Raw genomic sequence first — 55,606 nt, forward strand, 5'->3', positions numbered from 1 at the left:
TCACCTTTTATGAGCCATACCTGATAGACTTCATTCCCTTTTACGTTTTTCAAGTTATTCGCTTGAATGACCACATTTAAATTTCCACCTTTTTTCGTCAGAGATGCTGTTGCTTCACCAGAAACATTCGGCTCTGCCTGCAGCTTCATCGTTTTCTCAGATGCAAGAGGTTCATTTTGAGGAGCAACCGAAACATTTGGTTCTTGTTTGCCTTTGTCTCCATCTTTCAACAGAAAGTAGCTGTTTCCTACAAGGGATAAAATAAGTGCCGCAGCTAATCCAATAATGACGGATTTTTTATTTGATTTCTTAGACGCAGCATATTGTTTTTCATTTTTTAAAGCTATTGATTCTCTCTTTGTCTCACCTTGATCTTCTTCGAATACATTTGCAAGTATTCGCTGTTTCATTTCTGGAGGAGGAGATTGCTCTGGTGTCAAATACGTTAGATCTCCAAGAACTTCCTCCAGTTCTTTTAGTTCATCTTGACAGCTTTGACAGTTTTTTAAGTGCATTTCAAACTCTTTTTTCTCATGGGAAGTCAACTGATCATTATAGTAATCAATTAGTTTATTGCACATACTCATGAATCAGCTCTCCCTTCTGCATCGGTACCTAAATATGTTTTTAATTTCCGCAACGCTAATCGCACCCTACCCTTTACTGTTCCTAATGGGATTTGCTGCTCTTCTGCTACTTTTTGCTGCGTTAATCCCTTAAAATAAACGGATTGAATAATCTTTTTTTGGTCTTCAGACAATTTTGATACAGCGTGCCGTACTCTCTGCTGTTCATCTTTCCACTGAAGCTGCTCGTCAATCTGAGGATGATCATCTTCAATAAAATCAAAAATTTCTTCTGAGAAAATAGGATCGTTTTTTCTTTTTCTCACCATATCAATCGCGGTGTTTCTTGTAATCGTAAACAGCCATGATGAAAACTTCCCTTTTTCATCGCTGTAAACTCCCTTTCCTCTCCACAGCTTAATAAATACTTCTTGAACAGCTTCTTCAGCAATATCAGAGCTATTTGTTAACCGGTATACAAACGAATAAAGAATTCGCTCGTACTTGTCATACAGCAGTTCAAGGGCTTTTTTGTCTCGTTCTTTTATTCTATTGTATAAGACAACGTCGTTTTGCTCTTTCATACCCTTCTCCTTTAACTCTTATGAGTCCTTATTATATAATCGAATTACCTTTGTATTTGGATCACTTTCACATCTTTTAAACGTACCTTTATTTTTCAAAAATGACAAGTAATTATACTTTTTTTATGGAATAGGAGCGAAATTGTCCAATGAAACATTTGATTCTTTTTGATGGCATATGTAATTTATGTAATAGCAGTGTTCAATTTATTATTAAACGTGATGAACAAGCTTTGTTTTCTTTCGCTTCTCTTCAATCAGATTTCGGAAAGCAGCAGCTAGCCTCTCACGGCTTACTTCCTGAGCAATTAGACAGCATTGTATATATTCATGGAAAACAAAGATATATAAAATCAACGGCTGCTTTAAAAATCGCCAAGCGCTTAGATGGACCCGTTAAATTTTTATATGCACTTATTATCGTCCCTGCGCCTATTCGAGATATCGTATACAATTGGATCGCTCGCAATCGATATAAGTGGTTTGGCAAACAGCAGCACTGCATGCTCCCAACTTCTGATACGAAAAAGCGATTTGTCGATGACTAAAACAGCTCGGCACATAGAGAAAAAAACAACTCTAAAGAGGCATATTTTTATATTAAGAAAGTCTATTTATAAAAAAATCCGAACTGATTCAGCATTCTGATGAAAGAATGCTGAACTATAGTTCGGATTGTTTAGCTAACATATGGTTGTACGAGCTTTTTTAGCTTCCACCCATTGCTTTTTTATTCGTTGCTTCAATTGCCTGCTTCATTATTAAGGAAAAGTCTTGTTCTTTCATCACTTTTAACCCTTCGGCAGTAGCGCCGCCTGGAGTTGTTACTTGCTCTCTTAAAGACGCAGGGTCTTTGGTTTCATGCAGCATTTGTACAGAGCCATACATCATTTGAATAACTAAATCTTTGGCGGTTTTTTCGTCCACACCGTAAGCAGTAGTTGCATCAATTAACGATTCTGCAAAATAATATAAAAACGCCGGTGCACTGCCAGTTACAGCCGTTAGCTCATGTACTTCTTTCTCTGAACACTCATGCGCTTCACCAATTCCTTTTAAAATCATTTGAAGCACTTCTTTATGCTCTTTTGTGGCAGAAGTTCCAAGTGTATACAGAGACATCGATTGTCCAATCATAGCAGCTGTATTTGGCATAATCCAAGCGACGGGCGTATCCTGCGGAAGATGATTTTCTAAGTAACTCGGACCAATTCCTGCAGCTAACGTTACAACAAATTGTTGATTTAAATGAGTCGAAAGTTCCTTGAGCACGGAAGGATGGGCCTCAGGAGGCATCGCTAAAATAATAACATCCGAATTGTCAACTTCTTGGCACCAATTTTGCGTCGTTTGTACGCCGTACGTTTTTTCAATACGCTGTAACCGCTCAATATTTCCGTTGTTTGACATCACCACTGCCTCAATACTGTCAGCGCTGCTCGTAACCAAACCAGCCGCTACAGCTTCAGCCATTCGTCCTGCTCCAATAAATAAAATTCGCTGTTTTTTCATCTGTTACTCCCAGTTATATGTCCAGAATTCTTCTCTTGTTAATAAACGTTCCATTTGCGGATAGTCAGATAAGCGATCGAAGTCAATTGCGTTCATCATTCCTTCTGTTTGAGAACGATGCGCTTTTAACGCTTCAATTTTTTTATCTTTCATCGCTGTTACATCAAAAATAACATCTGGTTCTCCAATATGTTCAATGCGATCTTTTGAAAACGCATGACACCAAACAACCGGACGCTTTTCTTTTGGCATACGTTTTACCGCTTGAATCGTAGCTGCACCCGTAGCATTGTGATCAGGATGTACCGCAAAGCCAGGATAATGCGTTAAAATGTGAGTTGGCTTGACATCGTTAATGATTTCTTCAATTTTATCTGCAAAAACATCAATATCAAGAAATTCCAGCGTTTTATCACGAAGCCCTAGCATACGCAAGTCTTGAATATCTAAAACGTTCGCTAAATCTAAAAGTTCTTTTTTTCGGATTTGAGGTAAAGTTTCACGGTTAGCAAACAGCGGTCTACCCATATTTCGTCCCATTTCACCTAGCGTAACACAGGCATATGTAACCGGCGTTCCTTTTTGTCTAGCTTGCGTGATCATACCTGCTGCTCCATATGCTTCATCGTCAGGATGTGGAAATACAATTAATAATCTTTCTTCCATGTTCTATTCTCCTCTCTTTTCTGTTATGAAAACGGATGTTCACTTAGTTGAAGGGCAACTGCTAAACGACCTTCAAAGTCGTGCCCAGCTAGAAGAAGTCGGCCTTCTTCATCGATTTCCCAATCTGTTAAGCCCTCTGCATAAATCCATCCTAAATCAATTTGAAGACCTACACGATAAGGACCTTCTCCCGTTATCTTTCCGTTTGAAATAGTGACTTTACCATTGCGAATAAAAGCCCCGACTGTCATTACTTTTTCATTTACGTGTGAAGCATATGCACCGTTTGTTGTTTCCAGGTGTACATATACGTCTTTATTTAAAAATGTTTGTATTTTTTTTTGGACTGTTTCTTTATGAATTGGTTGCACGCTTGTTACTCCTTTCTCATGTTCATAAATTGTATTGTACTAAAAATCATGAGCGAATCCTAATGTTTAGTTCTAGACTTTGAATTTCTTTATTCCATCGTTCATAATCATACATAAATGTTAATTCTTCCCAACTTAACATACTGATTTCTTGAATGTCTATAATAATCTCAGCAAGTTCACGACTAAGCATACCTAGTTCTTTTCCTTCGGCCAGCTTTTTTTTGTAACGATTAAAAGCTGGATCTAATTGTTCAATTTGTGCATAAATTTCATGGATAGAGCCATATTGTTGAATAAGAGGCAGTGCGGCTTTTTCTCCTACACCAGGAACGCCCGGAATATTGTCAGATTTATCACCAAGCAATGCTTTTACGTCCACCCATTGACGAGGGTGAATATTGTATTCTTCTTGAAAGTGCTTAAAGCCATATACAAGATCACCAACCTGCTTTTTGGCAATAATTTGCGAAATATGTTGATCTAGGAGCTGAAGCAAGTCTCGGTCGTTGCTATAGATGTACCCTGGACTTTGCTTTTCTTTACTCCACTTGCTTGCAAGTGCTCCAATTAAATCGTCTGCCTCATAAGAAGACAATGACATTTGATAAATGCCTACTGTGTCAAAAAATTGCTTTAACGTTTCGTACTGCTGAATCAGCGGCTCAGGCAGCTCTGCTCTTGTTTGCTTATATAATGCGTATGTATCTTTACGTTTTGTATCCTCACGCTTAACATCCCAAGCGACGAAAATATGGCTTGGCTCATATTGGTGAATCAATGCATGCATTTTTTGAATCGTTACTCTCAGGGCATTCGTAAATTGGCCCTTACTGTTTCTTGTCAACGCTGCTTCATCTCTTCCATAAGAAGTAGCAAAATAACAGCGGCTTAATAAATTAAATCCATCAATTACTAATAGTGTTTCGTTCACATAGTCACGTCCTTTGAAAACTTTGCTCCTTTAGCTTTTAGAGCAAACATACTATAGCACTTGTTCTTTGCACGCGTCAATGAAGTGCACAAAGCTCAAAACCCGCCCATTTTTTTCTCTCAATGTAAATGTAGTATAAAGATGTTAAATTGTTGTTATGATTTATTCGTTTGACTTTTAGAACTTTTGACTATCCTATAAAATGAGGATGAAAGATCAATCCTACAAATGAAGGTGAAAAAAGTGAATAAAAACACGATGATTAAAACATTAAAAGTTATATCTGTTGTGTCGCTTCTCGCTTTGTTATTTATCATTGCTTATGATCGTTCCATGTCTACATCCATGATTATTTTGTTCAGTTCGCTCATTTTCTTTGTATTTGTACTTAGCGACTTTTTTTTCGATCGCAAGCCGTGGGGATTAAAAGGCCTTCAATTATATATATCACTGATGTTATTCATCATTGCCATTTTTGAAATGCATCAAGTTGTCAGTTCACTTTGCGTTATTTCCATTATGGCTCTACCAAAAGTTATTGACGAATTAGCTTAAATGTGAATGATAAATGATAAAATCCATGATCACAATGATCATGGATTTTATTACGTTTTGAGTAATTTTTCAGAGATGCGAAGAGCTTCTTCTATGCCAAATTTACGCACTAAACTGATGGCTTCCTTTATTTCTCTCTTTTTCAAATCATGAGTCGGATTTAAATTTAACAACACTTGAATAACAACTAAATCCCGCATCGTAAACATCATATTCTTTTTCATATCTCGCTGAAATGTATACTGCTCTTTTAAGAGCCGGTCACTTATTGCTAACACTTTCGACTCCGGAAGATGCAGCTGCGCTCCTGCTTCTTGACAAGACCACAATTTTTTCACTCGATCTTCAGCATTCATATTTGCGACTCGTGCATATGTAATATCGCTGTTTTCTTGGCGAATCTCTATCTCTTTTAACGTTGGCTTTAGCACCGTTTTTCGCTTGGAGACTTTTTTCTTATCAACTTCTGTATCCCTGAGGACTCTGCCGTGAACGGTGTAAATGTCGTATTCATTTTTTCTTTTTACATCTTGTTTATTGTATTTTGGAAAATAACCATTTACAAGCATCGTTCTCAACATATCTAATTCTTTTTTTAATCCATGAACTTCAATATATCCAACAGCATAAATTTCTTTATGAAATTTTTTTGTGTTGCTAACACCTTTTCCTGCAACGTGAGCTCTTACTCTTTCTGATAGAGAGCCCGTCGTGGTTCCGATATACAAAAGTCTGCCGGGTTTATCAAAGAAAAAATAAATGCCAGGAGCGGAAGGCAATTGTCCCATTTCTGCTGTACTTAGCAGCTTTTGCAGTACCTGCATGACTGCTAAATCAATTTTTGCTGTCATTATTTTTTATAACCTTTTAACATTTCTTCATATACTTTTAGATGCGTATGTACAGTTTGAAGAAGCGGTACGTGTATAGACGATTTTTCAGCTAACTTCAGCAAATATCCTTGAAGGTGGTCTCCTTCAATTTGAGAGCTTTTTTCCATGTCACGCTGCATCGATGACTTCATGTCATACGTCATTTTGTCCATCGTATTCATATGCTGTTCAATAATTCCTTCAGCTAATGGTGCATCGTAGGCCATCATAATATTTTCCACTTCTTTAAAAAGTTCTTGCACAAATTGACGCCCGCCTTTTGCTGCTAAAACTGGGCCAACAGGGGCACGCATAAGAGTAGTCATGCCTGACATAACCGTAATAAACAAATACTTATGCCACATATCCTGTTCAATATATGAACTTTTCACAAACGAAGCCTTTGTACCACTGAACGCTTGCTCAATCAGTTGTAATCGTTCTGTGTCCTTCTGCTTAAATTCACCAAATACAAGTCTGTGAGCAGGACTCGTCTGGACGACATCTCCATCTTGGTTTAAAGTAGTTTCAATAAAGCACAGCCCTCCAATGACTTTCTCTTCCCCAAAAGCTTCCTGCAATGGAGCGACGTGAGCCATACCGTTTAACAAAGGTATTACAACGGTCTGATTCCCTACAAAAGGACGAACATCTTCAATTGCTTGTGTAAGATGATAAGCCTTCGTTGTGAACAAAATAACATCATAAGGTCCTTTCACCTCAGATTTTGTAATAGCTTGTACAGGTGAAGTGAAGTCACCGTGTGCACTTTTAATCACAAGTCCGTTTTGTTCCAGCTCTTTTTTTCTGCGCTCTCTGACAAGGAAAGTAACATCTTCCCCTTTTTCCACAAGCCTGCCTCCAAAATAACCGCCAACGCCGCCTGCGCCTAAAACTAATATTCGCATAACTTTTGCTCCCCTTTTCTTTTTCTTTTATTGTAGCACAGCTAGTTTGAAATTTTATAATATTCTTATTTCATTGTATTTTGAGTTTTCTACAAAAGATAGCCATAGCGCTTTTAAAGTTGTTATAATGAATACAAAAAAGCATAAAAATTTACGTTTAGACATTTATACCCTCTTGGATATACTATTTACCAACCCGCAATCGGAAAAATTCCGATTTAAACAATGTTATTTACATAGGAGAGACTGAAATGAAAACAGAAATCTACATTTTATCTGGATTTTTAGGCAGCGGAAAAACAACGTTGCTTAAACAGCTGCTTCAGCAAGAAAAAGATCGTAATCGCAATATTGCTGTTGTGATGAATGAGCTTGGCCAAGTTTCGATTGACTCAAATGAAGTAGAAGAAGACACGCCGTTAAAAGAATTGCTAAACGGCTGCGTATGCTGTACGATTCAAGGTCAATTTGAAACGCAGCTTCATTCACTTTTACAGGAGAACACATTGGATGCTATCTATATAGAAACAACGGGAGTTGCCCATCCGATTGAAGTATTAGATGCTTGTATGTCTCCTCTTTTTGCGCATCAAGTTACGATTAAAAGTATTATCACCACACTGGACGCAACAAGATGGAAAGAACGTGGTTCCTTAAGCATTCAACTTCAAAAACTTCTTCAAGAACAAGTAAAACATGGGGATGTAATTTTATTAAATAAAACGGACATGCTGTCTGAGTCAGAAAAGTCTTCCCTGCTTTTTGAGATTCAATCCATTAACGCTAGTGCCAGGACATTATTAACGACATTTTCCCGCGTGAAGCTTGATGTAATTCAAAAAGCTCAGCTGTCTCAAAAACAGCCGCACCATAAGGCTCATGTTGAAGATCATCTTCATTTGAAAACATTTGTATATGAGTTTACAAAAAAAGTGGATCTTGAATTATTTGAAAATTGGCTGCGCCAAATGCCAGATACCATTTATCGCATTAAAGGTTATATGCGCTTTACTCATTCGAACGATACGTATTCGTTTCAATATTCATACGGCATGCCTCTATATATGAAAGAAATGATGAAGCTGCCCACCACTCTTGTCTTTATAGGGGAAAACCTCGATCACGCTAAGATGAAACAAGAATTATTTAATCTTGAACAGCAATCTCATTAAAAATCCCGCTCTAGGCGGGATTTTTTTTATTACTCATAAACAGGCATTTTGTACTCTGCGCAAAATTTCATATGCACGATTCCCGGCTAACTCTGTCAATTCTTCAAATTTTTCATCTCTTTTCAAATCGAGTTCAATAATTTCTTTTGCCAGCTCAATAATCTCTTCTTTTTTCAATTGTTGCACCGCCATGTAAAACGCCCTTCCCTTTTAGAATTTATGTATATTCTCACATTTATTTTCTATTCATCATTTTGAAAGCAAGTGATTAACCACAAGGCTTTATCCTGTATGGTTAACCACTTGGGATCGAGTTAATCATTAGTTTATAGGACTCTTTTCCCTATTTCATTATTTATGTCACTTTTTCTCACATAGTAATTCAAAAATATAACATATATATGTTAGAATGTATTACATGTTATAAATTTTTGTATTTTTTTCCTTTATAATAATAACATACTACTACGTACTCAGGGGTGAGGGAGATTGTCTACGAATGAAGCGTCATATCGAGATAAAAAAGTCATGTCTATTGGGATTGTAAAAGAATTAACCGGTTTATCAGAAAGGCAAATTCGCTACTATGAGAAAAGAAGCCTGCTCTTTCCGGACCGAACCAATACGGGTATCCGAAAATATTCATTTTCAGACGTCGAACGATTAATGGATATTGCCGATCGTATAGAAGAAGGAGTTCAAACGAGTGAAATACGCACAGAACTGGCTAAAAAAGATGAAGCGAGAAAAATGAAAGAAGTAAAAAACCAAATGCTTCAAGGTCAGTTGAACGCTCATTTCAAGCGGAAGCTATAAAGTATACATACGGTGACTTTTCCGTCTCCGTTTTTATTTCTTTACAGCAGACAAAAAAGCGCATATCTAAAGATATCCGCTTTTTTGTCCGTTAAGCTGAACGCCCTTTAAAGAATTTCGGCTGATGAGAGCTCATGAACTTAGTTTTAGATAAAATGAACATCACCGATCCGCCCCAAATGAACAAAAAGGCAATCATCTCCACGCTAGAAAACGGTTCGTGATACACGAATACCCCTAATAAAAGCGTCATGGTAGGAGCAATGTACTGTAAAAAACCGACCATCGATAGCGGAATAAGTGGGGCCCCTTTAGCGAAATACAATAGTGGCATAGCTGTAGCAATACCGCCTCCAATTAAAAGAGAACTCACATCAAGCGACTGAAGGGAAAAACTTGAAGATCCTTTCACTAAAAGAAAAATAAAATAAATAACTGCAATAGGTGCAACCATCATCGTTTCAATCGTTAATCCTACTTTTGCTTCTAATTGAATAGTCTTTTTTACAAGACCGTACAAACCAAAGCTAAACGCTAAGCTTAATGATACCCATGGGATATGTCCGTATGTAACTGTCATAACGATAACACCTATAGCAGCCAATCCAACAGAAGCACCCTGCCAAAAATTAAGCTTCTCTTTTAAAACGACTATACCAAGCAAAATACTAACGAGCGGATTGATGTAGTAACCTAAACTTGTTTCAATAATATGATTATGGTTAACCGCCCAAATGTAAACGAACCAGTTGATGCTGATCAGCACTGATGCCACAAATAAAATGACCGCTTGTTTCGTATTACGAAATAATAAACCAAGCGTCTTCTTTAAAGAACTCATTTGCTTTGTCACAAGCAAAAGTAAAAGCATAAAAACAAATGACCATATAACGCGGTGAGCGAGTATTTCATTCGCATTCACCTCGCCAAGAAGCTTCCAGTAAAGCGGAAAAAGCCCCCACATAACGTAAGCGCTGGCTGTATAAACAATACCTGCTCGTTTAGAATCTTGATTCATTTCTCAACCTCTTTTCTTTATCTCTCTGTCTCTTATCATTATAGATGCATTTACCTCTTTTTTATAGCTTTATTTTGCCTATCGAAATAGCTCATAAAAAAAAACGATCGCTTTTAGCTCGACCGTTTTTTATACGTTATTTTTTAGGTTGTTTAAATACTTTGGCACTGCGAATATACTCTACGTCTTGTACATTTTCTCGCGCGTTAGCAATTCGAGCCGCAGCAAAGAAATAATCGGATAAACGATTTAAATACTGAAGCACCGCCACATTAATTTTATGCTCACGCTGCACGCCAACAACAAGCCGTTCTGCACGGCGTGTAATCGTCCGGCAAATATGAAGCGTTGTCGCTGCAGGCGTGCCTCCAGGTAAAATAAAACGCTCAATGGCCGGGGCTTCTGACATATAGACATCAATGCGCTTTTCAAGTACTGATATCATGTCATTTGTTACTTTGTACGGATGATCATCTTTTGCAAATGCTAAATCACTTCCGCAGTCAAAAAGCTCATGTTGAATCGTAACTAGCTCTTCTTTTACATCTTTTAGTGTGGTGTCATCCAGCTGATAAATCGCTTGACCTACAAAGCCATTTAGCTCATCAATCGTACCGTATGCTTCCACTCTAATATCATCTTTATTTACTCTTCCTCCAATTAAGCTTGTTTGCCCTTTATCCCCTGTTTTTGTGTAAATGTTCATTGTACTTCCTCCTTCAATCGATTAGCAATTCCGTACCAAATGTGATCTACTTTCTTGGCATGTGCCGCTAAATGCTGATACGCATACCCGCATTCATCTCTCCACTGCCGCTCTGTTGGATCTAAAGGAACAATCCCTTTGCCGACTTCAGTTCCAATCACTATTAACTGTTCCCATACACCGCTGTCTCTCCACTTCTGTATTAACTTTTTAACAACAAGGTGCGGAGACTCCAGCTCGCTATGTACTAATTCCTTAACATAGTGCTCAAATCCTTCTAGCACGATGTAACTTTCTTCGAACTCAAACGCTGGCAAAACAGCGTCTTCATACAAACAATGCCATTTTATCGACTCACTGGCATAATGCTGCTTCACCCATTTTCTTTTGCCGGTAAATGCACCGCCGAATACGAAATGCATGCTCTTCTCTCCTTTGCCTGTTTGTATGTACACGTTACTGAAAAACCTTCTCCGTAAGAAAAAGAAACATCCCAAAGTGACGCTGTCTGTTTAAAATGGGATGCAAGTAAACGCAGTGGTCCGCCGTGTGAAACAATAGCAATGTGATGCAATTGCTGACTGGCCGCCAAATCGATTGCTTCTTCCCAAGCTTCCCAAATTCGGTTTGAAAAGCATGAGAAGCTTTCACCATTCGGAGGCGTATGTTCTGTCCAGTGGTCAATCCAATTTCTATATGCCCGTATGTTTTTTAAATCTTCATACGTCTTCTCTTCCCAATCTCCAAAATGCAGCTCACGCCAATTTTTACTTTTAACCACCTGAGATTTAGGAAAAACAACTGAACTTGTTTCTAGCGCTCTTTTTAAGTCACTGGAAATCACGAGCTGAGGCTCTAGAAAAAGCTCTTTTAATTCATTTTTCCCTTCTATACTTAAAGGCGGATCACTCCACCCTATATATTTTTTCTGTTGATTTTCAAGCGTCATGCCGTGACGAATACATGTGATAACCAAAGAATTATCCATAAAAACGTTTCTCCTCCTTCAATGGTTGCCCCTATAACATCTCCTGTTACGCCACCAAACTGCGAACGATAAAACCGTATCCACAGCCACAAAAAACCGGCAAAGAAAAGAATAATGAATTTATTGTCCATAAAAACAGCGAAAATAGCAACTAAGAATAGGCTCATGACGATAAATGCATAAATAGACCGTTTGGTGACTCCTTTTTGAAAATAAGCAGCAAGCCCCGTATCTTTAGCGGGCTTATCTCTCATCACTAAGAAAGCGGCTCCGATTCTTGGAAGTGTAAAGACGGTTATACATGCCCAAACCGATAAAGAAGACAGAGACGTTAATTCATAGATTGCACTAAAGCGCAGCAGAAGCAGAACAATAAGAGAAAGAATAGCAAAAGACCCAACGTGCGGATCGCTTAAAATCTGCAGTTTCTTTTCCTTTGACTGATGGGAAAAATACGCATCACTTACATCCATCCACCCGTCTACATGAAGACCACCCGTTAAGACAAGCGGCAAAAGCAAAACTAAAATACTGCTAACAATAGCAGTGATAGGTGAATAGTGAAGCAGCTGTAAAAAGCTATAAAACATTAAACCTAGTAATATGCCAATCCAAGGCAGCACAAAAAGTGAGCGTGCTGTCCTTTTTTCAGTCCATTGAACGGTTTTAGCCAGTGGTAAGATCGTAAAAAACTGAAGAGAGATTCGTAGTATGGCTATCCATTCTTTCATTTGCTTACACATTCCTTTCCTTTTTTAAAACGGGAAAGTCCCGCTTCTACACAAATAGCCACATCTGCTTTTTCTACAATATACTGATGTAATTTCCCCAACATATGCATATAGCTATATGTTGGCTCCTCTAACACACCCGCTTCAAACAGTTCATTAGATACTAGCACGACCGTCTGAGACTGCGCAAACAGCTTATCGAGCGCTTTTATCATATGATGAAAAACCTCTTGTTTGCCTTCTTTTGTTTGCCACCTTTTTTCTGTTAAAAAAAGCTCATTGGCAAGCCAGTTCGTGACACAATCCAAAAGTACAGCATCATCACTTTGAAGATTTGGAAGAATTTGTTGTAAATCTACAGACTGTTCGATCGTTACCCAAGACGTATTCGCTGCCTGGCGTTCTTTTTGGTGAAGCTGAATGCGTTTTTTCATTTCATTATCTGTTTGCCGGCTTGTGGCAATATAAACAGCGCGCTTTGTACAAAAAGTTTGAACCATATTCTCCGCTGCACGTGATTTTCCGCTTCGAACGCCTCCGCTAATAAAGATGATCATATTTCATCGAGTCCTTGTTTGATTACTTTAAGTAAATAGTCATTTTCTTCTTTCGTTTTCACAGCCAAACGGATATAGCGTCCATTTAAAAATGGGAAGTTTTCAGTATGTCGGGCTACCACACCGTGGCTTGCTAAATAGCCAAGCCATTCACGCGTTTTAATAGGAGACGGAACGCTGCAAAGATAATAGTTTGTTTGAGAAGGAGAAACCAAAAGCCCCCATTCCTTGAGTTGACTCAAGATCCGTTTTCGTTCTTGTTTAATATAATGTACGGTGTTTTTCACAAAGTCTTTTTCATCTACACATATCATCCCTACTTGCTGCGACAATCCATTTACACTCCAAGGAGGCTGCTTTTTAGACATCTCGCTGATGACTTTTTCATTTGCCAAGATATAGCCAAGCCGAAGCCCGGCAATATTAAACATCTTTGTCATCGAACGCACAATAATGATATGTTCATAATCCAGAATAAGAGAATCAAATGAAGGCTGATGTTCGACAAAATCAATAAATGCCTCATCAATCATTAAGTATGTACCATGATGAGCAGCAGCTTTTACTACTTTCATCCACTCCTCATGATTATACATAACGCCCGTTGGATTATTCGGGTGACAAATCCACAGTACTTTTATGTCCGGTAGAATACTCATAACCAATTCTATATCCCAGCTCCAGCCACTTTCTTCAACCAAAGGAACGTACGTCACTTCACATCCATAAGCTTTACTTGCCTGTTCGTATTCAACGAAAGTCGGCTGTACAATCCCTGCTTTCTCTTCTGAAAATAAAGAAGCAATAAGGAAAAACGCTTCAGCAGCGCCATTTGTAGGCAGCACTTGAGCAGCTGAAACACAATGGTGAGCTGCAAGTTTATTTTTTAGCTCTATTACTTGAGGATCAGGATAACTAAACGCTGCATCCTTGAATTCGTTCCACTTTTCGTGAAGCACAAGGGGAGCCCCTAAAGGATTTGTGTTCACGCTAAAGTCTTTTAGATGCGACAAATTCTCTGCCCCTATTGCTTTTAAAAAGACATGAGGATTAGCTCCATGTGTAGGTAATAGCACTAATAATTCCTCCTAACAAAAGATATAATAACCACGTAGCATAGACCGTCCTTTTCATAATGAAAACAGCTTGTTCAATATGACCGGCTTGCAGGGGAATGAGTGGTTCACCCATTTTTGCACGATTAGATTCTATGCCTTTATATGTATTAAGCCCGCCGAGTTGAATACCTAAAAGAGCAGCCACTGCGCTTTCCCCGTATCCGCTATTTGGACTTGGATGCTTTTTAGCATCGCGCTTAATCAAACTCGTTACATGCCAAAGAGAATATTGGCTTTTTGCTACATTGACAGCGGTCATCACCACTGCAGTTAACCGACTCGGAATATAGTTTAATACGTCATCAGTTTTTGCACTAAAATAGCCGAACAGAAAGTAGCGGTCATTTTTGTACCCAACCATCGAATCACATGTGTTAATAGCTCGGTAAAAAAAGGCTAGGGCTCCTCCTCCTATAAATGCATAAAAAAGCGGAGCTGTAATACCATCACTTGTATTTTCAGCCACGGTCTCTACCGTCGCTCTGGCAATTTCTCCTTCTGACAAACGATCTGTATCTCGTCCCACAATCATGCTTACTTCATATCTAGCTTTCTCCATATCTCCTAGCTGAAGCGGCTTTTGCACCTTATAAGCAGCTTCGCTTAAGGAACGAGTGGATATGGTAGTTGCAATTATTACGCCCTCTACTAAAACACCTAGTATAAAATGAACTCCGTACAAAGCATGGAGAAATAAGAAAGGAACAACTCCTGCGAGCACCACCATACTTATCACAAGAAGCAATCCTTTGAATCGTTTTCTTGCACCTTTATTTAATCTGGAATCCATCCAATAAATCCACTTGCCAAACCAGCGAACGGGATGCGGCCAATTTTCTGGGTCGCCTATGATTCGGTCAATGAGTAAAGCAATCGTCATGGCCGTCAGGTGTGCAATTATCGCTTGCGTAATACTCATTTCTTCACCTCTTTCCCTTAAGTGCCTGCTCTAAGCTTATTTTTACCAGCTTGGCTACCGCTTGACCTAAAGCGGTCATAGAGCCTGCATATTCATATAATGGTCCTTGCTGAGACGCTGCAACTGAGATGCTGTCTGTAGATGTTCCCGTAGCAATCGTCTTTGTAGCTGGATCTATGACACCCAGCTGTGACAGCGTTTTTGTTTTGGCTTCTGTAGCCGCAATAAAAAGCTGTAAAAACGCAGCATCCGTAAGCGTGCCTTCCACGAAAAAAAACATATTAATTGTACCGGGAGAGGAATAGAACGGGACAGCTTCGTCAGCTGTAATATCCACTGCGTTTCCTACGCCAGCCGTTATCACGGAAGCTACTCTTACTCCGTAGCCTTCATAACAGTAAATTGCTCTTTCTTTTAACCAAACGGCTGTCATCAACCCTACGATTTGCTCATGGCGAACATTTTCTTTCATCAAATATTGCTCATACTCTAAAGAAGGAGTATCTGAATAATAGTCTTTATGAACAAATCGATTGTAAAAGGTGTCCGTTTCCGTGATGCCTGTTCCTAAAACGCCTGAGCTGTATGTTTTATAAGACGTCTCGGTTTTCATGATTAAAAGCTCAGGCCGTTCTTCAATTTTAAGATGTGAAAAGGGACCAATCCCCTTTTCAATTCGAACTGGAATATGGTCCCTCTTTTTATTTATTGTACACCTCAGGGTATACTGCTTTTGCTAAGTCCTCTAAGCCATCTACAATACGAGGTCCTAAGCGGTTGATTTTGTTTTGATCAACCTTCTCGATGTTACCCTCTTTTACAGCAGTCATGCTGCTCCAAGCGGGACGCTTCATAATCTCATTTTTGTCTGCATCATACGTTGCGATAATAACGTCAGGGTTTAGCTTAACAACTTGCTCTTCAGAAAACTTAACCCAACCCTTTTCACTAGCAGCTACGTTATCAGCACCGATCATAGTAAGCATTTCGTTCATGAACGTACCTTTTCCTGTTGTATAAACCTCAGGAGCTCCTGATACCTCTATCCATACTTTTTTACGATCTTCTTTTGAAATCGTTTTTGCTTTTTTCTCAATTGAAACTACTTTTTCTTTCATGTCTTTAATTGTTTGATTAGCTTCTTTTGTTTTACCCGTTAATTTACCGATTTGCGTAATAGAATCATAAACCGTATCAAACGTTGTTGAATCTTTTACAACAAATACCGGAATACCCGCACTTTCAATTTGTTTAAATACTTCATCCGAAACGCCCATACTTGAAGCGTGTGCCAGGACTAAATCAGGATTTAAAGCGATAACTTTTTCTGCATTAACGTTCATATCTCCCACCTGCGCTTTTTTCTTTACGCTTTTAGGATAATCATCGTTGCTTGTGACACCGACTAATTCTTTTTCAAGGCCAAGGGCATATACAATCTCCGTATTACTTGGCATTAATGAAACAATTTTCTTAGGCTGTTTTTTCAACGTAATTTCTTTATCACGTGCGTCTTTTACCTTTACTGGAAACGCAGCTTGTGACGTTTGTGCTGTATCTTGCTTCGTTTTTTTATCACTGTTGCTTTGGCTGCCTGCACCGCATGCAGCAAGTACGATGACTAACAGTGCAATAATGGAATACGAAAGCCATTTTTTCATTTAAATACTCCCCCTATATATTGTTCATTGTGAATACGAAACCTCCACGTTAAAGAAAAAGCAAATGATCATGCAAAAAGCAGCGCTATCCCGTTTTTCCGCTTTGACTATGTATACTGCTCGCCGGCAGCTTCAAAATAAAAAAGCTTTACTTTCAATTGAAAGCAAAGCAGGTAACGTCAAGATAAGCAGGAAAAGAATCCGTTCACTATACTTGATATGTATGTTCATTACCCTGCTTCACCCTTCCTCGAAGGTTTCACAGCTAACAATAAGGCAGGTCTCCTGACTTACGCACAAAGCGCTTACAGTGGCGGGACCGCGCTGGTTTTTCACCAGACTTCCCTTTTCACTCAATCTTTAAATTGAGACCTTATTGCTTTACGATTATTCACTTGTCCTAGTATACCCCACTCATCGAAAAATGGAAATAGCCATTCTCATAAAAAAAGCTGCGAGAATGCTCTCGCAGCTTAGGGAATTAAAGAGTTGCTAAAAATTCACGGACCGCTTCAGGCGTTTTAGCATTTGCACTGTGCAGGTGCGCAATTTTTTCACCGTTTTTATATACAAGAAGAGACGGAATACCCATTACATTGTTTTCAGCAGAAAGTTCTTCAAACTCATCCTTGTCAATTTTAAACCATGCTTTATCTGTATTTTCGTCAACGATTTCATCAATGAACATATCCAAACGTTTGCAATCAGGACACCACGTTGTCGTAAAAATCCCAACGCTTAGTGTTTCGTTCTTAATTTGTTCGCGAAATTGTTTTTCTTCCGTAAATTGTTTCATTGTGTTACCTCCGGCATCTATTCGTTCCTTCTCACTATTCTATGGTAAGAAGTCTGACTTCATTATAAACGATTTTTTTATCGTTGTGCTAATGTTTCAGCTTATTTAGACCATAACGGTTTTAGACGTAAAAAAATGCTAGCTTAAAAAAGCTAACATTTCGAAATCGTAGAATGTTGTGTCTATTATCAGCTAAACCATTTAGGCGGCATGTTTCGGTTCCAATAAATTTTCCCTAAATCATAATGCTTTTGAAAATTATCTGCAGCTGCATGATAGTGAAAATTAAACCAGTATCCATCTTTTGGAGGATTTTCGCGCCGTACATGAAATCGTATTAAGTCCTGACCGGTTTCCCGGTCATATACATGGAAAATCTTTTCACCGTAGCCAGCAGCAGGGTGCTCGCTTATCTCGAGATTCTGAATTGACTGTTCACGTTCAGTGCCAATGTCGGTCAGCACTTCTTCAATTTTAGGTAACACTGCTTGACGAAATTCATCTTCAATGACAGGCCCAATTTTTGTTCCGAATTTTTCCACTGACTGTTTTTCAGCTGATTCCATTGCATACGTAACAAATGATGAAACGTCTTCATATTTTGGTTCTTCATATGGCAAATGAATATCTTCTATAACAGCTGTGACAGGAGTTGTTTCTCTTACATACCCTGCTTTATGTTGCTTGTCCGCTTTTGCATCATCAACGTATAAATATTCTGGTGGAGTGACAAGCCCAAATGTAAATACTGTAATAAATACAACTAGCATTCTTTTTATCCATCTAGGCATTCGTATCTTTCCTTTCTCATCTTTTCCCATATGGTCTTTTCATATCGTAAAATTCATTATCATAACTCACTAGGTATTGTAACATACTTATTAATTTTTTACCTATATTTGCTTATTCATTTATGCTGTCTACGGGCATTCGAAGACTTTTTAGTTAGCACCTTCCTTCTTCTGTTTGAGGTTGTCACACCGAGCGGAAACCTATACAAGATATTCCTTTTTTGCTGGATGCTTAAACACAAAAGTATTTTTATGTTCAAAAATATATCATACTTTTATGAACTTTAGATGAAATTCATAAAAAAAACTTCCAAAACTTTTTAATTCCTAAAAGGTTTTGGAAGTCTTTTCAATGAACGTTATCCATTTTACTTTTTTGTTTATTTTTGTATATCAATTGTCCCGTAATGAAATTTTGATGTTTTTCGTTTTTGCACGGTAAATCCGTGTTCTTCAAAACGACTGCTTTTCCAATGATCTTTGAGCACGACCTTTTGTTTGGCTACTCTTTTTGCTTCTTGTATAGCCATTGGTGTCAGCGCGGTATACAGTGCTATTGCTTTAATACCGTTAATTCCATTCGATCCATCAATTTGCTCTTGAAACATAGGGTCAAAGTAGACAACATCAAAAGAATTATCTTCACAACACGCCAAAAACGATTCAAAATTTTGATGAACCACGTTTATACGCTTCATTGCATCATTCAACTCTTGTACGTCACTTTCCCAATTTAAAAGTCCTTGTTTGACTAAATAAGCTACATAGCGGTTGCCTTCTAGTCCGACAACTTTTCCACTTTTCCCTACCGCTGCGCTCGCCATCATACTATCCGACGCAAGACCAAGTGTACAGTCAAGCACGCTCATTCCGTTTTCCAAACTAGCAGCTTCAATAAACGGATCACGTTCTCCGCGCAGCCATCTCTTCACTCTAAACATAGCGGAATTTGGATGAAAAAAAATAGGTTCTTCTTCATTTTGGACGTGCAATTCTACTCTATTTTTACCGACAACCAGCACGTCTGCAGCTTCAAGATTTTGAAGATCTGCGACAGATTTCTTCTCTCTTGTTACAAAAGGTATACTTAAATCAGCGGCTACCTGCTTGGCTTTTACAATCATCTGTTCATTTGTTCGACCAGCAGTCGTAACAATCACTTTCATAACTCCCCCCTACACTGTTTGGCTATTTACATAAAGAAAAAGGATGCCCATAGACATCCTTTTTCTTATAAAGTATATGCGATTTTTCTTTAAAAATCTATATACTAGATGTGACAAAAGCAGGACATTTTATGAACAGTGCTGCTTAAAGCCATTTAAAATGTTTTCAAAAATAACTTCTAACGGCTGACCTTCAATTTCGTGTCGAGGAATAAAATGAACGACTTCTTTTCCTTTTAAAAGCGCCATAGACGGTGATGAAGGCTCAATGTCTCCGAAATATTCACGCATTTTAGCTGTTGCTTCCTTATCTTGACCGGCAAAAACTGTTACCACTTGATTTGGTTTTTGCTCAGACTGTAAATACGCTTGCGTTGCTGCAGGACGTGCTAAACCAGCAGCACACCCACAAACTGAATTAACGACAACAAAAGTTGTTCCTTCAACATTTTCCATAAAATCAACTACGGCTTCTTCTGTTGTTAATTCTTCATAACCAGCTTGAGTTAATTCTTGACGCATTGGTTTAACTAACTGACGCATATATTCTTCATATGCCATTGACATATTAACATTCCTCCTAACAATCATTCACGCTAAAAGCATACTATAAAACCCAGGAAAAATCTAGCTACTCACCTTTCAAATCCTCATCGTTGTCCCATTCCCCTTTTCCATTTGACAAAAAAAGATTAAAACCGGGTCATATCATCTAATTTTTTTCCATAAAAATGTCGATTTTTACTATTAATATTCCATTTTTTGTACTATAGTAGTAAATAGTAGTTTAGTAGAAAGGATTTTCAAATTGAACCAACGATTTAAACCGAACCAACGATTTAAGCCAAACAAACGATTTTATGCATTCTTGTCTCTAGTGTTAGTGATCGTCGCTTCTTTGTTTTTTATTACAGAAGCCAAAGGAAGTGAATCCGCTGCATCTCAGCAAATCTTAGCATCTACTGCGTTGCCGCTGAAAGAAGCTGCATCTTCAGCACAACCTGAGAAGCTGCTTAATACACTTCACCATAATATGTATGTAGCAAATACGGTGAACGATCAAAATCAAGCTCTTACAAAGCCTGTTTACCTTACGTTTGACGATGGTCCAACGCCCGATACTCTTCATATTTTAGATGCTTTGCGACAATATAACGTAAAAGCAACTTTCTTTATGTTAAAGTATCAAATTGACGCTCACCCTGAAATTGCTAAAAAAGTAGCACAAGAAGGACATGCCATCGGCTGTCACGGCGTCTCTCATGATATTCATGTCATGTATAGTGAAGACGGCGCTGCATTAAAAGAAATGCAGGAGTGTCAAGCGACAGTTAAGAAAGTAACCGGTGTTGACAGTAAGTTAATCCGCGTTCCTTACGGCAGCGTTCCTTATTTAAAAGAGCCGCACCGTACAGAGTTGCTAAGCCACTTTAAATTATGGGACTGGAATGTAGACAGTGAAGACTGGGCACTTCGTTCTGCACCTAGAATTATTCAGGGCCTTGAACCTCATATTCAAGGGGTTAACTCCAATGGAAGAACACCCGTCATTTTATTTCATGACAAATCCTTTACGGCACAGTCTCTGCCGACTATTTTGACTTACTTAAAACAGTCCGGTTATCAGCCTATTAAAATTGATAACACGATGCAGCCTATGCAGTTTCCAACTCCCGCTGCAAAACAGTCATAAAAAAAGATCATTCAAGTGAATGATCTTTTTTTATGCTTTTCTGCTTTCCGTCATTTGTTTCCAAACGGAACCTTTTGCTTCTTCTCCGCCTTCGATACGTTCAATTGCTAGCTTGATTTGTAAATCTACCTCAAATTCTTTATCATTCTCTGCTGCTTTTAATGCAGGAAGAGCCGTCTCGTCCCCTACCTCGTATAAATACATAGCTGCACGCCAGCGCACAAGCTTGTTTTTATCACCAAGAGCTTCACACATTGCCGGAATACCTTCTTCAAAACCTAAATCCGACATGCAGTCTCCAGCAGTACGGCGCACAGTGACTGATTTATCTTTTAATGCTTTGTATAAATAAGGCAGTACCGCTTTTGATTCAATCATTCCTAAGTAGACCGTAGCTAAGCGGCGAATAGATGCTTTTTCATCATCAAGCGCTTTATTTAAAACGTCTAAATCAGCTTCTGTTGGATCCATTTGTTCTAAATGGGCATAGCGCACTGACCAATCTTTGTCTTCTAGCATCTCTTCTGTAACTTTATAGGTTTTACGCGGCTGTACCGTTTTTCCGCCTTCTTTTTCTTCTTGTGCATTAGATACAAGGCGAGTTAATCTTTCTTGCGGATATGCCGCTGCTAATTCTTCCACTACTTCGTCTCCGATAGCCGCTAACTCTCCGTAACGAACGCCTTGTTCCTTCCATTTCCGTTCTAATACTACGTTATCTGAAAAGCTTTGAAGCTCTGCTACCGCTTTGGCGAATCGTTCGGGCAGACCAAAGCGCTTTTCTTCATTTCCGTCCGTTAGCTTAACTTGCATTGGTACGTTTTTGAACATTTGAACGGACACATTGACTTCACCAAAATGCTCATTCATTTTGTGCTGTTCACTGTCACTTTGCAAATCTTCACCAAACGCTGCACGAACTTGCGGCAAAATTTGCTTCCAATCATATTTAGCATTTCGCTCTACTGCTAAGAAGTCCGCTACATGGTAGACTCCTTTTACCCCTTCTACTTTTAAAATATCTTGAACAACTTCCGGGGCCGCTTCAGCATTCTTTTCCGTATAGTTATTGCTTTTTCCGCCTGATAATACTTCGTCTAAATTAATTTTCATTGTATTCGGACTTGGCGTTGGCTCAATTGATTTAATGTTCATGTCGTATCGTACTCCTCTCATTAAAATTGTAGCATGTGGCTTATACTCAGTCTAACGACTTGTTTACGCATTTTCAATTTCTTCAATCAGCTCTGAAAGCTCTGCCCAGCGATCAAGCAGTGCACTTAATTCTTCATTTGCTTTTTCTTGTTCTAACGATAGGTTATGCGCTTTTGTATAATCGCTGCCCACCTGTTCAATTTCACTTGTTAAGCGTTCAATTTCTTCTTCTTTTGCTGCAATATTATCTTCGATTTCTTCCCATTCTTTTTGTTCTTTATAAGTCAAGCGACGCTTTTTGGTTTTCTCCGGCTGTTTTGGCTTTTCTTCTTTCACTTTAGCCTGCTGAGCTATTGCCTGCTTCTTTTTCACCGCTTCTTCTAATTGATCTGTATAAGCGCCAAAATAAGTCGAAATGTTTCCTTCTCCTTCAAAGACAAGTAAGTAATCTGCTACTTTATCTAAGAAATAACGATCATGTGATACGGTGATAACGACACCTGGAAATTCTTCAAGGTAGTCTTCAAGCACCGTTAGCGTTTGAGTATCCAAATCATTAGTCGGCTCATCTAGCAGCAAAACATTTGGCGATGTCATCAACAATTTCAATAAATATAAACGACGGCGCTCTCCTCCGGACAACTTTTGAATCGGTGTTCCATGTGTATGTGAAGGAAATAGAAATCTCTCAAGCATTTGCGATGCAGAGATCATTTTTCCATCCGTCGTATGCACAACTTCTGCGGATTCTTTAATATAATCAAGCATGCGTTGATTCAAGTCCATATCGTCGCTTTCTTGAGTATAGTAAGCAACTTTAACCGTTTGTCCTCTGTCAATTTCACCGCTATCCGGCTCGATTCTCCCTGCAATCATATTCAACAGGGTAGACTTTCCGCTTCCATTTTTTCCGACAATCCCAATTCGATCTTGTTTTTTAACGATGTGGGTAAAGTCTGAAAGAATGATTTTATTTTCATACGTCTTAGACACATCTTTTAATTCAAACACTTTTTTCCCAAGGCGGCTGCCTGCTAAACTTAAATCTAGTGATTCTTTTTCAGAAGAATCGAGTTTTCCTTCTAATTCATCAAATCGCTGAATACGCGCTTTTTGTTTAGTCGTACGCGCTTTTGCTCCTCGGCGAATCCAAGCCAATTCATTGCGATATAAGTTACTTAATTTTGCTTGAGTTGCTTTTTCCTGCTCTTCTCGAATCGCTTTTCCTTCTAGAAAAGCAGCATAGTTTCCTTTATAGCTATATAAATTTCCACCGTCTAACTCAAAAATTCGGTTTGTAACAGCATCCAAGAAATAGCGATCATGAGTAACAAGCAATACGGCTCCTTGATATTTGGATAAATATTCTTCGAGCCATTTAACGGTCTCATAGTCCAAGTGGTTAGTCGGCTCATCTAAAATCAATAAATCAGGTGTTTGAATCAGACTTTGGGCAATGGATACCCGCTTTTTCTGTCCACCTGAAAGCTCACCAATTTTTGCACTCATATTTGAAATTCCAAGCTTCGTTAAGATCGACTGTGCGTTAGAATTGGCTTCCCACGCGTTCATCGCATCCATTTTCTGCTGTAAATCATACAGTGTTTGCTGGTTTTTTTCGTTTGCAGAATCTTGCTCTAACGCATACAGAGCCAGCTCATAGTTTTTTAGTAAGTTAAGAAGAGGAGTATCTCCGCTGAAAACTTGCTCTAAAACCGTTAAGCCTTCATCAAAATCCGGATGCTGCGGTAAATATGTCACGCTGTAGTCTTTAGCATGAACAATATCCCCTTCATCTCCAAGCTCTAGACCTGCGATAATTTTAAGAAGCGTCGATTTCCCTGTTCCATTTACACCAATTAAGCCGATTCGCTCGTTTTCTGTAATGGTAAACGTTAGCTGATGAAACAGCTCTTTTTCTCCGTATGTTTTTGTTAAGTTTTCAACAGTCAGCATTTTCATAATGATAATTCCACTCTTTCTTAAATTGAACTAAAAATTCTTTCATATATGTATGTCGCTCTTGCGCTAGAGACCGTGCTGTTTGAGTATTCATTAACGCAGTGAGCTTTAATAACTTTTCATAAAAATGTGCAATAGCCGTTGATTTCCCGTGTCTGTATTCTTCTTCCGTCATCTCACTTCGTACAGCAATGTTTTCATCATACAGGGCCGTGCCTTTAGCACCTGCATACATAAACGTACGTGCGATACCAATTGCACCGATCGCATCTAAACGATCTGCATCTTGAACAATTTGACCTTCAAGCGTAGCCATAGCCGGACGATTTCCGCCTTTAAATGACATCGTTTGTAAAATGTGAACGATATGCTTGCAGTTCTCTTCTTCTACGTGCTGACTCTTCAGCCACTCCCGCACTTCTTCGTACGCCTTTTCAACATCTTCCACTAGCTTATCATCTACAACGTCGTGTAAAAGCGCGGCTAGTTCAATCACTTCCCGATTGCCGCCTTCTTTTTTATATAAAAGCACTGCATTTCGACGCACACGATCGATATGCTGCCAGTCATGTCCCGTCGTGTCATGTGCAAGCTTTGCTTGAACCCACTTTTCCGTCTTTTCTCTTTTGTTCATTTGCTCACCTCAATTATATCCACCATTATTTTAGCACAAAGTAAGGCGCTCGTCTCACTGACAGCTGAGCACCCTTTGAAAACCCTGGCTGAAAAACAAAAAACAGATGGAGATCCACCTGCTTTTACAGCAATTCTTTTATATCTTTTTGAATATCTTTTGGTGCAGTTTGAGGTGCGTATCGCTTCACGACTTCACCTTGACGATTCACTAAAAACTTTGTGAAATTCCACTTTATCGCTTTAGAACCTAGTAGACCCGGTGCTTGTTCCGTTAAGTATGTAAATAACGGATGTGCATGCTCACCTTTTACATCTACTTTTGCAAACATTGGAAACGAAACGCCGTAGTTTAACTCGCAAAATTGTTCAATATCATTTGAACTTCCTGGCTCTTGACCACCGAACTGATTGCAAGGAAAACCTAGAACCGTTAGACCGTTTTCTTTTTCTTCTTCATACAGCGCCTGTAAATCTTTATATTGAGGGGTGAAGCCGCATTTGCTAGCTGTATTCACAATCAACAGTACGTCACCTTGATAGTTAGATAGTGATACGTCTTCGTCTTTAATTGTTTTTGCAGAGTATTCATACACGCTCATTAAAACGCCTCCTTTTCTCTATTGTAATTCACTTTATTTCTAGAGTACAACTGAAACGCTCTTATGATTTGTCGTAAAGAACCTTTAGCTGGTCAGTCGTTTGCAGCATATAATCAATCATTTCGATTAAATCTCCCACTTGATCTTCGTAAATAAATCGGTTAAAGGTCACCTCAATATTGTTTTCATATTCGTTTGCTCCGACTTCATGAGTAACACGCTGCTTAACAACTCTTGTTGTTCCCCAAATCCGCTCACACATCTCCTGGATGTTTTGAAACTCCGCTTCCTCAAACGGTTTTTGTTTTTTCAGCTGAAAATGAATATAAACTGTACAACCTGGTTTTTCTACACGGGAAGGCGTTAATTCCGCATGAATATTATCTAAGTCGGTTGATAAAGTTAGCGACGCGGTACAGCAAAAATGCTGTTGAAAAGAAATGCGGTACGTTCGAGTAAACTGAGCTAAGTCTACAAAATCTTCGCGATTCGTAACAGATACTTGCCCAGATAAGTCAAGATCATAGATCTCTCCTTCTACAACTACTTTTAAATTATCAAATACAATTGGATCAAACATTTCAACTACTTCCTTTTTTATAAAATACGAACAGTCAACTCTTCTTCTTTCTTACCAAATTAATTCATAACATACCTGTTATTTTGTTTTGTATCATAAGAAAAGCGATGCCAAGGCATCGCTTTTCTCTTAAAAAATACCTAGTGCATGTCCATTCTCGTCAATATCCATATTTAGCGCAGCAGGTTTTTTTGGAAGTCCAGGCATTGTCATAATTGAACCTGTTAGCGCCACGAGAAAACCAGCACCGAGCGAAGGACGGAATTCCCTCACTGTAATCTTAAAATCAGTTGGTCGCCCCAGCTTCGTCTGATCATCACTTAACGAATACTGCGTTTTGGCCATACAGATCGGCAGGTGATCCCATCCGTTTGCTTCAAATTGCTGTATTTGCTTTAACGCTTTTGGAGCAAAATCTACGCCTTGTGCTCCGTATACGGTTTTAGCAATAGCTTCTACTTTTTCTGGAATCGAAGCTGACACATCGTAAAGAGGAGAAAACTGACTTTCCGTCTCGTTCATGACTTCAAGAATTTTTTCAGCAAGCATGACGCCGCCTTCTCCACCTTTTTCCCATACTTCTGTTAAAGCAACTGGAACATTCTTTGAAGCACACCAATTCATAAGCGCTTCTACTTCACCTTTTGAATCTGTTACAAAACGGTTCACGGCTACAACATAAGGAACACCGAATGCCTGAATCGTTTCAATATGTTTTTCAAGATTTTCAATTCCTGCTTCTAAAGCCTCAATGTTTTCTTCATTTAAACGCTCTTTAGGAACACCTCCATGCATTTTCAGAGCGCGAATTGTCGCAACGATTACCACCGTTTCTGGTTTAATATCTGCCATACGAGCTTTAATATTTAGGAATTTTTCTGCACCTAAATCTGCCCCGAATCCCGCTTCTGTTACTACGTAGTCGCCTAGTTTTGCAGCCATTTTTGTTGCAATGACGCTATTGCAACCGTGGGCAATATTAGCAAAAGGACCTCCGTGAATGAGGGCTGGAGTATGTTCCAATGTCTGTACAAGGTTGGGCTTAATCGCGTCTTTTAAAAGAAGAGTAAGCGCTCCTTGTGCACCTAAGTCCGCAACCGTTACAGGCTCATTATCCATGTTGTAAGCTACAACAATAGACGCTAAGCGACGCTTTAAGTCTTGTAAATCTGACGCTAAGCAGAAAATAGCCATAATTTCTGACGCAACCGTAATATCAAAACCATCTTCTCGAGGAACACCTTGCATAGGGCCACCTAATCCAATGACAACCTGACGCAACGCGCGGTCGTTTAAATCAACCACTCGTTTCCACGTAATTTTACGTGTATCAATGCGCAGTTCATTGCCTTGATGTATATGGTTATCCAAAATAGCGGCCAGCGCGTTGTTAGCTGTTGTAATGGCATGCAGGTCTCCAGTAAAGTGCAAGTTAATATCCTCCATTGGAAGCACTTGAGCATAACCGCCTCCAGCGGCACCTCCTTTAATTCCCATTACCGGACCAAGAGATGGTTCACGCATGGCTACAATTGCTTTTTTACCTAATCTATGTAATGCCTGAGCTAAGCCAACCGTCACTGTCGACTTACCTTCTCCTGCTGGAGTTGGATTAATAGCTGTAACTAAAATCACTTTTCCATCTTGTTTTGTGTGTAAACGTTCCATAACGGATAAAGAAAGCTTGGCTTTATAATGTCCATACGGCTCTAACTCGGCCTCTAAAATATCTAGCTGCTCGGCAATCTCTTTAATCGGTTTAATCGTTGCCTCTTGTGCAATTTGCAAATCACTTTTTATTTGCTTCTTAGTTGTCATATAAAAACCCCTTTTCTGCTGAGAATTCTTTTTAAACACTTCATCAAAAAAGGATAAAATCCATTTTCTGGGGGAGATATGAAGTTTAATAAATACAGGAACGACTGTGCTATAAATTTTACTGAGTTTCAGTCAAGCTAAAAAAGCATAGCAACGCTCCAGTTTAACCTTATTGTACCATTTCATTTTAGCCATTACGCATATTAATGCTCTTTTTTTAAAAAATTCAATTGCTTAATATTCTGTATATTCCTATAATAGTATATTGTACATAAATGTTGAACCTCATCTTCACGTGAGAAAGAACATTTATACGTGTCATTACTTCGAAATCGAATAGGAGGAATTTTATTGCCTATTAATATTCCACGTGATCTTCCGGCAAAAGAAATTTTAGAAAAAGAGAGAATTTTCATCATGGACGACGTGCGCGCGGTTAACCAAGAAATTCGCCCGCTTAATATTGTTATCCTAAACTTAATGCCGGAAAAAGAAAAAGCTGAAACGCAATTATTACGTTTACTCGGGAATTCACCGCTGCAAGTGCATATTACACTTCTTTACACGGCAAGCCATAAAGCAAAAACAACGAGTAAAAATCACCTAGATCAGTTTTATAAAACGTTTGAACAAATTAAAGAACGAAAATATGACGGAATGATTATTACAGGAGCACCTGTAGAACATATACCATTTGAAGAAGTAAACTACTGGAAAGAACTTCAAGAAATTATGGATTGGTGTAAAACAAATGTGACTTCTACCCTTCATATCTGTTGGGGAGCTCAAGCCGGACTTTATCATCACTTTGGCATTGACAAGCGACCTCTTTCTGATAAATGCACGGGTGTATTTACACATGTTGTATCGAGTGAAGAACCCATTAAGCTGCTGCGAGGATTTGATGATGTCTTTTATTCTCCTCATTCGCGTCACACTGACGTCGACATGAATGAAGTACAAAATCATCCTGACCTTGAGCTTCTTTCCTACTCTGAAGAAGCTGGTGTTTATATGGCTATGTCTAAAGACGAAAAGTTTGTTTTCGTTACAGGTCACCCAGAGTACGACGTTCAAACACTGCAAGAAGAATTTCTTCGAGATACAGAAAAAGGGCTAGAACCAAAGCTTCCGGAACACTATTTCCCAAACAATGATCCTGACAAAAACCCTTTAAAAACATGGCGTTCTCATGCCAACCTGCTGTTTATGAATTGGTTAAACTATTATGTTTACCAAGAGACTCCATATCTGTGGGAATGAAAGAACCGCTCTATCCCAGTCCTTAATTAAATAACGCTTGCTCTTTTTCATATTGAAACTGCAGCGAACAAGAAACAAACTAAAAAACCTGCTACTCCAAACAAGTAGCAGGTTTTTTATTACTAATCCTTCTTTATTCCGTAATTAAAGCTTTCTTTCAGAAATTTCGCATCAACAACACTGACCTTAGAACCCAAAGGTTTTGCTCTCCTATTCACTCTCCCTTTTCATCTCCATTTAGGTTGGTACCCATCTCCTTCTTTTGTTCTTCTATCATTGTGTCCAGCCATTCAGGCGGCTTTTCACCTTGGTTTTCATTGTATACTTCTGAAGCATCTTTTTCCTCTAAAGAGGATAAGATGTCATGTATATCATTTTGATTGCCCAAAATATTGCCAAATCCCTGACTCACTTTTTTATGACTTCTAAAATTTGTCGGAAAGTTATTGCCAAAGTTTACAGCTGAAGCATCTTCGATTGTGCCAATATGAATGTCACCTATGCTAAAGGTTGATTCTAGAGCCTGATTAGACTCCCTCATTTCTTCTGTATGGATTAGTTTATAAGGGACACTTCTTTCATTAATTTTAACTGATATTTCAGAAGGACCCTTTTCTTTATTTTTTGCTTTATTATTCTGACTACCCGATTTCCGTTTGACATCAGAGTCATTTTTTGTTTTTTCACCTTTCTTTCTCGGCGCTTGATATTGATTCGTTTGCGCAGGAAAAGTATTACCAATATTCAACGTTCCACTAAGTTCCTTTACATCAATATGTTCTAAATAATAAGACAGTTCGTCCAAGTTCAGTGTTTCAACGTTCTTTATATCTAAATGAAAAGAGTGGACCTTTTCATTTGAAAGTTCATGCAGGTTTTTTTCTAAACTTGTGAGCCTTTTTTCAATGTTTTGGAGTATATTCAGCACCTTTTCATCCATAGAGTTTGACCCCTTATTTGATTTAACACTTTTAGCCCATCTACAACATATAATAGTGTATTAGATGACTTCTGTTAATGTCTCATATGTACAAGGAGGAATTATGAAAATAAATCTCCGTTCTCCACAAATCATTTTTGATGACCTCACCGTAAATACGGTTAAAAACAACGCAGGAGTGTTTATAGGAAAAAATACGCAAAAAAATTGGGAAACTACAATAAGCAGCTGCAATTCAGGTTTCGGCACAATTTCGGGAGATGATAATCAACTATCCTACAATACACATCTTGTTCTTGGTGAAGATGATGTAAATGACTCTTTTAAGCAGGCTGCAAAAGAAGCTTAACTCTACGATTTTACTCATCATTTTTTTTAGGGGTTTTCGCCACGGTGGTATTATTTAAAATTTTATTAGAATCACCAACTATTTTTCCGAAACCGTCAGAAATTCGACTTTTATGACTCCATTTATATTGAATATTAACGCCATAAAATAGGCCTGAACTGTTTTGGATTTTATTTACTTTGATGGAATGATAGTGAATATTAGACATAAAAACACCTCACAGACAGCAGTTTACTTCATCTGATTCAATATAAAACTGAAAATACATTATCTTATGTTTAAATTCTTATTTGTTCGTCTCAAATTGAACGTCTCTTTAATCATTTAAGCTTTTACGCCTTTTCTATGATACTTACTCCATTTACTATAAAAGTATTCCTCTCATTCCCCTTGCAGTGTATATTAATAGCTTTCCCTCTAAAATAAGCTAGCAAAAAAACCATCTGTATAAAAGATGGTTTAAGCCTGTTACTCATATATCCTCGCCACTCTGCCAAAACAACCGATTGATAGAATGCCTAGTTACTTTTACTTCTTTAACTTTGTGTAACAGGAGCATTGTTGAAATCTATGTGTTCAGAAAAATTGGAATCAACGACGTCATTATCGTTAATAACATTTACCATTTGAGAGGCAAAGTTATTATAGCCGATTATTTCACCAAACCCCGTATTACTTTTCCAATTCACTTCCCAATCTGATTGAGTATTTTCTCCTGTGAAAATACCAGAGTTATTAGAAATATACGTAACATTAAGATTAGTAAATTTTATAATCAACTTTTCTCAACTTCTTTCATCTTCTTTTTCCTAGAACTGAGAAACTGGCTGAGGATTAATATTTTCAGGCTGAGTAATTGGCGTATCACAAACATCCTGATCATTAATGATATTCGTGCTCCCCAATATAGCTGAATTTATAGCAAAACCGTTTCCTAAGTTAAATTTACCTTGGGAATTCCAATCTGGCTGGCTATTTTGACCTGAAGCAATTACTGAATTGGACACCATACTTACCACGTTTATTTGGTTGAAAATGACGGAAACAGGCATTAGTCCATTCCTCCGTTTTCTAAAATTTTAATGTAGTATATGCGTCCGTTTAAAGTATGGTTCAATTGATTTTCTGCAATTAAAAATGTTAGTTAAGTCTACCGTCACTAACTTTATATATTCTTCTCATAAACTCTTTGCATTACCTTTAATCACAAAGCTTAAAATGGGGCATTTCTCGATTATCTTTGATAAAGAAAAGTATTTAGGCCTTGCTTCTTTTTTGTAAGCAGCCATGTTTTCTTTTTAATTCTCATTTAGAACATAGTTTTATCAAATAAACAAAGAGATTGAGACATAACGAAATCAATCCAATCCCAGAACGAATGGGATAAATAATTGAGTATGAATCGCCTATGATACTGCTGTTGATTTCCGTGCAATACCTCACTTTTTATGGGATGATGATGAGCTTCCTCGCCGTTTGCGCTCCTTCGGCGAGTTCTTATCTATTTAGCTTTTCTACACCTTGTCCTTCAACCAACCGCTAGAATCAGCTACATACATAAGGTCTACGTTCAGCCTATCCATGAAAAAATCCGAACGATTCACCGCTCGGATTCTTCTTCAACAAATATACGTTTGTCTCAGCCTCTTTAAAGTTCTTTAATATATTCAATGACCGAATCTGGAAATTCGTTTCGAATTCCGCAATTCCCACAATAAAATCCGCTATATTCGTCTGTCGCAACGTACTGTCTTAAAAGAAACAATGTTAACCTGTTTGGGAGACCGCATTCTGTGCAAAACGCCAAGTACTTGCTGCGCTGTCTGTTTGCTGACATACGTTTCATCCTTTCGATTAACTATAGAAAGCGTTTTCTTATTTATATGGAGCTTTCTTATCAGTTTATGACAGCAATTACCGCCTATCTCCAATTGTTGTCGCGGCGAGAAGAGCGAAAAAAGCGCAGAATTAAATTAATGACAAGCACAATAGCCAAAATGTTAATTAATAACCCAAAAATCCCGCCCAGTGCCCCCATATGACCAAGCAAACCTCCAAATAAAAGTCCTGCTAGCCCTCCATACAGAAGTCCACGGGCGAATCCTCCCCGGTTTGAACGAGTAACACCTCGATTTACCGTTCCATTTCTGCGGTTTGAAAAATTAGATCTCGGCTCATTTTGTCTAACGCTTGGCTGTCTATTAAACGAACGCTTTCCCGAACGATACGACCTTGCACTTGCGTTATAGTCATCGTGATAGGAAATATATTCAGCTAAAGGAGATAAACTTAGCGAAAAGATTAATGCTACAGCGATCAGTATTTTTTTCATCTGTTTTTTCCTTTCTTGACCTAATAGTAACTGTTTATTATAGTGCGCTGTTTCATGCATATCATACGTTTTGGAACAAAAGGGCAATTCAGCTTCATACAAATTTTTTAATCGGGTATCATAACGTTATACTTTGTCCTAGAAAGGAGCGTGCATGTACATGATACGAAGAATTAGTATACTGCTTCTCACACTGTGCTTCTTATTTAATGGAGCCCTTCCTGCACTATGTAAAGCGGAACAAGTAAAAAATATAGCTGTGCGTGACCGTTTGCTTTATCAAGGTAATAACCACCTAAAGCAAACCGCCCTAACATTTGATGATGGACCGGATCCGCGCTTTACTCCACATGTATTGGATCAATTGAAAAAGCATGGTATTAAAGCAACCTTTTTTCTTATTGGGGCAAAAGCTCACGAACATCCTGAGCTGGTGAAGAGAATGGTAGCTGAAGGTCATGCTGTTGGGATTCATACCTATTGGCACCCCAATTTACTAAAAGAATCGACTGAAAAGTTTCACTGGGAAATTGCTAAAACTCAGGCTATTATTAAAAACATTACCGGTTTTGAAACACAGCTGTTTCGTCCTCCATATGGAAATTTAACGCAAGAAATGATCAGCGAGCTGCCAAATGAAAATGTCTATGCGATTAACTGGTCTTCTGATTCATTAGACTGGAAACAAATCCCAGAAGCAGAAATCACCAAGAATGTATTTAAGAACATGCACGCCGGAACAATTGTTTTGATGCACGACGGAGGTCATTGGACCATGGACCTTTCCAACACCGCAAAGTCGCTGGATACCATCATTCCTAGACTTAAACAAGAAGGATATCATTTTGTGACCGTCCCAGAACTTTTGCACATCCCTTATCCAAAAAATTAAGCTCCAACGAGTTTCTGATATAGAAACTCGTTGGAGCTTTACGATTTCCCTTAATAGAAAGTAAATATGCCCCTCCTACAAAAAGAGCGTGTCAAAAGATCTAATTCAAATCCATCTTAAAACTCAAAGATATGCCTTATTTCTTCAAAACGTTATCATACTAAAGATACAAAATGAGGCATTCTTTTTTGTTCCATCGCTCTACAATAGAGGGAATTTAAGGATAACCTCTAAAATAGGTTTTAAGTTGCATGATTAGGAGTAAATATTACTATAACTACTCTCATATTTTTAGACAAGCTGCATATGTATAAAATGAGAGAGTCGAACGCATTCCACATATCCCTAAATTTCTTCTTCTCACAAAAAAATTGACGAACTTTTTTTGTCAACAGGTGCGTATAGATATGATAGAATTCCTATATAATGACCTGGATTCATTTCTAAACAAGGAGTTTTGACTATGATTAATGAACAAGAGACGTTGTTATTTATTAAAGAACTTGGCCGCTTGTTGAAAGACTATCAAAACTGTTCAAACGCCTCTGTAAAAAGTGAAATATATAAAGATATCGTGTTGTTGAGCAATGTTATCCAGTTAGATCACGTGAACGTTTCTTACGCTTAGAAAATCCTTTTTATTTCTTTATAAATTTCAGTTTTTCTACTATAACTACAGAAAAGGAAGAAAGGAGACAATTTCCATCCATCTCTTTTCTTCCTTTTCTCGTTATCGTTTTTTATGGTTATTTAGAACATAGTTTTATTAAAATTGCTATAAAGTTTTTCTAGTGTCTTCGGTCCAACTATTCCATCTACCTGCAGATAAAGTGCTTGTTGAAAAGCTTTTACCGCTTTGAGAGTGGCAGACCCGAATATACCGTCTGCGCCTCCAGAAAGAGAATAACCTAAGTGAATAAGCATACGCTGAATCAACTGTACGTGATTTCCTCGATCTCCGTATTCAATTAGCACTCTTGAAGCCTTTTCCGTCTGTTTCTCAGGTTTTTTTCCACTTCGAAGCTCCGACAAAGATAAACCGAATGTATATTGAAAATGAGGGTAATCTTTTAAGCTTGTCCAATCTCCTCCCCATTCCAACCCGATCCTTTTTCCTATCTCTCCCGCTTTGTTCCATCTTCGATTAATGGTCCAGTCAACTTTTCCGTTGTCATCAAGCAGCGCAATATCAAAAGCTAGTCCATAATTATGATAAGAATAGCCGCCTTTAGCATTAGTCACGATACTTCCTGGTGTTGTTCGGCCTTGTGAATATAGTTTATGCTGCTGCTCTATCGATCTAAATCCTTCAGTGATCACAACAAATATGCTTTCTTTATATGCTTGCCTAATGAGCTCGTACGATTTTTTTTGCACTATTTCATGTACATTCTGCAACTTATTTTCTGCTTTTTGTAACAGCTTGTCTAATGATAAATCACTCATACTCCCCACTCCTTAACTAGATGGCTTCTCCTTATATATACGTATAAGACAAACTCTAAGGGAGGCATCCAGTATCAGTTTATGCGGGAAGTAGTTAAGTTGTGCAACATGTAGAGCTGCTGTTATTTCAGTACCCAGTGGCTGATAGCCTTCGCTACTCCGTTATTGACATTTGTATCTGTCACCCAGTCCGCTGCTTCTTTTACAGCTTCCTGAGCATTTCCCATGGCGATTCCACAACCTGCCGCTTCAATCATAGCCATATCATTTAAGCTGTCTCCCATTGCAATAACTTCATCCATTGAAATGCCCAAACGTTCACATACAGTCATGATCCCTTTTGCTTTGTTAATACCAAGTGCATTAATTTCTAGATTCGTTAAACTAGAGTTGCTGATTTCAAAATCTGAAATGCCTGCTATTTGTTTCAGCACTTCTTCTCGTAAAGCATCATCTGGAATATCGTAGCCAAACTTCAGCCATTCCTGTGAAGCAATATCTTCTGGAAATTCATCTCTCCATACTTTATCCGTAGTCACAGCCCAAAAGTTAAGCTTATGCTCTTGCGTTAAATTCCACATTTTCTCAATGTGTGAAGCATCAATTAACTTTCGTTCTACAAGCTGTCCAGATTCATCCCAAATTTCACTTCCGTTTACTGTAATAAGGTAAGAAGACAGCTGAAGAGATTGCGCGTATTCACGGCATGTTAAAAGAGATCGCCCCGTGCTTAATACCACATGAACACCTTGTTCTTGAGCTTTAGCAATGGCCACACGATTTTCGTCAGAAATTTCTTGCTGATTGTTCAGCAGGGTTCCATCCATATCTAGTGCAATCAGTTTAAATTCTTTCTTTTCATTTGTTTGCATCTTTCTCTCTCCTTCTCATCAATAGTAAGTATGACATTACGCTGAGCATTTGGCTTATACTATGTAACTCTTACTATAACTGTAGCACAGGAGCATTTCACTCTGCATCAGATAAGCGCTAAAATGGTCAATTATTCTATGGGGAATAATTGAAGGAAAGCAGCATACCTTTGCCGTAATTTATATTTAACGCTTTTCATTTTTATTTATTTCAACTAGAATTTTGGTAAAAGGATGTGGATGTTATGAACACTATTATTTCACCAGCTGACTTACATACGGCATTACAGCAACCCCAACACTCCATTGTTTTGCTCGACTGCCGATTTACCCTTGGAAAGCCTGAGGCAGGCGCAGATGCTTATCAAAATGAGCACCTCCCCGATGCTCATTATTTGGATTTAGAAAAAGATTTGTCCTCTGTGGCTACTCCCCACGGAGGCAGACACCCGCTGCCCGATGTTCAAAAGCTAGCTCAGAAGCTCGGCAGCTTAGGAATTAATGCTGATTCCAGAGTCGTCGTTTATGATGAACAAAACGGGATGATGGCTTCAAGAGCATGGTGGGTACTGCGATATATAGGAATTGAATACGTACAAATTTTAAATGGAGGTTTTACTAACTGGAAACAATCGGGATATGAAACAACTAAGAGCGTTCCAGCAGCTTCTCCTCAAACTTTTGTACCTTTCGTTCAACAAGATTGGGGACTTGCAGAAGTTGAATACGTAAAAGAAAACCTTCATAATCCTACTGTTGTTCTTGTCGACTCTCGTGAAAAAAAGAGATATCTCGGCTTAGAAGAACCCATTGATTTTGTAGCAGGACATATTCCAGGGGCCATTCATTCTTTTTGGCAAGATGTGTTAACTTCAGAAGGTTTATGGAAAACAGATAAAGAGTGGAAGGAGATGTTTTCTGCTATTGATTCTCACGCTGAAATCATTGTATACTGCGGATCGGGTGTATCTGCTTGCCCTAACGTTTTAGCTTTAAAATCAGCAGGTTTTCCAAATGTAAAATTATATGCCGGCAGCTGGAGCGATTGGATTAGCTATCGTGACAATCCAATCGAGAAAAACAGATAGACAAAGAAGGCTCAGTCTCACCAAAAGTATAGGGACTGAACCTTCTTTTTTTGTATTCTTCTTATTAGCCTCATGTTATTTACTAAGCCTTAACATAAAATCATGAAGCCGCTCTAAGGTAAGCAAATTTTGATTACACGCTTCGCTGTCTTGGCAAATGTAATTTCCTCGTTGTGTAAACGTTCCTTGAACAGTTCCTTTGATTTCAGCAGTGAACATACCGACTTCTTCGTAGCTGTGACAAAGTGTGCATATTCCCTTCTGGTTGATAGGCTTAAATGTTCCTTGAATACCTTTTAGCTTCTGAGTATAGAGATCCTGCGCTACGATAAACTTTTTGTTTGAGCCTTTATCGACCCAGCTAACATATGAAATGCTCCCTAGATCAATGGTATCAACTGAAGGAATCTTTAACTTTTTCACTTTCGGAAACAATTTTTTCACGCCAGCTTCTGTAAAAGATTTAAATGGAATCACGTAAGGCTTTATCGTTTCTAAAAAAACCTCTGCTTGTTCTTTATTTTTAACTTCAGCAACTGACAGCAGTAATTTTTCCTGTTCCTTGCTAAGAACATCAAACACATTTAATACTTTTTCTTTTGCAAGAGCTTTTAAAGCCTGCAGCACATCGGAATTGTTCACTGTTCCATGCCCATTGATAAGGATTTGCGTTTGGCTTTTGATAAAGTTATATTGATCATTTCTTATAAACGCTTCCACGTTCTTCACTCCTTCTTCATTTAATCAGCTACTTTTTACTTTACCGTATGGATTCCTTTTACGAAATGTAAAAAATAAATCAGAAATAAACTATACCTAAAAAAGCGCGGGCATTCAGTCGCCAGCGCTTGATTTTTACCGTTGCTTTTTATATACAATTTTTTTGATGGTTTCGGTTGATAAAAAGTATTCACGGGCTAGTTCTTCAATTGAAGTTCCTTTTTTAAACAAATTCTTTATCCGTTCGTTTCGCTCGTCAATCAACTTTCTTCCACCAGAGCAAGTTCCCCATTTTCTTTTTGCCTTCTGCGGCTTTGGAATATAAATGGTTTCTCCTTGAATGTATTTTTGAATTTCACTAATCAGCTCTTCAGGTAAAATATTTGTTGCTTTTACATACGTCATTTCTGCCAGCTCCTTATGTGGTTTTACTTATACAATAAGGGGCAAAGCCGTATATATTAGAAATGAGATATGCGCGGTTAGGCGATGTCTATTACTAAACCGTCCACCCCATGCAAAGTATCGCCTCTCTAATATCAGGCTTTGCATGAGACGCTGCAGTATCCGGTAAACATCTTTTATTTACCATTTATTACACCTCCACTTTACATAGACTGTAAACCAAACTTGTATAAAATTACAATTATTGGCTCAGATTTTATTATAAGCTATCTATAATCTTGCACACAACACCTTCTTACTTATAAAAATGACCCTTATGAACGCTTCTGCTTTTTGTTAGCTGAACTGCTTTGAACACCTTGTTCAGAAGTGGTCGTCCCTTGTCCTTCTACATTTGGTGAACCTAGCTCTGATTTTGAGCGGTCTTTTTTAATTTTACTCATGTCACTCACCTCCAGTTTGTAGTGTACCCTTTGTACAGCTACATATAAGGAGACGCGTGCTGTTTTTATTGTTTCTTGAGCATAAATAGCCATAGAAACGTTAAGGCTTGCTTTAATTCATTTGGGAGCTGTCCAATCAGCTTATCGGTAACATTTCGCTTATATACACCTTCACCATCAACTATTTCCCATCCATTTTCTTTTGCAAGCTGTTCAAACTCCCACGGCATCATCGTATTGCAAATAACGTCTTCCCCATATAGTCTTTGATAACTATTGGCACGAGGCTGAGCAGTTGGCCCAAGAATACCTACGCATGCATATCCTCCTGGTTTTACAACTCGGTACAATTCCTTCAAAGCTAATCGAGGATGCTCAGTCCATTCTAACGCATTGATTACCATAACCCCTTCTACTGATTCAGAAGAAAGCGGCAGCTCCATTATGTCAGCTTGAGCGAACGACAAATTTTCACTTTTATGCAGCTGAGATGCTTTTTGAATCATTTCTTCCGATAAATCAAGACCGATTGCTTTATAGCCAGAAGCAGCTAGAAGAGATGTCCCAACCCCATCACCACAGCCCACGTCTGCCACCATACCACCTGATTTAAGATGTTTTTGAATAAATGGAATCACTGTTTTCCGACTTCCGTTTTTCCACATCTCTTCACTTCGGCTATTCCAAAATGATACTTTTTGGTTCCACTCGTCTTGAGCTTGATCATGCCAATTAAATGTTGTCATTTTTTATCCCCTTTGCACTCTTTTCTTTACCTTATCACTTTTTGCAATGAATAAAAACGACTATTTCAGCAACCATATAGATGTAAAGGAAGGTGTTTATTTGTATGAAAGAACGTTTCGTTGCAGTACGTAAAAATGCAGACGGTGACCTCTTAGAATTCCAAACAGCTTCAGGAGACGTTTTAACCTATGAAGAAGCCTTAAAGAAAGTAGAAGTAGGGGACGTTGAGCATGTTAGTACCTTTGTAGGGAAAGACGGGGGTACGTATATTCGCAGCATTCCTGATCATAACAAAACAAATAATCTCGATGCATTGCCATCGTTTTAAAGGAGAATGGATATGACTAAAAAGAATAACAAAGGAAGCGCTAATCAAAGTAATCCAAAAACGCAGCACCACCTTGTAGAAATGGGTGAAGAAATTTCAAGCGGGGATAATTCAAAAGGAAACAAACGCAACAAAGATCAGTCAAGTAAAACACAATAAAAAAAGCCGTGCTTTTTAGCACGGCTTTTTTTATTAATGTTGGCTTGGAAGACCTAATGTTGAAAAATCTCCTGTTGCTACGCTTGTTCCAACTGAAGCAACACCTGCTACTAATGTAAACGCTAATGCCATACCGACTAATACTTTTTTCATAATTATTTCCTCCTCTTTCTTTGATTTGACTCTAGTGTATCACAGGATAAAAGTAGATGAATTCCTTTCTATCAGCATTTATCCCCTTAAAACCATGGATTTCCTCCATTTTGATAGAAATTTCTCAAAAATTATAATGATAGGAATATTTTAAACAAATAGAGCTTCAAGTTCTTTTTCTACTAGCTTGACGAATCGCTCGTTTCGCTGCAAGGTGAAAATGGTCATAGACTTTTCCATATATTCTTTACCTTGTTCAATTTTACCTAATTTAATTAAGCTCTCTCCTGCTTGGTAATGAAGTTCTCCAAATAAATACATTGATTCATTACTAATGCACAAATCGATTCCTCGATTGCTATATATTAATGATTCATCATAGTTACTCATATCTCCAAGCGTTTTGGCAAGTGCATTTAAAATTCTAATTTTTATATTTTCGTCTTTTGTTTGGGGCAGCTCATTTAAGCTTTTGAGTGCTGTTTGATATGTATCTAGAGCCTGTTCATACTCTTTCTCTTCATAAAGAATAATCCCAATGCTATTTAAAATTTCAATTTCTCTTTCTTTATAAAACGTTGCCGATTGCTTAGTAAGCTCGATCGCTTGGTACATTTTAGACAGCGCATCTTCTTTGTTGTGATGAATGTAATACACGCAAATACCTTCGTGCCACATTAAAAATTGCTTGTTCAGCGGATTTTGAAACAGGGGACTTTCTTTTTCTTTTACAATGATATTATGAATAGCATCATAATCTCTCTGACGAATATATTGACGAATTAACGATTGAACCGCATCTACGTAATCAAGTCGAGGTGATTCTACACTATCAAAAAAGTAGTTAACATCTACGCCAAGGCGCTTAGAAATTTTATAGAGGGTAATGCTTGATGGATATTCTTCACCGTTTTCAATTTTGCTTATTTGCGCTTGTGTACAAATGTCTCTTGATAATTCTTGTTGTGTCAACCCTGCCATTTTGCGAAGGTCTCTCATAACACTCCCAATTCTATACTCTCTCATCTCTTTTCTCACCCTTACTTTCACATAATATATTCTCTCTATAAACATATAGTGCTTTTATTTAGATAGTCAACTGTAAACACGTTAAAATTTTATACACTGTTTCGAAATCGACCATTCCCTATAATAGCAAATTAATCTATAATAGTAAAATAGTGTATTATTTCTCTTCTCTAAAAAATCCCACAAAAAAATGAGATTGAAATATAGCTACATCAATCCAATCTAAAGCCGAACAAATGGGATAAATGATCTGGACTACTTGCTACACCTCCGTTGATTTCCGTGCAAGACTTCGCTTCCCGCAGGAGTCTTTGCCTTGTCCTCCAATCAACTGCTAAAAGCACCTGCATACATGAAAGCTATGTTCACCATAACAGCAAAAAATCCGAACGATAAATCGTTCGGATCTTCCTTCAGCTAACATATTTTTGTTCCAGCCTCATTTACATTTTTTATTTATAAACAGGATATCCAACAAATTTAAAGTCTTTGCCGATTGAAGTGATAGAAAGACGCTCCACTTCCACTGCATCCCACATCTTTTCTACGCCTTTTCCTTCTAGGAAAGTAGGAGCTTCTTTTCCTCCTGAAAGCTTTGGTGCCATATACAGCACCAGTTTATCAATTAAACGGTTTTCTAGGAATGCGGCATTCACTTCGCCCCCTCCTTCAATTAAAAGAGACGACACAAATTTCTCACCTAGTATAGAAAGCATATCTTCAAGATTTACTTTGTCCTCACCGCTTGTGACAAATACTTCGACGCCTTGCTTTTCGAGCTGTTCTTTTTTTTCTTTTGAATGGCTCTGACTTGTAAATACCCACGTAGGGGCTAAAGAATCCGTTGCTAGCTTCGAATCAAGCGGCATGCGCAGCTTCGAATCCATTACAATGCGAACTGGACTTCGGCCACCTTCAATACGAGTTGTCAGCTCAGGGTTGTCCTTAATAACCGTGTTCACCCCTACTAAGATACCCGCTGTTTCATGACGCAGCTGATGTACATCCAAGCGAGCTTCCTCAGACGTAATCCACTTGCTGTGGGAAGAAGCAGTTGCTATTTTACCGTCTAACGTAATCGCTGATTTTAACGAAACAAACGGCTTCTTCGTTACAATATACTTATTGAAGACCTCATTCATTTGACGTGACTCTTCTTCACATACACCTGTTATGACCTCAATGCCTGCGTTTTCTAAAATGTTAACTCCATTACCTGCTACTAAAGGATTTGGGTCTAAAGTTGCTATGACCACTTTTTTTACACCGGCTTCAACCAGCGCTTCAGCACAAGGACCTGTGCGTCCATGGTGTGAACAAGGCTCTAGCGTTACGTAAGCAGTCGCTCCTTTTGCTTGCTCACCAGCCATTCGCAGCGCATGAATTTCAGCGTGCGGCTCTCCCGCTTTTAAATGCGTACCAATTCCAACGATTCGATTATCGTTTACAATGACCGATCCTACAAGCGGATTTGGCTCTGTTTGTCCTTTTGTTGCTTTTGCGTTTTGTAAAGCTATATTCATATAAAATTCGTGATTGATCAAAGAAGAACCTCCTCTTTTAAGTGTCCTGAACGTTTAACTTTAGTATCTAAATACTTTTCATTAAACTGAGATACATCTCCCCAAAGTGGAACGCGCCCTGATAAAAGTGCGCCGTTTTTCTCAAGCGCGATTAGCTTTTTCGGATTATTCGTAATCAACGTAACAGGTTTTTGACGCAGCACTTTTAACACGCTGATGGCATCACTATAGCTGCGAGTATCATCTTCAAATCCTAACCCTTCATTCGCCTCTACCGTATCAAATCCGTTTTCTTGAAGAACGTATGCCATTGCTTTGCTGAATAGGCCAATGCCACGTCCTTCATGATTTGCTAAATAAAATAGCGCTCCGCTTCCATTTTCGACGATCATTTTCATCGATTGTTTTAATTGAAAACCGCAGTCGCAGCGTTTGCTTCCGAATATATCTCCCGTATGGCAGATACTGTGCATACGAATGAGTGCCTCATGCGATTCTTGAAAATCTCCGTACACAAGAACACTCGATTGCTGCATGTCAGCTAAATTAGCTCCTTGCATTTTTTCAATAAGCTCTTCCGTGCTTAAAGATCCTTCTTTTACATTATCAGAACGCAACCATGAATACCAACTAAATACTTGTGTCTCTCCATCAAGATTTACCGGAAGCGTGATAGGTCCTACTATATAAATAAAATGATCATCATTTTTTACTACGTTAATTTTATCTTTTAAAATTGAAACAACTTTTTCGTTAATCACAGTCATTTCCTCCTCTTATGTGTCTTTCACTTATCTACTATTTTCACATTGTGTTCAATCTCTCACATGAACAAATATTTTTTCTAGCACTTCACTACATTTATCTTTTTTAATTGATGTATCAGCTTACTAAAAGTAAGTAACTTTACTTGCTTAAAGTATTATATGACGATACATTTATCTTGTAAAGCTTTTATGCTCTATTTGTTACTTTTAGTAATTAACTTCCTTAATTATATAAATTATATAATTAAAATATAAAAACGTAAAGTAATTTATATGCTTTAAGTAATTAAATTACATAACACTAGATAAAATACTGACTTTGTTTTATAATATAGGAAGAGAATGGAGGTAATAACATGGACGGTTTAGCACTCTGCCCACGTTTTGAAAAGGCTGTTACTATACTAACGAAACGTTGGACGAGTTTGATCATTTTTCAGCTGCTTTCGGGCTCACAGCGGTTTTCTCAAATGCAAGAAGCACTTCCCGTAAGCGGAAGGCTCTTATCCGAGCGCTTAAAAGAATTGGAGCATGAAGGAATCGTCATTCGTACGGTTATTCCGGAAACTCCTGTTCGAATTGAGTATTCGCTATCCGACAAAGGATTAGCACTGGCGCCGGTAATTCAGGAAATTCAGACATGGTCCAGTGAGTGGATTACAAAAGAAGAAGTGGAATAAAAGAAATCTCTAAAGAAATCAGGAGGGCTTCTATGTCGATATGCTCACAGCCGTTTTCTTTAGAGCTCCATAAATAAAAAAGGCATGCTCCCCTTGAGCACGCCTTTTTTTATTTATGTTATTTTCCTAATGATTCATTTTGAGAAATAATGCGCTGTTTCTGGTTTTTTCGGCCGTGCAATACAAGGTATACTGCTATAGCTAAAAGAGCAACAATGGAACAGAATACATACATTCCTTTATACCCGGCTACTGTGGATAAAATGCCTAATAAAAAGGACCCTAAGCCCATTCCAGAGTCAAAAAACACAAAAAACGTAGCTGTGGCGACACCTCGGCGATGAGGAGAAGCTTTTTTTACAGCAATGGATTGAAAACTTGATGTAATCGTTCCAAAGCCTAATCCAATCAATGCTCCAGCTAATAAAAATACCCAGCTTGTTGTCGCTTGGCTAAGCAAAAAGATACCGATAGCTAAAGATAAAATGGACGGATATACCACGCTGTTTTCTCCGTATTGATCAAACCATTTTCCAGTAAAAGGTCTAGAAGCTAATAAGCACACCGCGTATACAACAAAGAAAAAGCTTGAAGCTTGCGTAAAGCCCATTTCTTTTGCATAAATAGACACAAACGAAATAACACTTGCATATGAAAAAGCTACCACAAGGCCAGCAACAGAAATAGGCAGCGAACGGTATTCAAAAAACGCCGCAAGACCTTTAGCTGGCTGTATTTCATTTGTTGCAGAAGAAGCTTGCACCTCAGGTACACAAAGTACTAGACTGCATAATACTGCTAAAACAGAAGATACAACCGCAACGGTAAAAACCGCTGTATGACCCAAAGTATTTGTTAACGTTAAGCCTACAAACGGACCTACTACCATTGCTAAATTCATAAACGTCGCATAGTACCCCATCCCTTCTCCTTTTCTACGCTCTGGGATTACATTTGCAACAATTGCTCCTGTAGCAGTTGTGCTCATTCCAAAACCAATACCATGAAGCACACGCAGCAGCAGCAGCGCAGATAATGAGTGAATATTCATATATAAAATAGAACCAATTAAAAAGATAAAGACACCTATCAATAGGACTTTCTTTTGTCCTAATGTTGTCATCCACTTACCGGCTAGCGGTCTGAACACAATACCGGACACTAAAAAGATTGTCACAATTAGCCCTAGGCTTTGCTTACTTGCATGAAGTTCATCCGTTGCAAACAGCGGCAATGTGACAGTTAACATATAAAAAATGACAAAAACAAAAAAGCTAGTCAATGAGACCGCTAAAAAATCTTTTGTCCATAATTTCGATTTCTGCATTATTTTCCTCCTTTTATTTGTTTATTCGTATCAATTTATTAAAACAAACTAAATCATAGTCTAGAAATAATATGTATACGAATTATCTCAACTCAAACTATTATAGGGTTCATATATGTAAGTGTCAACATGTATTTATCGATTTTGATTTCCGTGCAAGGCTTCGCTTTTCACGCATGAATCTTCTCCTTTCCTCCAATCAACTGCTAGAAAGACCTACGCACATGAAACCTGCGTTTACCACAAAAAAACAAACCATGAATCGCACACTTTGATTCATAGTTCGTTTTTCACTTCGTTTAATATTCTTTTGTCCTAGCCTCTTTTAGAACCTTCACTTCTTTAAATGAGAAATAATTTGATCCGTTACTTCACTAGTAGTTGCGCTGCCTCCAACATCTGGTGTAATGATGCCTGATTTCGTCACTTGTTCAATAACCTCTAACAAATGACTGCCTAATTCCTGTTCACCAAAATGATCCAACATCATTTTTGCCGTCCAAATCTGTCCGATTGGGTTTGCAATTCCTTTTCCGACAATATCAGGTGCAGACCCGTGCACCGGTTCAAACATCGAAGGATATTTTCCGTTCACATTAATATTTGCAGCAGGAGCAACGCCAATACTCCCCATAATAGCAGCTCCGATATCTGTTAAAATATCTCCAAATAAATTGCTTGCCACAATGACATCAAAACGACTTGGATTTGTGACGAAAAAAGCCGCCAGCGCATCGATGTGCTGTGAGTCTGTTTCAATATGAGGATAACTCTTTGCAACATCTTGAAACACTTCGTCCCAAAACGGCATGGAATGAACAATTCCATTTGACTTCGTTGCGCTTGTAACCCTTGCTTTTCTTTTAGAAGCTAATTCAAATGCATAGCGCATCGCTCGTGCTGTTCCTTTTCGAGAAAAAACCGCATTTTGAATCGAAATTTGATCTTCTCCTTGATAAATCCGGCCTCCTACTTCACTGTATTCCCCTTCACTATTTTCACGAACAACGATTAAATCAAAGTCTTTTGGGTTCGTTAGTGGAGATGCGATGCCTTTTAGCCTCTTGGCCGGACGAATATTAATTACCTGCTGAAATTCTCGACGAATCTTAATGAGCAAACCCCATAGCGACACGTGGTCTGGCACAAGATTTAAATTTCCTACGGCTCCTAAAAAAATCCCGTCAAAGTCTTGAAGCTGCTTTAGCCCATCTTCAGGCATCATTTGTCCATACTTCAAATAATAATCACAGCTCCAAGGAAATTCTGTAAATTCAAATTTTAATCCCCCGTGAATATCTGCAATCGTATGAAGAACTCTAACCGCCGCTGGAACAACTTCTTTCCCTACTCCATCTCCTGGTATATTCGCTATTTTTAACGTTTTCATCAAAAGTCCCCCTGCGTCTTTTTATATAGATCTATACACAATACCTCATGCATTATACTCTTTTGATTATACGCAGGGAAAATAATCATCTCAAGAAAATTCAGAATATATAAGCTATAAAAAAGACATCCCTCAAAGAGATGTCTTTTTCAAATCGGCAAAAACACTCCAGGCGCTTCCCCATGCTCATCGTCATCGAGCCACCATTTAAAGCCTTCTTGTGCAACTAATTTCCGCGCTTCTACAGGGCCTTGTGAACCGGATGGATATTCGTAAAGCGGCAGCATATCAGCTTCAAATGCATCTAATACAGGCTGCACCCACTGCCAAGATAGCTCTACTTCTTTCCAATGAGCGAAAAATGTAGAGTCGCTGATTAATGCATCATAAATGATTCGTTCATATGCTTCCGGCACACTTTCTTCTTCTCTTGAAAACGTAATACGAACCGGCTCAATAACACCATTTTTTAATGGGTTTTTGCTGTTAAGCTGCAAAGCGACGTTTTCGCTTGGGCTAATTTCAATAATAAATAAGTTTGGTGCTACTTGATCATAAGGAGTTTCATACAGACCTTTTAAAGAATCTTTAAATTCTACGACGATACGAGTTGATTTTTCTTTCATTCGTTTACCCGTTCGAATGTAAAAAGGAACTCCTTTCCAAAATGGATTATCAATCCACAAACGCGCTGCTACGAACGTGTCATTTTTAGAGTTTGCTTCTACGCCGGGCTCTTCTTTGTATCCTTTAACAGATTTGTGATCAATTTCTCCGCTTCCGTATTGTCCTCGTACAACATCGCGAGCTACTTCTTCCGCTGGAATTTTCCTCAGTGACTCCATTACTTTTTGCTTTTCTTCTAAAATGTTTTCTGAGCAAATTCTTTTTGGAAGATGCATGGCTGTCATCATGAGAACCTGTAGCATATGATTTTGAATCATGTCGCGTATGGCCCCCGTATGATCATAATACCCGGCACGATTTTCAACACCGACTGTTTCACTTGCCGTAATCTGGACATTTGCAATGTGTTTGTTATTCCACAGGGATTGCAGTACGGGGTTCGTAAATTCAAGCGCTTCTAAATTTTGCACCATCGGTTTACCTAAATAATGATCAATTCGATAAATTTCTTCTTCTTTAAACGTACTGCTTAGCTTTTCATTAAGCTCTCTTGCTGAAGCAAGATCATGTCCAAACGGCTTTTCAATCATAAGACGCTTCCAGCCGCCGGTTTGATCCAAGCCGCTTTTTTTTATATGCAGAGCAATTACATCAAAGTATTCTGGTGCTACAGACAAATAAAATAAGCGATTCCCTTCACTTCCTTGATTTGTTTCTTGCTCATCCACAACCTTTAATAGCTTTTTGTAATCTTCTGTTTTGCTTGCGTCTACTGCTTGATAATGAAACAGCGACAAAAAATCTTCCTCGTTACTTTCCATTTTCCGTCTCGAAAAATCGTTTATAGATTGCTTTACACGCTCTTTAAAATCCTCATGAGATAGCTGCTCGTACCCTGATCCAATAATAGAAATAGCATCAGGGAGCTTTTTGTCTGTAAATAAATTATAAAGAGCAGGAAAGATTTTTCTTTTTGCCAAATCACCCGTTGCGCCAAATAAAACAAAAGTTAAGGACTCCACGTTTTTTCCTCCCGTCAGGTTGTATGTATGATAGATTTTCTCTTCTCCTAGCTTACCTCCGTTTATTTGGGAATATCCTTTTTTCATCAAAAAGGACGCTCACAAATGCGAGCGTCCTTTGTTATTCACATTAAAATATTTGTCATTCCCCACAGTAGCAAAAAGCTCAGCAGAATCGTCATATTTGAAACGGTGCCGACAAATTTTTGATCGTATTTGAATTCTACTGCGTAAGGTAAAACGGATCCCGCTACGGGTAGAATGAAGCAAACCAAGATTGTATACCGGAACATATCTTCAAATGGTAGCAAGAAAAACAGCGCAATTCCTACGCCAAGTCCAATCACGTAGCGAATGCTTAAAAACATGATAATTTTTTTCAAGTAGCTTTTTTGGAACGAAAAATTTAAATATACGCCTAAAAGCAAAAGAGAAAGCGGCATATTCGCTTTGGAGATAATGCCTGAAACGTCTAATACGTATGATGGTAAATGAATGCCTATAATCGCAAGAAGACAAATGATTACATAGGTAAGAAGCGGCATTGATTTTAATACTTTATATAAAATCTTTTTAAATTCAATGTCAATATCATCCCCAGAGTAGTAGCTGCCAATTACATAGCATAAAACAAAAATAACAAAGGCATTCCCGACATCAAACATACCGAAGTATTTAAGCCCTTCTTTTCCCCAAATGCCTTCTACTAATGGATAAGCAAACATTCCAATATTAAACCCTGGAATCATCATCGTCAGCATGCCTTTCACTTTTCGCTCATCTTTTCGAAAAACAAAAATTCCGACAGCAGCTAACAGCAAGCCATAGACAATCCCAATAACTAATAGTAAAATAAGCGATCCATCAATTTTAATACTGCTGAATGTAACAATAATCAAGCAAGGCATTGTAATATTAAAAATAATTCTTGCTAAAGCTTCCCCGTCTTTTTGCTGAAGGAGGTTTGTTCGTTTTAGTATGTATCCTAATAGAATAATTGTAATGGAATACAAAAACTGACTGTTAAAGCTGCTCATAGACCTACTCCCTTAACCTCTTTTATACTTATTTAATCGATTGTTTTACCCTGTCTTTTTTAATCCTTGTTTCATTATAATATAAGCAGCTTAAAAAGAAACTAGAGAATTGGATGCAGTTTACCTGCTTTTCGGGCAACAACAGCTTAGAAACAAGCGCAAAAATTTTCTTCTAAATTGATTTTAAAACAGGACATTTTTCTTTTTTATGGAATTTACTTAAAAGGTATGAGTATTTTCATGAGGAGGAAGAAACGTGAAACGAAAAATGATAGCGCTTACTTTTTCTGCTGCTCTTTGTTTTTCAGCTTCAGGATCTCTTGCTGAAGCTGCTAACAAAACAGATGTCATTCCAAATGCTGATCAGTCAGCAGAAACCTATTTTGACGGAGCGAACGGGAATTGGCTGACGACTAAAAACCCGGCTCAATATCAGCAGGCTACGCTCTATGGAAACATCGGGCTTACTCCTTATAACTGGGGAAAAGCTGAAAGTGAATCAGGCTGGTATCGAATCAATCAGCCCGCTGCGGTTAAAGGAACGCAAGTAAATGGAATTTTTGAAGACGCTCAGTTCGTCATCCGTGTTCCTGATAACTGGAATGGAAAACTTGTGGTAGCCGGCATTCCTGCTACGCGCAACGAAACGTCCACCGATTTATTGTTCAGCGATTACGTTCTTAAAAAAGGCTATGCGTTTGCCGCGATTGATAAAGGAACGCAAGGGGAAAGTGACCCTAACGATCCTTTTGCTAAAGTAAAAAATGCGCTTGCTAGCGATGACGACAGCGTAGCAGAATGGAATATGCGCTATCGTCAAATGACAAAAGCAGCACAGCAATATCTGACTACTCATTACTCAGACAAACTAATCAGTCCGTCTAATCGAAAAAACCCTGCAAGCGATTTGATTCGCAACGATCATAAAGTACCCACGTATGCAATTGGGATTTCAAACGGCGGATACGTTGTCAGATATGCACTTGAACACGACGATCCAAAACAAACCAAAGAGCCTCGTTTATTTGATGGAGGTGTTGATTGGGAAGGCGTATTGTGGAGTGCAAAAGCGCCAAATTTAATCAGCTCACTAACACCTGTTGTAAACAACGCAGAAGAAGCGCTGTACGGAACGGGAAAAGAGCAGAAAAAAGCTATGAAACAAATGTATAAAGCCGGCCTTCCGAAAGGATCAGAAAAATTGTGGAGTTATCATGATCAAGTGTACTGGGCGGTCACTTTAAACATTTACCGTGACCATTTTGATCCGACAGCTCCAGGAAGAACAAACTGGCACAACTATTTAAACTTTACTTCATCAGGCCTACGAGACCGTTCATGGGACTACATCTTTGCAAATTATCGCTATCAAACCCGTCCAAAAAGCGTAAAAGAAAATGTAGCGAAAGTAGAAAATACAGGTGATATTGATGTGCCTCTTATTAGTATGACCGGCTCTCTCGACTCACTTATCTTCCCGTCTATTCACGCCGACGGCTATGAAAAACTCGTTAAAAAAGCTGGCAAGGCAAATCTTCATCGCCTTTATACTGTGAAAAACGGAAATCACGTTGACAGCTTAGTATGGAATAAACAAACCGACCCAAATCAAGAGCTTCAGCCCCTGCTTCCATATGCTCATCAATCTTTTGATTTGTTAGTAGACTGGGTAGAAAATAAAAAAGCAGCGCCTGCAAGTAAAGATATTAAAGCACCTCAAAATAACCTTAAAGTAATCGACATAAAATCCGGGGAAGAAGTAGATCCTCGCTGAGGTTGAGATATAACGAAGTGAATCCAGCCTAAAGACGAACAAATGAGATACATGAGCTGGACTGCTTGTGACACCGCAGTTGATTTCCGTACAAGGCTTCGCTTTCCGCGGGCGGCCGCTGAACCTCCTCGTCGCTTGCGCTCCTGCGGGGTCTCACCTAATCCGCTTTTCTCGCAGGAGTCTTCACCTTGCCCTCAATCAACTGCTAAAAGGAACGAAACGGATAAAACTATATTTACCATCACAAAAAAATGAACCACTAATCAAACATGTTGATTAGTGGTTCGTTTTTCACTTGGGCTAAAATACGTTTGTCCTAGCCTCAGTCTTCATAATAATCAAGATACAGATGACCAGCTGAGTCCGCTTGCCCTAAAAATACCTTATCGACTGCGGCACCTTTCTTTTCAAGCTGTTCTTTAACCCACGCTACGCTATACCCTAGCTCATGAACGGCTTCTTTCATTATATTTCCGTCCATAATAATTGTTTGAGGTAATTTTGTATGTTCTCCTTTCAACGATAAATCTTCCCGCTTAACGTTCTGCTTTTCTTTTTTTAACAGCACGCTTAATTCGCCGTTTGTTTCCAGCATAGCAAAAGCGACGTCTTCCACATAAAAGATGTCTTTTTTGCGAAGCTGCTCCATGAGCTCATCTACTGTATATTTTTCTTTTTTCACATTTTCCTCAAGGATTTTTCCTTCTTTAATGAGGATCGTTGTCGTCCCTTCCACCGCTTTTCGAAAGCTTATACTTTTTAACGATACGTTTGACACAACAATAAGAAATGATGCCCAAACCAAAATTGCTACTACCCCGTGACTTGCCTGTAAATCTACATCCATTGAAATTGTTCCTGCAATATCTCCAATTGTAATGCCAACGATATATTCAAAAAAAGAAAGTTTGGATAACTGTTTTTTCCCTAACAGCTTTGTAATAAAAAACAAGCCAAGTAAAATCAGCACTGAACGAAGTACTACTTCCATCCAATGATTCAACGCATGCACCTTCTTTACTAAAATTGATGTATCTTTTATTTTGTGCATATTTGTATGTATCAAAGCAGATTTTCATCTTCCATTATTTACATACCTTTCACGGCAGGTTAGAGTAGAAAGAAGTAGGAAACAAATTGGGGGACTTATGATGAACGATGAAGTGTTAACCATATTTAACAACCAACAGGAGCGCATAGGAAAAGCGTCTCGCAAAGAAGTTCACGAAAAAGGCTATTGGCACGAAGCGTTTCACTGCTGGTTTGTCAGCCGCGAAAATGATATAGACTATATTTATTTCCAAATTCGCAGCGAGCAAAAACAAGATTACCCCGGTGCGCTGGATATCACAGCTGCCGGACATTTGCTTCATACAGAAACCGCTGAGGACGGAGTAAGAGAAATTCACGAAGAGCTCGGCGTCAACATTTCATTTGATGAATTGCTTCCTTTAGATGTCTTTAAATACGAAGTATCTCAGCCACACTATATTGATAAAGAATTCGCACACGTATTTTTATACTACAGCTCTCACCCTCTTAGTGCTTTTATTTTGCAGCAAGAAGAAGTATCAGGACTTGTAAAAGCGCCGTTTTCTCACTTTTGCGAACTGTGGCTTGGAAATCAAACAGAACTGATCATTGAAGGGATAACAAATAAAAAAGAGCCAATTCACCGTACAGCACATAAAAGTGAATTCGCTCCCCATCCCGAAGATTACTATAAAACGATTATTGCATGTATTAGTCAGCAGCTGCATTCAGCAGAAAAAGCTTAGAACTCTAAGCTTTTTCTGCTGAGAAAACCATGTATGTTGCACTGCCAAGCGCAACAAGCTTGCCGCTGCTGTCTTCAATTTTCACTTCTCCAACAGCGAGCGTTTTGCCGCGGTGAGACAGTGTAGACTTTGCAACTAAATAATCGCCTATTCCTGGTCTTGTGTAGTTTACTTTTAACTCAACTGTACTGGCACTTTCCTCCTCAGAAAGAGAAGACCGCACAGCTGAACCAACCGCCGCGTCGATAAGCGTGGCAATAACGCCTCCATGAACCGTTCCTCTTCCCTGCAGAAGCTGCGGCTGAATCGTGATTTTTAACTCCGCATATCCTTTTTCAAGCAGCGTTTCTTCAATGCCAATATAATCCCAAAACGGAATCATCCCTTTACTCGTTCGTTTCATCAATCTCATCCTTTACATAAATAAGCTATGTAAGAAATTCTAGAAAAGCTGGAGAAATCCTGTTTCTTCACATGCAAAAAGCGCTTGCTCTTTAGCAAACGCTTTTTATCCCTCTACTTTTCAAATAAAAACTGCACTTTGTTTTCTTTCCATTCTAACTTGGCATTAAAGGTCTTATCGCCTTTTTTAAAGCCTTCAATCAAGTCTGTCTGCCCTTCGCTTAACAGTTTTTTTAAATTAGCCTGCGTGACTGTTTTACCTAAAATCTTTTTCGATACGGTAAATGTACATTTTGTTTTTGCATAGTTTGAGCATCCGTAAAATGAACCTTTATCGACTACTTTTCCGTCGCAAAGCTTACATGAACCAAACGATTTAGAAGAAAAGCTTTTACCTTTGCCCTTGCCTTTTCGCTGAATGGATTCAGTGTCATATCCACTGAAGTTCCACTTGCTTTCTGCTTCGACAGCGTCTTCGATAATTTTAGCTGACAGCTTCTTTGTTTGTTCCATAAAGGCAGCAGCTGATGCTGCTCCTTCTCCAATTTCAGCTAAACGCTGCTCCCACTTAGCCGTCATTTCTGGAGAAGCTAAAATTTTATCGCCAATCGCGTCAATCAATACCTTTCCTTTATCAGTCGCAAATACTTGGTTTTTTTTCACATCAATATATTTACGGTCTTTAAGCATTGTAATGATTCCAGCGCGCGTAGCTTCCGTCCCTAACCCTTCTGATTTTGCTAAAATTTTCTCCAGCTCATCATTATCTAAATGCTTACCAGCTGTCTTCATCAGTGTAATCAACTGACCTTCGGTGTAGCGTTTTGGAGGCTGTGTTTTACCTTCTTTTACGTCTACTTTAATAACTTTTCCTTCTTCGCCTTCTTGAACATTAGGAAGAATAACGTCGTCATCTTTCTCATTTTGAAAAATTACTTTGCGCCAGCCTTCTTGAATTTGCTGCTTTCCTTTTGAAATAAAAGCTGCTCGCTTTTCCACAAGTGTCGTAATCGTTGTGTAGTCGAAAATCGCTTTTTCGTAGTGTGCGGCAATTAGCCGTCTTACGACTAAGTCGTAAATTTTCTGTTCATCTCCTGACAGTTTACTAGGGTCCTTCACTTGTTCCGTCGGAATAATCGCATAGTGATCGCTTACTTTTTTTGCATTTACATAGCGTTTATTTCCTAGAATTGAAGAGTAAGGAAGCGGAAATAAATGTTCGTATTCAGAAAAAGCACTCAGCTTTTCTAAAATCTCAGGAAACGTTTCTGCTTCACCTTCTGTTACGTAGTTTGAGTCTGATCTCGGATAAGAAACAATTCCCTTCTGGTACAGCCCTTGCAGCACATCAAGCGTCTTTTTAGGAGAAAACTTAAACGCTTTATTCGCGGTTGCTTGAAGTGATGATAGGTTAAATAACAAAGGCGGCTGGAACTCTTTTCGCTCCGTTACGAGTTCATGAACTTCCGCGTCTTTTCCTTCGCAAAATTGAGCAATTTTATACGCCATTTCTTTTTCTTTAAGACGCGACTCTCCGTCTTGATGCCATTTGCCTTCATACTTCTTTCCTTCAATATCAAACTTAGCAAGGACTTCCCAAAAAGGCTCTGATTTAAAGTTATCAATTTCTTTTTCACGCTTTACGATCAAAGCAAGCGTTGGTGTCTGCACGCGTCCTGCTGAAAAAACATCTGACATGCCATGCTTTTTTAACAAGATGCTATACACGCGTGAAGCATTCATCCCAACGACCCAATCCGCACATGCTCTTGTATATGCTTCATAATAAAGGTTGCGCGTGTCGCTTTCGTCTTTTAACTGTTGAAATCCATCATAAATGGCTTTTGGTGTTAAAGAAGAAATCCACAACCGTTTCATCGGCTTATGCACACCTGAGAGCTGGATGATATTACGGACGATTAATTCTCCTTCCCGCCCCGCATCTCCCGCATGTATAATTTCTGTGACCGTCGGCTTTTTAAGCAGCTTTTTTACCACTTGAAACTGCTTCGCTTTTGAGCGCGTCACTTCATATTGAAAACGGTCTGGAATCATCGGCAGCGTGTCAATTGACCACTTTTTCCACTCCGGCTTATAATCTTCCGGACTTACAAGCTGACATAAATGCCCTACTGCCCACGTTACATATGCTCCGTCTGTAAACACTTCATTCGGTGGAATCTCTAAATAGCCGTCGTGACGCTTCGGCTTAAACTGTGAAGCGAGCGTCGATCCTTGATCCGGCTTTTCTGCAATAATTAAC

At 38.5% G+C, this 55,606-nt stretch carries 65 protein-coding genes, 1 pseudogene and 1 riboswitch (2 of these 67 only partly in view); of the genes and pseudogenes, 15 read left to right on the top strand and 51 right to left on the bottom strand.

Annotated elements, in window-relative coordinates; translation table 11 throughout:
- Both ACO1DI_RS19265 and ACO1DI_RS19270 read right to left on the bottom strand, forming a co-directional pair.
- On the bottom strand, positions 1-587 hold the 5' portion of the coding sequence (locus tag ACO1DI_RS19265; protein ID WP_098112530.1) for an anti-sigma factor. It extends 175 nt beyond the left edge of the window; 587 of the gene's 762 nt are visible here — the first part of the coding sequence; it begins with the start codon at positions 585-587; its stop codon lies off the left edge, out of view.
- The gene (locus ACO1DI_RS19270; protein WP_140450754.1) at positions 584-1,150 is read right to left on the bottom strand and encodes an RNA polymerase sigma factor; all 567 of its coding nucleotides are present in this window, start codon (positions 1,148-1,150) and stop codon (positions 584-586) included. Before ACO1DI_RS19270 ends, ACO1DI_RS19265 begins: the two co-directional genes overlap by 4 nt.
- Positions 1,151-1,299: 149 nt before the next feature.
- On the opposite strand from ACO1DI_RS19270, the gene ACO1DI_RS19275 reads away from it, so the two are divergent.
- Positions 1,300-1,698: a thiol-disulfide oxidoreductase DCC family protein gene (locus ACO1DI_RS19275; RefSeq protein WP_014460449.1), complete on the top strand. Its 399-nt coding sequence runs from the start codon at positions 1,300-1,302 to the stop codon at positions 1,696-1,698.
- Positions 1,699-1,858: 160 nt separating this feature from the next.
- Here the strand turns inward: ACO1DI_RS19275 and proC are convergent, their stop codons facing one another.
- From proC to ACO1DI_RS19295, 4 genes are read right to left on the bottom strand one after another with little or no spacing between them, the layout of a single operon-like run.
- The gene (gene proC, locus ACO1DI_RS19280; RefSeq protein ID WP_014460450.1) at positions 1,859-2,662 is read right to left on the bottom strand and encodes a pyrroline-5-carboxylate reductase; all 804 of its coding nucleotides are present in this window, start codon (positions 2,660-2,662) and stop codon (positions 1,859-1,861) included.
- 3 nt (positions 2,663-2,665) lie between these two features.
- Entirely contained in the window at positions 2,666-3,328 is a 663-nt protein-coding gene (gene bshB2 / locus ACO1DI_RS19285) for a bacillithiol biosynthesis deacetylase BshB2 (protein WP_013056715.1), read from the bottom strand.
- 23 nt (positions 3,329-3,351) lie between these two features.
- A complete protein-coding gene (locus ACO1DI_RS19290; protein ID WP_013056714.1) occupies positions 3,352-3,699 on the bottom strand; it encodes a YojF family protein in 348 nt (115 codons plus the stop codon).
- Positions 3,700-3,745: 46 nt separating this feature from the next.
- Positions 3,746-4,633 (bottom strand): 5'-3' exonuclease, encoded by an 888-nt coding sequence (locus ACO1DI_RS19295; RefSeq protein WP_014460451.1) that lies wholly within the window; start codon positions 4,631-4,633, stop codon positions 3,746-3,748.
- Between the two features lie 243 nt (positions 4,634-4,876).
- On the opposite strand from ACO1DI_RS19295, the gene ACO1DI_RS19300 reads away from it, so the two are divergent.
- Positions 4,877-5,188 carry a hypothetical protein gene (locus tag ACO1DI_RS19300; RefSeq protein ID WP_016763842.1) on the top strand — a complete coding sequence of 104 codons (312 nt, stop codon included), beginning with the start codon at positions 4,877-4,879 and terminating at the stop codon, positions 5,186-5,188.
- Between the two features lie 50 nt (positions 5,189-5,238).
- Here the strand turns inward: ACO1DI_RS19300 and ACO1DI_RS19305 are convergent, their stop codons facing one another.
- Positions 5,239-6,039, bottom strand: coding sequence for a GIY-YIG nuclease family protein (locus ACO1DI_RS19305; RefSeq protein ID WP_423145551.1), 801 nt, complete (start codon positions 6,037-6,039; stop codon positions 5,239-5,241).
- Entirely contained in the window at positions 6,039-6,968 is a 930-nt protein-coding gene (gene panE, locus ACO1DI_RS19310) for a 2-dehydropantoate 2-reductase (RefSeq protein WP_014460453.1), read from the bottom strand. Before panE ends, ACO1DI_RS19305 begins: the two co-directional genes overlap by 1 nt.
- A gap of 251 nt (positions 6,969-7,219) precedes the next feature.
- On the opposite strand from panE, the gene ACO1DI_RS19315 reads away from it, so the two are divergent.
- Positions 7,220-8,140: a CobW family GTP-binding protein gene (locus ACO1DI_RS19315; protein ID WP_014460454.1), complete on the top strand. Its 921-nt coding sequence runs from the start codon at positions 7,220-7,222 to the stop codon at positions 8,138-8,140.
- Between the two features lie 33 nt (positions 8,141-8,173).
- Here ACO1DI_RS19315 and ACO1DI_RS19320 read toward each other — a convergent pair whose 3' ends face one another.
- Positions 8,174-8,332 (bottom strand): hypothetical protein, encoded by a 159-nt coding sequence (locus ACO1DI_RS19320; protein WP_013056708.1) that lies wholly within the window; start codon positions 8,330-8,332, stop codon positions 8,174-8,176.
- Positions 8,333-8,629: 297 nt separating this feature from the next.
- Here ACO1DI_RS19320 and ACO1DI_RS19325 point away from each other — a divergent pair, with 297 nt between their 5' ends.
- Positions 8,630-8,956, top strand: a complete 327-nt coding sequence (locus ACO1DI_RS19325; RefSeq protein ID WP_013082852.1) for a MerR family transcriptional regulator — start codon at positions 8,630-8,632, stop codon at positions 8,954-8,956.
- 91 nt (positions 8,957-9,047) lie between these two features.
- Here the strand turns inward: ACO1DI_RS19325 and rarD are convergent, their stop codons facing one another.
- From rarD to ACO1DI_RS19395, 14 genes are all read right to left on the bottom strand, one after another.
- Positions 9,048-9,974, bottom strand: a complete 927-nt coding sequence (rarD, locus tag ACO1DI_RS19330) for an EamA family transporter RarD (protein ID WP_423145552.1) — start codon at positions 9,972-9,974, stop codon at positions 9,048-9,050.
- A 136-nt stretch (positions 9,975-10,110) separates the two neighbouring features.
- Positions 10,111-10,680, bottom strand: coding sequence for a cob(I)yrinic acid a,c-diamide adenosyltransferase (locus ACO1DI_RS19335; protein ID WP_014460456.1), 570 nt, complete (start codon positions 10,678-10,680; stop codon positions 10,111-10,113).
- Entirely contained in the window at positions 10,677-11,102 is a 426-nt protein-coding gene (locus ACO1DI_RS19340; RefSeq protein ID WP_423145553.1) for a bifunctional adenosylcobinamide kinase/adenosylcobinamide-phosphate guanylyltransferase, read from the bottom strand. The genes ACO1DI_RS19335 and ACO1DI_RS19340 overlap by 4 nt, the downstream gene beginning before the upstream one ends.
- On the bottom strand, positions 11,054-11,668 hold the full coding sequence (locus ACO1DI_RS19345) for a histidine phosphatase family protein (RefSeq protein WP_182420684.1): 615 nt from the start codon (positions 11,666-11,668) through the stop codon (positions 11,054-11,056). Before ACO1DI_RS19345 ends, ACO1DI_RS19340 begins: the two co-directional genes overlap by 49 nt.
- Entirely contained in the window at positions 11,626-12,399 is a 774-nt protein-coding gene (gene cobS, locus ACO1DI_RS19350) for an adenosylcobinamide-GDP ribazoletransferase (RefSeq protein WP_423145554.1), read from the bottom strand. Before cobS ends, ACO1DI_RS19345 begins: the two co-directional genes overlap by 43 nt.
- Entirely contained in the window at positions 12,396-12,956 is a 561-nt protein-coding gene (locus ACO1DI_RS19355) for a bifunctional adenosylcobinamide kinase/adenosylcobinamide-phosphate guanylyltransferase (RefSeq protein ID WP_098112524.1), read from the bottom strand. The genes cobS and ACO1DI_RS19355 overlap by 4 nt, the downstream gene beginning before the upstream one ends.
- A complete protein-coding gene (gene cobD, locus ACO1DI_RS19360) occupies positions 12,953-14,032 on the bottom strand; it encodes a threonine-phosphate decarboxylase CobD (RefSeq protein ID WP_423145555.1) in 1,080 nt (359 codons plus the stop codon). Before cobD ends, ACO1DI_RS19355 begins: the two co-directional genes overlap by 4 nt.
- Positions 14,007-14,993: an adenosylcobinamide-phosphate synthase CbiB gene (gene cbiB / locus ACO1DI_RS19365; protein ID WP_140450751.1), complete on the bottom strand. Its 987-nt coding sequence runs from the start codon at positions 14,991-14,993 to the stop codon at positions 14,007-14,009. The genes cobD and cbiB overlap by 26 nt, the downstream gene beginning before the upstream one ends.
- Before the next feature lie 4 nt (positions 14,994-14,997).
- A complete protein-coding gene (locus tag ACO1DI_RS19370) occupies positions 14,998-15,606 on the bottom strand; it encodes an adenosylcobinamide amidohydrolase (protein WP_098112521.1) in 609 nt (202 codons plus the stop codon).
- Positions 15,607-15,694: 88 nt separating this feature from the next.
- A complete protein-coding gene (locus ACO1DI_RS19375; RefSeq protein WP_243549174.1) occupies positions 15,695-16,654 on the bottom strand; it encodes an ABC transporter substrate-binding protein in 960 nt (319 codons plus the stop codon).
- A 258-nt stretch (positions 16,655-16,912) separates the two neighbouring features.
- Positions 16,913-17,045, bottom strand: a riboswitch (cobalamin riboswitch).
- 90 nt (positions 17,046-17,135) lie between these two features.
- The gene (locus ACO1DI_RS19380; RefSeq protein ID WP_013056696.1) at positions 17,136-17,450 is read right to left on the bottom strand and encodes a thioredoxin family protein; all 315 of its coding nucleotides are present in this window, start codon (positions 17,448-17,450) and stop codon (positions 17,136-17,138) included.
- A 188-nt stretch (positions 17,451-17,638) separates the two neighbouring features.
- Entirely contained in the window at positions 17,639-18,241 is a 603-nt protein-coding gene (locus ACO1DI_RS19385) for a YpjP family protein (RefSeq protein WP_025752035.1), read from the bottom strand.
- Positions 18,242-18,621: 380 nt separating this feature from the next.
- Entirely contained in the window at positions 18,622-19,401 is a 780-nt protein-coding gene (locus tag ACO1DI_RS19390) for a class I SAM-dependent methyltransferase (protein ID WP_181903763.1), read from the bottom strand.
- Positions 19,402-19,536: 135 nt separating this feature from the next.
- Positions 19,537-19,974, bottom strand: coding sequence for a BrxA/BrxB family bacilliredoxin (locus ACO1DI_RS19395; RefSeq protein WP_014460467.1), 438 nt, complete (start codon positions 19,972-19,974; stop codon positions 19,537-19,539).
- 241 nt (positions 19,975-20,215) lie between these two features.
- On the opposite strand from ACO1DI_RS19395, the gene ACO1DI_RS19400 reads away from it, so the two are divergent.
- Positions 20,216-21,100, top strand: a complete 885-nt coding sequence (locus ACO1DI_RS19400; protein ID WP_115653683.1) for a polysaccharide deacetylase family protein — start codon at positions 20,216-20,218, stop codon at positions 21,098-21,100.
- Positions 21,101-21,130: 30 nt separating this feature from the next.
- On the opposite strand, the gene ACO1DI_RS19405 is transcribed toward ACO1DI_RS19400, so the two are convergent.
- The 6 genes from ACO1DI_RS19405 to ACO1DI_RS19430 all read right to left on the bottom strand — a co-directional run bounded on the left by ACO1DI_RS19405 (position 21,131) and on the right by ACO1DI_RS19430 (position 27,850).
- Entirely contained in the window at positions 21,131-22,255 is a 1,125-nt protein-coding gene (locus ACO1DI_RS19405) for a conserved virulence factor C family protein (protein ID WP_014460469.1), read from the bottom strand.
- A 63-nt stretch (positions 22,256-22,318) separates the two neighbouring features.
- The gene (locus ACO1DI_RS19410; RefSeq protein WP_014460470.1) at positions 22,319-24,217 is read right to left on the bottom strand and encodes an ABC-F family ATP-binding cassette domain-containing protein; all 1,899 of its coding nucleotides are present in this window, start codon (positions 24,215-24,217) and stop codon (positions 22,319-22,321) included.
- Complete coding sequence (locus tag ACO1DI_RS19415; protein WP_014460471.1) at positions 24,198-24,851, bottom strand: HD domain-containing protein; 654 nt, start codon at positions 24,849-24,851, stop codon at positions 24,198-24,200. The genes ACO1DI_RS19410 and ACO1DI_RS19415 overlap by 20 nt, the downstream gene beginning before the upstream one ends.
- 124 nt (positions 24,852-24,975) lie before the next feature.
- The gene (locus ACO1DI_RS19420) at positions 24,976-25,452 is read right to left on the bottom strand and encodes a glutathione peroxidase (protein ID WP_014460472.1); all 477 of its coding nucleotides are present in this window, start codon (positions 25,450-25,452) and stop codon (positions 24,976-24,978) included.
- Between the two features lie 61 nt (positions 25,453-25,513).
- A complete protein-coding gene (locus ACO1DI_RS19425) occupies positions 25,514-26,032 on the bottom strand; it encodes a hypothetical protein (protein ID WP_014460473.1) in 519 nt (172 codons plus the stop codon).
- Between the two features lie 129 nt (positions 26,033-26,161).
- Positions 26,162-27,850 (bottom strand): formate--tetrahydrofolate ligase, encoded by a 1,689-nt coding sequence (locus ACO1DI_RS19430; RefSeq protein ID WP_014460474.1) that lies wholly within the window; start codon positions 27,848-27,850, stop codon positions 26,162-26,164.
- A gap of 351 nt (positions 27,851-28,201) precedes the next feature.
- On the opposite strand from ACO1DI_RS19430, the gene metA reads away from it, so the two are divergent.
- Positions 28,202-29,113, top strand: coding sequence for a homoserine O-acetyltransferase MetA (gene metA / locus ACO1DI_RS19435; protein WP_014460475.1), 912 nt, complete (start codon positions 28,202-28,204; stop codon positions 29,111-29,113).
- A gap of 214 nt (positions 29,114-29,327) precedes the next feature.
- On the opposite strand, the gene ACO1DI_RS19440 is transcribed toward metA, so the two are convergent.
- Positions 29,328-30,053, bottom strand: a complete 726-nt coding sequence (locus ACO1DI_RS19440) for a hypothetical protein (RefSeq protein WP_115653680.1) — start codon at positions 30,051-30,053, stop codon at positions 29,328-29,330.
- Positions 30,054-30,156: 103 nt separating this feature from the next.
- Between ACO1DI_RS19440 and ACO1DI_RS19445 the strand changes: the two genes are divergently transcribed.
- Complete coding sequence (locus ACO1DI_RS19445) at positions 30,157-30,402, top strand: hypothetical protein (protein ID WP_014460477.1); 246 nt, start codon at positions 30,157-30,159, stop codon at positions 30,400-30,402.
- A gap of 10 nt (positions 30,403-30,412) precedes the next feature.
- Here ACO1DI_RS19445 and ACO1DI_RS19450 read toward each other — a convergent pair whose 3' ends face one another.
- The 4 genes from ACO1DI_RS19450 to ACO1DI_RS19465 all read right to left on the bottom strand — a co-directional run bounded on the left by ACO1DI_RS19450 (position 30,413) and on the right by ACO1DI_RS19465 (position 32,734).
- The gene (locus tag ACO1DI_RS19450) at positions 30,413-30,610 is read right to left on the bottom strand and encodes a hypothetical protein (RefSeq protein WP_014460478.1); all 198 of its coding nucleotides are present in this window, start codon (positions 30,608-30,610) and stop codon (positions 30,413-30,415) included.
- A gap of 601 nt (positions 30,611-31,211) precedes the next feature.
- Positions 31,212-31,454 (bottom strand): hypothetical protein, encoded by a 243-nt coding sequence (locus ACO1DI_RS19455; RefSeq protein ID WP_014460479.1) that lies wholly within the window; start codon positions 31,452-31,454, stop codon positions 31,212-31,214.
- A 596-nt stretch (positions 31,455-32,050) separates the two neighbouring features.
- Positions 32,051-32,239 carry a hypothetical protein gene (locus ACO1DI_RS19460; RefSeq protein WP_014460480.1) on the bottom strand — a complete coding sequence of 63 codons (189 nt, stop codon included), beginning with the start codon at positions 32,237-32,239 and terminating at the stop codon, positions 32,051-32,053.
- Between the two features lie 84 nt (positions 32,240-32,323).
- Entirely contained in the window at positions 32,324-32,734 is a 411-nt protein-coding gene (locus ACO1DI_RS19465; RefSeq protein ID WP_029321326.1) for a hypothetical protein, read from the bottom strand.
- 160 nt (positions 32,735-32,894) lie between these two features.
- Between ACO1DI_RS19465 and ACO1DI_RS19470 the strand changes: the two genes are divergently transcribed.
- Positions 32,895-33,626 carry a polysaccharide deacetylase family protein gene (locus ACO1DI_RS19470; protein ID WP_014460482.1) on the top strand — a complete coding sequence of 244 codons (732 nt, stop codon included), beginning with the start codon at positions 32,895-32,897 and terminating at the stop codon, positions 33,624-33,626.
- Between the two features lie 463 nt (positions 33,627-34,089).
- Positions 34,090-34,254, top strand: coding sequence for a hypothetical protein (locus ACO1DI_RS19475; protein WP_013056680.1), 165 nt, complete (start codon positions 34,090-34,092; stop codon positions 34,252-34,254).
- 122 nt (positions 34,255-34,376) lie between these two features.
- Here ACO1DI_RS19475 and ACO1DI_RS19480 read toward each other — a convergent pair whose 3' ends face one another.
- The gene (locus ACO1DI_RS19480; RefSeq protein WP_115653678.1) at positions 34,377-35,072 is read right to left on the bottom strand and encodes a peptidoglycan-binding protein; all 696 of its coding nucleotides are present in this window, start codon (positions 35,070-35,072) and stop codon (positions 34,377-34,379) included.
- 122 nt (positions 35,073-35,194) lie between these two features.
- Positions 35,195-35,944 carry a Cof-type HAD-IIB family hydrolase gene (locus tag ACO1DI_RS19485; RefSeq protein ID WP_115653677.1) on the bottom strand — a complete coding sequence of 250 codons (750 nt, stop codon included), beginning with the start codon at positions 35,942-35,944 and terminating at the stop codon, positions 35,195-35,197.
- A gap of 245 nt (positions 35,945-36,189) precedes the next feature.
- Between ACO1DI_RS19485 and ACO1DI_RS19490 the strand changes: the two genes are divergently transcribed.
- Complete coding sequence (locus ACO1DI_RS19490) at positions 36,190-37,032, top strand: sulfurtransferase (RefSeq protein WP_423145556.1); 843 nt, start codon at positions 36,190-36,192, stop codon at positions 37,030-37,032.
- Positions 37,033-37,107: 75 nt separating this feature from the next.
- Here the strand turns inward: ACO1DI_RS19490 and ACO1DI_RS19495 are convergent, their stop codons facing one another.
- The 4 genes from ACO1DI_RS19495 to ACO1DI_RS19510 all read right to left on the bottom strand — a co-directional run bounded on the left by ACO1DI_RS19495 (position 37,108) and on the right by ACO1DI_RS19510 (position 39,346).
- Positions 37,108-37,752: a FusB/FusC family EF-G-binding protein gene (locus tag ACO1DI_RS19495; protein ID WP_423145557.1), complete on the bottom strand. Its 645-nt coding sequence runs from the start codon at positions 37,750-37,752 to the stop codon at positions 37,108-37,110.
- 135 nt (positions 37,753-37,887) lie between these two features.
- On the bottom strand, positions 37,888-38,157 hold the full coding sequence (locus ACO1DI_RS19500; protein ID WP_057243870.1) for a CD3324 family protein: 270 nt from the start codon (positions 38,155-38,157) through the stop codon (positions 37,888-37,890).
- Positions 38,158-38,471: 314 nt separating this feature from the next.
- Positions 38,472-38,600, bottom strand: coding sequence for a YuzL family protein (locus ACO1DI_RS19505; RefSeq protein WP_013056674.1), 129 nt, complete (start codon positions 38,598-38,600; stop codon positions 38,472-38,474).
- A 65-nt stretch (positions 38,601-38,665) separates the two neighbouring features.
- On the bottom strand, positions 38,666-39,346 hold the full coding sequence (locus tag ACO1DI_RS19510; protein WP_140450744.1) for a class I SAM-dependent methyltransferase: 681 nt from the start codon (positions 39,344-39,346) through the stop codon (positions 38,666-38,668).
- 104 nt (positions 39,347-39,450) lie between these two features.
- On the opposite strand from ACO1DI_RS19510, the gene ACO1DI_RS19515 reads away from it, so the two are divergent.
- Positions 39,451-39,675, top strand: coding sequence for a DUF3892 domain-containing protein (locus ACO1DI_RS19515; RefSeq protein ID WP_115653673.1), 225 nt, complete (start codon positions 39,451-39,453; stop codon positions 39,673-39,675).
- Between the two features lie 12 nt (positions 39,676-39,687).
- The gene (locus tag ACO1DI_RS19520) at positions 39,688-39,834 is read left to right on the top strand and encodes a hypothetical protein (protein WP_013056671.1); all 147 of its coding nucleotides are present in this window, start codon (positions 39,688-39,690) and stop codon (positions 39,832-39,834) included.
- Positions 39,835-40,137: 303 nt separating this feature from the next.
- On the opposite strand, the gene ACO1DI_RS19525 is transcribed toward ACO1DI_RS19520, so the two are convergent.
- The 3 genes from ACO1DI_RS19525 to ACO1DI_RS19535 all read right to left on the bottom strand — a co-directional run bounded on the left by ACO1DI_RS19525 (position 40,138) and on the right by ACO1DI_RS19535 (position 43,300).
- Positions 40,138-41,013 (bottom strand): helix-turn-helix domain-containing protein, encoded by an 876-nt coding sequence (locus ACO1DI_RS19525; RefSeq protein ID WP_014460489.1) that lies wholly within the window; start codon positions 41,011-41,013, stop codon positions 40,138-40,140.
- Positions 41,014-41,468: 455 nt separating this feature from the next.
- Positions 41,469-42,560 (bottom strand): bifunctional diaminohydroxyphosphoribosylaminopyrimidine deaminase/5-amino-6-(5-phosphoribosylamino)uracil reductase RibD, encoded by a 1,092-nt coding sequence (gene ribD / locus ACO1DI_RS19530; protein WP_226556216.1) that lies wholly within the window; start codon positions 42,558-42,560, stop codon positions 41,469-41,471.
- Positions 42,557-43,300 (bottom strand): GTP cyclohydrolase II, encoded by a 744-nt coding sequence (locus ACO1DI_RS19535; protein WP_013056667.1) that lies wholly within the window; start codon positions 43,298-43,300, stop codon positions 42,557-42,559. The genes ribD and ACO1DI_RS19535 overlap by 4 nt, the downstream gene beginning before the upstream one ends.
- A 362-nt stretch (positions 43,301-43,662) precedes the next feature.
- Between ACO1DI_RS19535 and ACO1DI_RS19540 the strand changes: the two genes are divergently transcribed.
- On the top strand, positions 43,663-43,986 hold the full coding sequence (locus ACO1DI_RS19540) for a winged helix-turn-helix transcriptional regulator (protein ID WP_014460492.1): 324 nt from the start codon (positions 43,663-43,665) through the stop codon (positions 43,984-43,986).
- 118 nt (positions 43,987-44,104) lie between these two features.
- Here ACO1DI_RS19540 and ACO1DI_RS19545 read toward each other — a convergent pair whose 3' ends face one another.
- The 4 genes from ACO1DI_RS19545 to ACO1DI_RS19560 form a co-directional block, all read right to left on the bottom strand.
- Positions 44,105-45,313: an MFS transporter gene (locus tag ACO1DI_RS19545; protein WP_115653672.1), complete on the bottom strand. Its 1,209-nt coding sequence runs from the start codon at positions 45,311-45,313 to the stop codon at positions 44,105-44,107.
- Positions 45,314-45,647: 334 nt separating this feature from the next.
- Positions 45,648-46,703: a tartrate dehydrogenase gene (locus ACO1DI_RS19550; RefSeq protein ID WP_406866835.1), complete on the bottom strand. Its 1,056-nt coding sequence runs from the start codon at positions 46,701-46,703 to the stop codon at positions 45,648-45,650.
- Between the two features lie 149 nt (positions 46,704-46,852).
- Positions 46,853-48,352: a glucose-6-phosphate dehydrogenase gene (gene zwf, locus ACO1DI_RS19555; RefSeq protein WP_423145558.1), complete on the bottom strand. Its 1,500-nt coding sequence runs from the start codon at positions 48,350-48,352 to the stop codon at positions 46,853-46,855.
- A gap of 125 nt (positions 48,353-48,477) precedes the next feature.
- A complete protein-coding gene (locus ACO1DI_RS19560; protein WP_014460496.1) occupies positions 48,478-49,389 on the bottom strand; it encodes an AEC family transporter in 912 nt (303 codons plus the stop codon).
- 256 nt (positions 49,390-49,645) lie between these two features.
- On the opposite strand from ACO1DI_RS19560, the gene ACO1DI_RS19565 reads away from it, so the two are divergent.
- Positions 49,646-51,163, top strand: coding sequence for a peptide chain release factor 2 (locus ACO1DI_RS19565; protein ID WP_014460497.1), 1,518 nt, complete (start codon positions 49,646-49,648; stop codon positions 51,161-51,163).
- Here the strand turns inward: ACO1DI_RS19565 and ACO1DI_RS19570 are convergent.
- Both ACO1DI_RS19570 and ACO1DI_RS19575 read right to left on the bottom strand, forming a co-directional pair.
- Positions 51,106-51,357, bottom strand: a pseudogene (locus ACO1DI_RS19570) (hypothetical protein); the annotation flags it as partial. The gene ACO1DI_RS19565 and the pseudogene ACO1DI_RS19570 sit on opposite strands and share 58 nt — an antisense overlap.
- Positions 51,358-51,485: 128 nt before the next feature.
- Positions 51,486-52,214, bottom strand: coding sequence for a DUF421 domain-containing protein (locus ACO1DI_RS19575; protein WP_014460498.1), 729 nt, complete (start codon positions 52,212-52,214; stop codon positions 51,486-51,488).
- Positions 52,215-52,311: 97 nt separating this feature from the next.
- On the opposite strand from ACO1DI_RS19575, the gene ACO1DI_RS19580 reads away from it, so the two are divergent.
- Complete coding sequence (locus ACO1DI_RS19580) at positions 52,312-52,941, top strand: NUDIX hydrolase (RefSeq protein ID WP_140450741.1); 630 nt, start codon at positions 52,312-52,314, stop codon at positions 52,939-52,941.
- A gap of 4 nt (positions 52,942-52,945) precedes the next feature.
- Here ACO1DI_RS19580 and ACO1DI_RS19585 read toward each other — a convergent pair whose 3' ends face one another.
- Both ACO1DI_RS19585 and ACO1DI_RS19590 read right to left on the bottom strand, forming a co-directional pair.
- Positions 52,946-53,344: a PaaI family thioesterase gene (locus tag ACO1DI_RS19585; RefSeq protein WP_057273022.1), complete on the bottom strand. Its 399-nt coding sequence runs from the start codon at positions 53,342-53,344 to the stop codon at positions 52,946-52,948.
- 113 nt (positions 53,345-53,457) lie between these two features.
- Positions 53,458-55,606, bottom strand: partial view of a DNA topoisomerase III gene (locus ACO1DI_RS19590; protein ID WP_115653666.1) — the 3' portion only. It continues 5 nt past the right edge of the window; the window shows 2,149 of its 2,154 coding nt (coding positions 6-2,154); the start codon falls outside the window, past its right edge — the gene reads right to left on this strand; the stop codon is at positions 53,458-53,460.

Origin of the sequence: Priestia sp. 40 (assembly GCF_049368575.1) — a bacterium.
GTDB classification, from domain to species: domain Bacteria; phylum Bacillota; class Bacilli; order Bacillales; family Bacillaceae_H; genus Priestia; species Priestia zanthoxyli.

Bases quoted from the DNA above. Each gene is read 5' to 3' on its own strand.
- ACO1DI_RS19520 (WP_013056671.1), top strand. From the start codon at position 39,688: ATGACTAAAAAGAATAACAAAGGAAGCGCTAATCAAAGTAATCCAAAA.
- ACO1DI_RS19560 (WP_014460496.1), bottom strand. From the start codon at position 49,389: ATGAGCAGCTTTAACAGTCAGTTTTTGTATTCCATTACAATTATTCTA.
- ACO1DI_RS19490 (WP_423145556.1), top strand. From the start codon at position 36,190: ATGAACACTATTATTTCACCAGCTGACTTACATACGGCATTACAGCAA.
- ACO1DI_RS19545 (WP_115653672.1), bottom strand. From the start codon at position 45,313: ATGCAGAAATCGAAATTATGGACAAAAGATTTTTTAGCGGTCTCATTG.
- ACO1DI_RS19270 (WP_140450754.1), bottom strand. From the start codon at position 1,150: ATGAAAGAGCAAAACGACGTTGTCTTATACAATAGAATAAAAGAACGA.
- ACO1DI_RS19515 (WP_115653673.1), top strand. From the start codon at position 39,451: ATGAAAGAACGTTTCGTTGCAGTACGTAAAAATGCAGACGGTGACCTC.
- cobS (WP_423145554.1), bottom strand. From the start codon at position 12,399: ATGAAAGAATGGATAGCCATACTACGAATCTCTCTTCAGTTTTTTACG.
- rarD (WP_423145552.1), bottom strand. From the start codon at position 9,974: ATGAATCAAGATTCTAAACGAGCAGGTATTGTTTATACAGCCAGCGCT.
- ACO1DI_RS19385 (WP_025752035.1), bottom strand. From the start codon at position 18,241: ATGCCTAGATGGATAAAAAGAATGCTAGTTGTATTTATTACAGTATTT.
- ACO1DI_RS19575 (WP_014460498.1), bottom strand. From the start codon at position 52,214: ATGCACAAAATAAAAGATACATCAATTTTAGTAAAGAAGGTGCATGCG.
- ACO1DI_RS19450 (WP_014460478.1), bottom strand. From the start codon at position 30,610: ATGTCTAATATTCACTATCATTCCATCAAAGTAAATAAAATCCAAAAC.
- ACO1DI_RS19355 (WP_098112524.1), bottom strand. From the start codon at position 12,956: ATGATCATCTTTATTAGCGGAGGCGTTCGAAGCGGAAAATCACGTGCA.
- ACO1DI_RS19335 (WP_014460456.1), bottom strand. From the start codon at position 10,680: ATGAACATTTACACAAAAACAGGGGATAAAGGGCAAACAAGCTTAATT.
- ACO1DI_RS19345 (WP_182420684.1), bottom strand. From the start codon at position 11,668: ATGGATAATTCTTTGGTTATCACATGTATTCGTCACGGCATGACGCTT.
- ACO1DI_RS19500 (WP_057243870.1), bottom strand. From the start codon at position 38,157: ATGACGTATGTAAAAGCAACAAATATTTTACCTGAAGAGCTGATTAGT.
- ACO1DI_RS19430 (WP_014460474.1), bottom strand. From the start codon at position 27,850: ATGACAACTAAGAAGCAAATAAAAAGTGATTTGCAAATTGCACAAGAG.
- ACO1DI_RS19460 (WP_014460480.1), bottom strand. From the start codon at position 32,239: ATGTCAGCAAACAGACAGCGCAGCAAGTACTTGGCGTTTTGCACAGAA.
- ACO1DI_RS19370 (WP_098112521.1), bottom strand. From the start codon at position 15,606: ATGAAAACCGAGACGTCTTATAAAACATACAGCTCAGGCGTTTTAGGA.
- ACO1DI_RS19475 (WP_013056680.1), top strand. From the start codon at position 34,090: ATGATTAATGAACAAGAGACGTTGTTATTTATTAAAGAACTTGGCCGC.
- ACO1DI_RS19510 (WP_140450744.1), bottom strand. From the start codon at position 39,346: ATGACAACATTTAATTGGCATGATCAAGCTCAAGACGAGTGGAACCAA.
- panE (WP_014460453.1), bottom strand. From the start codon at position 6,968: ATGCGAATATTAGTTTTAGGCGCAGGCGGCGTTGGCGGTTATTTTGGA.
- ACO1DI_RS19420 (WP_014460472.1), bottom strand. From the start codon at position 25,452: ATGAGCGTGTATGAATACTCTGCAAAAACAATTAAAGACGAAGACGTA.
- ACO1DI_RS19425 (WP_014460473.1), bottom strand. From the start codon at position 26,032: ATGTTTGATCCAATTGTATTTGATAATTTAAAAGTAGTTGTAGAAGGA.
- ACO1DI_RS19505 (WP_013056674.1), bottom strand. From the start codon at position 38,600: ATGAGTAAAATTAAAAAAGACCGCTCAAAATCAGAGCTAGGTTCACCA.
- ACO1DI_RS19485 (WP_115653677.1), bottom strand. From the start codon at position 35,944: ATGCAAACAAATGAAAAGAAAGAATTTAAACTGATTGCACTAGATATG.
- ACO1DI_RS19305 (WP_423145551.1), bottom strand. From the start codon at position 6,039: ATGACAGCAAAAATTGATTTAGCAGTCATGCAGGTACTGCAAAAGCTG.
- ACO1DI_RS19480 (WP_115653678.1), bottom strand. From the start codon at position 35,072: ATGAGTGATTTATCATTAGACAAGCTGTTACAAAAAGCAGAAAATAAG.
- ACO1DI_RS19540 (WP_014460492.1), top strand. From the start codon at position 43,663: ATGGACGGTTTAGCACTCTGCCCACGTTTTGAAAAGGCTGTTACTATA.
- ACO1DI_RS19410 (WP_014460470.1), bottom strand. From the start codon at position 24,217: ATGAAAATGCTGACTGTTGAAAACTTAACAAAAACATACGGAGAAAAA.
- ACO1DI_RS19445 (WP_014460477.1), top strand. From the start codon at position 30,157: ATGAAAATAAATCTCCGTTCTCCACAAATCATTTTTGATGACCTCACC.
- ACO1DI_RS19340 (WP_423145553.1), bottom strand. From the start codon at position 11,102: ATGCATTTCGTATTCGGCGGTGCATTTACCGGCAAAAGAAAATGGGTG.
- ACO1DI_RS19315 (WP_014460454.1), top strand. From the start codon at position 7,220: ATGAAAACAGAAATCTACATTTTATCTGGATTTTTAGGCAGCGGAAAA.
- ACO1DI_RS19525 (WP_014460489.1), bottom strand. From the start codon at position 41,013: ATGAGAGAGTATAGAATTGGGAGTGTTATGAGAGACCTTCGCAAAATG.
- ACO1DI_RS19405 (WP_014460469.1), bottom strand. From the start codon at position 22,255: ATGAACATTAAATCAATTGAGCCAACGCCAAGTCCGAATACAATGAAA.
- ACO1DI_RS19550 (WP_406866835.1), bottom strand. From the start codon at position 46,703: ATGAAAACGTTAAAAATAGCGAATATACCAGGAGATGGAGTAGGGAAA.
- ACO1DI_RS19465 (WP_029321326.1), bottom strand. From the start codon at position 32,734: ATGAAAAAAATACTGATCGCTGTAGCATTAATCTTTTCGCTAAGTTTA.
- ACO1DI_RS19585 (WP_057273022.1), bottom strand. From the start codon at position 53,344: ATGAAACGAACGAGTAAAGGGATGATTCCGTTTTGGGATTATATTGGC.
- ACO1DI_RS19375 (WP_243549174.1), bottom strand. From the start codon at position 16,654: ATGAAAAAATGGCTTTCGTATTCCATTATTGCACTGTTAGTCATCGTA.
- ACO1DI_RS19395 (WP_014460467.1), bottom strand. From the start codon at position 19,974: ATGTCAATGGCATATGAAGAATATATGCGTCAGTTAGTTAAACCAATG.
- cbiB (WP_140450751.1), bottom strand. From the start codon at position 14,993: ATGAGTATTACGCAAGCGATAATTGCACACCTGACGGCCATGACGATT.
- ACO1DI_RS19320 (WP_013056708.1), bottom strand. From the start codon at position 8,332: ATGGCGGTGCAACAATTGAAAAAAGAAGAGATTATTGAGCTGGCAAAA.
- ACO1DI_RS19380 (WP_013056696.1), bottom strand. From the start codon at position 17,450: ATGAAACAATTTACGGAAGAAAAACAATTTCGCGAACAAATTAAGAAC.
- bshB2 (WP_013056715.1), bottom strand. From the start codon at position 3,328: ATGGAAGAAAGATTATTAATTGTATTTCCACATCCTGACGATGAAGCA.
- ACO1DI_RS19455 (WP_014460479.1), bottom strand. From the start codon at position 31,454: ATGCCTGTTTCCGTCATTTTCAACCAAATAAACGTGGTAAGTATGGTG.
- ACO1DI_RS19470 (WP_014460482.1), top strand. From the start codon at position 32,895: ATGATACGAAGAATTAGTATACTGCTTCTCACACTGTGCTTCTTATTT.
- ACO1DI_RS19415 (WP_014460471.1), bottom strand. From the start codon at position 24,851: ATGAACAAAAGAGAAAAGACGGAAAAGTGGGTTCAAGCAAAGCTTGCA.
- ACO1DI_RS19440 (WP_115653680.1), bottom strand. From the start codon at position 30,053: ATGGATGAAAAGGTGCTGAATATACTCCAAAACATTGAAAAAAGGCTC.
- ACO1DI_RS19275 (WP_014460449.1), top strand. From the start codon at position 1,300: ATGAAACATTTGATTCTTTTTGATGGCATATGTAATTTATGTAATAGC.
- ACO1DI_RS19580 (WP_140450741.1), top strand. From the start codon at position 52,312: ATGATGAACGATGAAGTGTTAACCATATTTAACAACCAACAGGAGCGC.
- proC (WP_014460450.1), bottom strand. From the start codon at position 2,662: ATGAAAAAACAGCGAATTTTATTTATTGGAGCAGGACGAATGGCTGAA.